The organism is Roseateles koreensis (assembly GCF_028595305.1).
Lineage (GTDB): Bacteria > Pseudomonadota > Gammaproteobacteria > Burkholderiales > Burkholderiaceae_C > Paucibacter_A > Paucibacter_A koreensis.
The window spans coordinates 57,672-115,342 of record NZ_JAQQXS010000001.1 but is presented as its reverse complement, the minus strand read 5'-3'; the positions used below and the strand labels follow the sequence as shown (position 1 = coordinate 115,342).

The following is a 57,671-nucleotide window of genomic DNA, read 5'->3' as shown; positions in this document are numbered from 1 at the left end:
AGGAGGTCACTACGCCTTGCTGGCCTTCTTGCACGATGAAGAAGCCGCTGCCCAACCAACCCAGCAGCACCACACCCGCAATCAGAGCCACGCCGATGCCGGCGCTCTTCATGTCGGGCTGGAAGTTGTTGCCGCCGTTGTTACCCCCGTTGGCACCGCCATTGTTGTCGCCGCCACCGCCCTTGCCCCCGAACATGCCGGACAGCTTGCGGTTGAAGTCGCGCCAAAGCTCGTCGAGATCGGGTGGGCCGTCGTTGCGACCATTGTTCAGGAGTCGGCCCTCTTGCCAGCGCTGCGGCCGCATGGCCGCAGCAACGCCGGTCAACAACGCCTTGGCGGCATGGGCCACAGATTTCAGTTGCCCGACGAAAGAAGGTGTCGTCGGCCGCGCACGGCTCACGGGCTCAAAGGTATTCATGCTCATGCCTGTGTTGGAGGAAGATCGGCTGCGTCTGAATCAACATCAGCCAAAGGGGTCGTCTGAAACTCAGGATCCCCCCCAACAACTGGGGGAGAACTGCGGTAATTCAAGTCACGCGGGTCATGCGGCCCGCGGTCGTGGTCGTCAGGCGCACGCTGCATCGCCAGCACGATCTGCTCGCGCAAGACGTCAAGGCCGGTACCGTCCAACGCGCTGACAAATACCCGTGGCACCCGCACGCCGCCCAAGCGGCCAGGGCGCTCCAGCCAGTCCATCGCCTCGCGCGGGCGCTGGGTTTCTTCCAGCATGTCTTGCTTGTTGTAGACCAGGATTTGCGGAATGCCAGCGGCATCGATTTCTTCGAGCACCCGCTCGACCTCGACCATCTGCTCATCCAGTAACGGTGACGCTGCATCCACCACGTGCAGCAACAAGTCGGCATCCGCCGCCTCTTGCAGCGTGGCGCGGAAGGCCTCCACCAACTTGTGGGGCAAATCACGAATGAAGCCCACCGTGTCAGACAAAGAAACACTGGTGCCCGCCTGCTCCAAATAGAGCGAACGCGTGGTCGTGTCGAGAGTGGCGAACAACTGGTCGGCCGCGTAGGCACGCGCCTTCACCAGGGCGTTGAACAGCGTGGATTTGCCCGCATTGGTGTAACCCACCAGCGAGACCCGGTAGACGCTGTTGCGCGCCCTCGCTCGCTGCTGGGTACTGCGCTGACGCTGGACCTTCTTCAGCTTGTCTTTGATGGTCTTGATGCGATCGTCGATCATGCGGCGATCCAACTCGATCTGCGCCTCGCCGGGACCACCGCGCATGCCGATGCCGCCGCTTTGACGCTCCAGGTGACTCCACCGCCGCACCAATCGTGTCGCCAGGTATTGCAGCCGCGCCAACTCGACCTGCATCTTTCCTTCGTGGCTCTTGGCGCGTGCCGCAAAAATCTCAAGAATCAAGGCCGTACGGTCTGCCACGGGCACACCCAGCACACGCTCCAGATTGCGCTGCTGCGCGGGCGAAATGGCTTGGTCAAACAAGACCGTGTGGGCTTGATGCGCCTGCACCAGAAGCTTGATTTCGTCAGCCTTGCCAGAACCGACAAACAACGCAGCGTCAGGCGCCTGACGTTTGGCGATGACGCGCGCAACCGGCGTGTCGCCGGCCGACTCGGCGAGAAGGGCCAGCTCATCCAGCGAGGGATCGAAGGTGCTGCCCTTGGCATTGCGGCCAAAATCAACACCGACAAGAATGGCGCGCGCCGCCTCAGAGGGCGGCGTGGCAGAGGAGGCAGAAGCTGGAATGGCGGTTGAACTCAAGATATCTTTGGAGTAGGCCAGAACGGGCCGTCAAGTACCACCGGTCTGCTGCGGCGCTATTGCCGGGCTTTGCGGGCCCGGCGGATTGACCTTCACGGACCGGCAGCGATTCAGTGGCGGAGGCCGGCTCGCACCGGCCCCATCGCCACTCAAGCTGCTTCGTCGTTGGCCTCAGCCGTGTGGAAATTCACCGCACGACCTGGCACAACCGTCGAGATGGCGTGCTTGTAAACCATCTGGGTGACGGTGTTGCGCAACAACACCACATATTGGTCGAATGATTCAATATGGCCTTGCAACTTGATGCCGTTGACCAGGTAGATAGAAACCGGAACATGCTCCTTACGCAGCAGGTTCAGGAAGGGGTCTTGCAGAAGTTGGCCTTTATTGCTCACGATATGCTCCGTGTTGTGAGAGGGTAAACAGAATGGAAACTACGGGTTCCACCTTAACACAGGGGCCAATTCGCCGCTGCCGCAGCAATGTGACGATCAACCCCTCGAACCCGTTGATTTTCGGAATTATTCTTTGTCGCTGAAGGGGTTCTTCGACGAACGCATTTCAATGCGCAACGGCGTGCCCACCAATTTGTAGTGGGCGCGGATGCGGCCTTCCAGGTAACGCTTGTAGACCTCGGTCACACCTTCCAGCGAGTTGCCGTGCACGATGACCAGCGGAGGGTTCATGCCACCCTGGTGCGCATAGCGCAGCTTGGGCCGGAAATGTCCGCTGCGTTTGGGCGTTTGGTGCTCAACAGCTTCCTGGATCAGGCGGGTCAGCACCGGCGTGGTCATCTTCTTGTAGGCCGAGGCGTAGGCATCAGCCAGCGCACCCCACAAGGGCCCCAGGCCCTGGCGCTTCAGCGCAGAAATATAGAGCACCGGCGCAAATTTCATGAATGCCAGGCGCTGCTCAATGGAGCGCTGCAACTGCTCGCGCTGGTAGCTGTCGATGGCGTCCCATTTATTGATGGCGATCACCACGGCCCGGCCGCTTTCCAGCACATAACCCGCAATGTGCGCGTCTTGGTCGGAGACGCCTTGCGTGGCATCCAGCAAGAGCAACACCACATTGGCGTCGGCAATCGCCTGCAAGGTCTTGACCACGGAGAATTTCTCGATGGCCTCGAACACCTTGCCCTTGCGCCGCAACCCGGCCGTGTCGATCAGCTGAAACTTCTGGCCATTGCGCTCGAAGTCCACCGAGATCGCATCCCGCGTGGTGCCCGGCATGTCGAAGGCCACCAGACGCTCTTCGCCCAGCCAAGTGTTGATGAGGGTACTTTTGCCCACATTGGGACGGCCTGCCACGGCCAGGCGAATCACGCCGTCCGGGCTGTCGGCGGTTTCTTCGTCTTCTTCAAACTCGAAGGGCTCCAGCACCACTTCCAGCAAACTGCGAATGCCTTGGCCGTGCGCGGCGGAGATGGGAATGGGGTTGCCCATGCCCAGTTCATGGAACTCGGCCAGCAGCGGCGACTCGCTCATGCCCTCGGCCTTGTTGACCGCCACGAAGACACGCTTGTTGGCTTGGCGCAAATAGCGCGCAATGTCGGAGTCCTGCGCCGAAAGGCCCAGGCGCACGTCCACCACAAAGATGACCGCATCCGCTTCCGCCACGGCCTGCCGGGTCTGCTTGGCCATCTCCTTGACGATGCCGGTGGTGCTGTCGGGTTCGAAGCCGCCGGTATCGATGACGATGTACTCGCGATTGCCGATACGCCCGTCGCCATAGTGGCGGTCACGGGTCAAACCGGCAAAATCGGCCACGATGGCATCCCGGCTTTTGGTCATCCGGTTGAACAGCGTGGACTTGCCCACGTTGGGCCGCCCGACAAGTGCGATGACAGGTTTCATATTGTTCTTCTTCTCGTTACAGCGCTACAAAAAATCGGGCAACCGGGCCACTCACTCGGGCCGCAGCGCGTAGAAGCCGCCCTTGCGGGTGGCCACCAAAATGGTCTGACCCAAAGCGATCGGCGCAGCTGCAATCGGCGAGCCATCAGTGCTCAGGCGCAATTGCGTCTTGCCGGTGTCCCGGGCCAGGAAATGCACATAGCCTTCGAAGTCACCCACGATGACCGTTTCGCCCTGCACCAGCGGTGCGCTCAGGCGGCGATTCTGAAATTGCTCGGCCGTCCAGGTCACTTCGCCGTTGCTGGTGTTCCAGGCCGTCAAGCGGTCGGAGGCGTCACCGCCCACAATGATTTTCGCATCACCGCCCACGCCTTGGGTGCCGCCCACATTGCGGCTCCACAAGGTCAGGCCGCGATCAGCGTTGACGCAGCCCACCGCCGACTGAAAGGCCCGTGCGCACAGCAGATCGCCCGAGCGAACCGCGGGGGCCACCAGATCGGCCAAACGCTCCACCTCATTGGTACCGCGTGGATTGGCCACGCTGGCCTCCCAACGCACAGTGCCCTTGAGAGGATCAACGCCAGTGAGGCGCGGGCCCTGCCCGACGATCAAGGTATCACGGTACACACTGATCACACCGGCCTGGGCCAGCGTCAGTGCATCGCCTGGGCGCCGCAATTCCCAAAGCTTGCGGCCATCCAGTGCATCAAAGGCCAGCACCTGCCGATCGACCGAAAGCACGAACACGCGCTCGCCCGCCACCAGAGGCGCCGCAACCACTGGCGTCGGCAAGGTCTTGCGCCACGCGATCTTGCCGGCATCCAGCACCACCAACTCATTGTTGCGGGTGACCACGGCGGCAAACCGCCCGTCACTGCCGACGCCCGCCGTGAGCTTGGCGCCCACGTCGCTGCGCCATTGGGCCTGGCCGTCGCTGGCGCGCAAGGCGGTCACCACCCCATCGGTGGCCGCAAGCACAAACTGATCGCCCTTGGCGGCGATGGACAGCGGAAACTGCACGCTGTCCAGGCTGGCATGCCACACCACACGGCCGGCAATTGTTGGGGTAATTTTTTCCAGCTCAGCGGGTTTGGCCGCCGTCGACGAGCTAAAAATAGAACAAGCCGACAGCAGCACAGAGGCGGCAACACCCAGCACCGCGGCCGACAGACGCACGCCGCGGGCCATCATTTGCCAGCTCCAGCGGGTGCAGAAGCGGCATCCTCCGCGGTATTCACCCCCAAGGCTGCCAATTTGGCTTCGACCAGATGGCGGTAGTCTTGCGTCTTGTCCATGTCGGCAAATGCCTTTTTGTACTCAGCCTTGGCTTGCTCGGGCTTGCCTTGCAACTTGAAAAGGTCCCCGCGCCGATCGGCCTGAAGGGCCACAAAGTCGGGGGATTTGATGGCATCAAGCACCTTGGCAGCGTCATCGAACTTTTTACCATCCATCAGCAGCCCGGCCAAACGCAGCCGGGCGACATCGCGGTAAGAATCGTCCTGGGCATTCTCAGCCGCCCAATTCAGGCTGGCCTGCGCGGCGTCAAGCTGGCCCTTGTCGAACTGAACCTTGGCCGCCTGCAATGCGGCTTGCGCGGCATAGCTGGTGCGGGGGTAACGCTCCTTCAAGTCGGCAAACACACGGCCGGCTTTGTCAGCGTCGCCCGATTGGGCGGCCCGGTCCAACTCGTCAAACATGGCGCCAGCCTTCACGGCTTGGTCACGTTGGTACCAGTTCCAGGCATTCCAGCCCGCAAATGCAGCCAGGGCCAGCGTCAAGCCCCAGGTGATGAGATTGCCCCAGCGCTTCCAGAAAGCCTTCAACTGGTCCAACTGTTCTTGTTCTTCGAGATCGAGATGCGAGGCCATGGATAAGAGATATTTTGGATTAGCGAATTAAGGACAACACAGCGTGATTTACGGATCAGCCGGCTGCGATTATGCGTTGAGCAGCTCGGCCGCCCAATCGGCCACGGCAGACAGCGAACGGTTGAACTGAGCGGCACCCTCGGCGCCCTGCCCGCGCAGCGGTTTGACGGCCACCTGCCCTTGCGCCACTTCATCTTCACCGAAGATCAGTGCGTACGCGGCACCACTGGCGTCGGCCTTCTTGAATTGCGACTTCATGCTGCTCTGGCCCGGGTGCAGGATCACCGCAACCCCCGCCGAACGCAGCGCCTCCAGCGTCACCATTACCTGCGGCAAGGATTGGGCAGAGGGCACGATGGCATAGGCGTCAGGCGTGGGCGCTTCCGGCGCCACGCCGATTTCTTCCAGCAGCAGCAGCATGCGCTCCAGCCCCATGCCGAAGCCCACTGCCGGCGCAGGCTTGCCGCCCAGCTGCTCGATCAAGCCGTCATAACGCCCACCGCCACAGACCGTGCCTTGCGAGCCGAGCTTGTCGGTCACCCACTCAAACACGGTCAGGTTGTAATAATCCAGGCCGCGCACCAGACGCGGGTTAATGCGGTAGGCCACGCCTGCCGCATCCAAAATAGCACGCACGCCGTTGAAATGCGCCAGCGAGGTTTCGCCTAGAAAATCCAGCAACTGGGGCGCGGCGTTGGCCATGTCCTGAAGGGCCGGATTCTTGGTGTCCAGCACGCGCAGCGGGTTGGTATAGAGGCGGCGGCGGCCATCGTCGTCGAGCAAGTCTTGGTGCTGCTCGAGGTAGGCAATGAGGGCCTCGCGGTGCGCCAAGCGTTCAGCGGACTCACCCAGGCAGTTCAACTCCAGGCTGACGTGCTCGCCGTCCACCAAACCCAGCTCGCGCAGCAGGCGGCTGCCCATGAGAATAACTTCAGCATCCACATCAGGGCCGGCAAAACCCAGCGCCTCGACGCCCATTTGATGGAACTGGCGGTAGCGGCCTTTTTGGGGCTTTTCACGGCGGAACATCGGGCCGAAGTAATAGAGGCGGCGCCCCGACTCACGCAGGTAGGAATGCTCAATCATGGCGCGAACCACGCCCGCAGTCATCTCCGGGCGCAGGGCCAGATGCTCGGCTTGGCCATGCTTGTCGGCACGGTCTTCAAAGGCGTACATCTCCTTCTCGACAATGTCGGTTACCTCGCCGATGCCGCGCACAAACAAGGCGGTGGGCTCGACGATGGGGGTTCGCACATTGACATAGCCGTAACGCTGCAGCACGCTGCGCATCTTGGCTTCCAGCCATTCCCAACGCGCCGACTCGGGCGGCAGGATGTCATTCATGCCCTTGACGGCGCGCAGCGTCGTCTTCACATCCGCGGCTTGCGGCTTTTGGGGCAACTTCGTCTGCTGTTTTTGTACTTCAGTCATCAATAGAGTCTTTGCAATCAGGCGGTCAACGCAGTGGCGCCGAAACGCTTCTCGATATAGCTTTCCACCAAGGCGTGGAACTCGGCGGCGATGTTGTCGCCACGCAGGGTCAAGGCCTTTTCACCGTCGATGAAAACCGGCGCTGCGGGTGCCTCGCCGGTGCCGGGCAGGCTGATGCCGATGTCGGCATGCTTGCTCTCGCCAGGGCCGTTGACGATGCAGCCCATCACGGCCACTTTCATGCTTTCCACGCCCGGATATTTGGCGCGCCACACGGGCATCTGGGCCCGCAGAAAATCGTCGATCTGCTTGGCAAGTTCCTGGAAGGTGGTGCTGGTGGTGCGGCCGCAACCGGGGCAGGCTGTCACGCTCGGATTGAAAGCCCGCAGGCCCAGGCTTTGCAGAATCTCCAGCGCCACCACCACCTCTTGGGTGCGCGCTTCGCCGGGTTGCGGCGTAAGCGAGACACGAATCGTGTCGCCAATGCCCTCCTGCAGCAAAATAGCCAGCGCCGCCGCCGAAGCCACGGTGCCCTTGGTGCCCATGCCGGCTTCCGTCAGGCCCAGGTGCAAGGCGTAGTCACAACGCGCCGCTAAGGCGCGGTAGACCGAGATCAGGTCCTGCACGCCGCTGACCTTGCAGCTGATGATGATGTTGTCGGGGTTCATGCCCAACTCGCGGGCGTAAGCGGCAGAGCTCAGCGCGGATTGAATCAACGCCTGGTACATCACCTGCTTAGCGTCCCAGGGTTCAGCTCGCGAGGCGTTCTCGTCCATCATGCTGGCCAGCAACTCTTGATCCAGGCTGCCCCAGTTGACGCCGATGCGCACCACTTTGTCGTACTTGACCGCCGCCTCGATCATCTGGCCGAACTGCCGGTCGCGCTTGTCGCCCTTGCCCACATTGCCGGGGTTGATACGGTACTTGGACAAGGCCTGCGCCATGGCCGGGTAGTCGGTCAGCAAGCGGTGACCGTTGTAGTGGAAGTCACCCACCAAAGGCACATCAATGCCCATACGGTCGAGTTGCTCGCGAATGTGCGGTACGGCCTCAGCAGCCTCCGGCGTGTTGACCGTGATGCGAACCATTTCAGAGCCGGCGATCGCCAGCTCCTTGATCTGGATGGCGGTGCCGATCACGTCCACCGTGTCGGTGTTGGTCATGGACTGCACCCGCACCGGCGCATCGCCACCCACCGTCACGACGCGCGAACCCCAGCGCACCTGCGCCTGACGCGAGCGGCGCGGCGCGGGTTGCGCGGCGGCAACCGCCTGCTCGGTCACCGGGCCAGATTCCAATTTCAATTCGCTCATGATGATCAGTTCAACTCAATGCGCGCCACGTTGTCGCGCGACGGACCTTTTAAATCAACCGCCACACCGCGCAGCGTCATTTCGGTGGCGGCCACATTGCCGACCCGAATTTTGAAAGGCGGTGTCCCCGCCATGTTTTGGTCATCACCAGGACGCATCAGCCGAGACAGCAAGACCTGCCCCTTGGCGTCAACCACTTCAACCCAAGATTCCGCCGAGACCTTGACCCGCATCGGCACCTGGCCCGCGGCAGGTGTCGGCACGATGCTCGATGTCTGCGTCGAAGGCGCGGGCACGGCGCTTACGGCTGGACTGGCAGACTTGATTGCCTCTGAGGCCGACGCTTGGGCGCCTGGCACGTCCTGCGCAACCGGCAAGGAACTGGCACCGGGCACCGCGGAGAGGGCTTGCGACGCCACAACGGGCGCCTCCACGGCCATCGGCTCGACGGCATGCGAAGTGGCCGTATCGGGCGCTACGGCACGCAGGTTCTGCAACCAGTCGCTGGGTACGAAATAAACCAAGGCTGCCGCCACCAACAAGGCCAGCGCACTCAATACCACCGGCTTGCCCAACCAGGCGAGCGACACGCCTTCATTCGCATGCTCGCGATAAGGCGTATTCAGGCCGCGGGAAACATGCAATTCTTTGTCAGGGCCGCTCGGCAGCAAGCGCAAGATGGTGTCGGCATCAACCTTCAATGCACGGCACATGGACTTGGCCAGGGCTCGGGCGAAGGTCATGTCTGGCAAATCTTGCCAACGATCGGTTTCCAGCGCTTCCAGCTTGGCCTGAGGCACTTTGAGCATCACGGCCAGGGCCGCGATGTGCAAGCCGCTCCGCTGACGCGCTGCCCGCAGGGCAGCACCGGCCGACTGCGGCGCCTGCGGCTGGGCAGGCATCGCATCAGCCCCAGTTTGGGCGGGCTCGCTCAAGATTGAAGTCATGCGTTCTTTTCCCTCTTCCTCGTCAGTCATCGACACGCCCGGCATCCAGGGCCTGCAGTTCTGGCGACTGCGGATAACGGCGGCGCAGCTGCTGGCTCAGGTCCTCCACCCCAGCGGCGTTGCCCATGCGGCGTTCTATTCTCAGCGCCAGCCAGAGGCTTTGCGCATTGCTTTGTTCGGTCTGCGCATTGACGCGACGAATGTAGAAACGAGCCCGCTCATATTGGCGGTTACGGTACAGCACTTCCGCCAAGTTGAAGGCAACCGCGGGGCTCGCCGGATCAAACTCAAACGCCTTGCCCAAGCTCAGTTCAGCCTCCGCCGAATGCCCTGACCGTGCCTCGCAAACCCCCTTGGCCAACCAGGTTCTTGAGGGCGCGCGGTACCGGGCTTGTGCCAGGGCTTGGTCGAACTGCGCATCAGCCGCTTGCCAACGCTGTTGCTGGCACAGGCTCCAGCCATAGTTATGCAAGGTATCTGGGTCAGCCGGATACAACGCCAGCGTGCGCTTGAAGGTGTCTTCAGCCAGTTGGGGCTCACCCATGGCGCCATAAATCAGGCCGCGCAGATTGAGTGCCTCGCGCATATTGGGTTTGATGGCAAGCACCTGCTTGATTTCGTCCAGGGCCGTGCTGTACTGGCCGCGCCCGAAATAGCCTGTGGCCAACTCCATGCGAACCGAGGCCCGCCGGTCAATGTCCGTGGAATCAAAGTCGGTCTTGGGCGCCTGCCGCTCAGCAGGCTGGGGTGCCGCACAGGCAAGCAGCACCGCGGCCATGAAGCCGAGCAACACCCGCCCCCCGAGGGCAGGCCAGAACGGACGATTCAAAACAAGTACCGGCTTCGAATTTTTCACAGTGGAGCTCGTTGTCAGGAAGGACTCGCGCCTTTTACCACTATTGGCGCCCGCACCATGCGGACATGGGCTTGGGTGCGGTCTTGCACCTCACCCGCCAACTGCCCACATGCCGCGTCGATATCGTCGCCGCGGGTCTTGCGGACCGTGGTAACCAAGCCCGCCTGCAGAAGAATTTCCGCAAACGCCTTGACCCGCTCATTGGCACTGCGTTTGAGCCCCGAAGCCGGGAACGGGTTGAAGGGAATCAGGTTGATCTTGCACGACACCCCGGCCCCGCCACGCAGCAGGTCGACCAAGGCATGCGCCTGCTCGGGCGTGTCGTTGACGCCGTCAAGCATGCAGTATTCGAAGGTGATGAAATCACGCGGCGCCTTGTCGAGGTAACGCCGGCAGGCTTCCAGCAACTCGGCAATGGGGTACTTCTTGTTCAGCGGCACGAGTTGGTCGCGCAAAGGGTCGGTGGGCGCATGCAGCGACACCGCCAAGGCCACCGGACAATCGTCGCGCAAGCGGTCGATCATGGGCACCACGCCCGAGGTCGACACCGTCACCCGGCGCCGCGACAAGCCGTAGCCATGGTCGTCCAGCATCATGCGCAGCGCAGGCACCAAGGCGCTGTAGTTCTGCAGCGGCTCGCCCATGCCCATCATCACCACATTGGAGATGACCCGCTCTGTCGTGCTGAAGCGTTTGCGCAGGCTGTGCTCGGCAAACCAGAGCTGGGCGATGATCTCGGACGTATCGAGATTGCGGCTGAAGCCCTGATGGCCTGTGGAACAAAAACGGCAGCCGACGGCGCAACCGGCCTGGCTGGAAATGCACAGGGTGCCGCGGTCAGTCTCGGGAATGAACACCGCCTCGACCGCATTGCCCGCACCGACGTCAAACAGCCATTTGACCGTGCCATCGGTGGAAATATGTTCGGAGATCACCGGCAGTGCCGTGATCTGGGCTTGACCCGCCAGCTTGTCGCGCAGCGACTTGGCCAGGTCGGTCATCTGATCAAACTCAGACGCGCCTTTTTGATGGATCCAACGAAACAGCTGGGTGGCGCGAAAGCGCTTCTCACCCAGCTGCTCACAGTACGCAGCCAGGCCATCGAGGTCGAAACCGAGTAGGTTTGTCAGTGCTGGCGGATTGACGGCGGCGTCCATGAGGGTTCCTTTTGTGCGGGTCAGGCCTCAAGGCCTGAGGCACAAGAGGCTTGTCTTGCCGAATTAACGGCTGTAGACATTCATGCCGGGGAAGAAGAAGGCAATTTCTTGCGCGGCAGTTTCGGCGGCATCCGAACCGTGCACGGCGTTGGCGTCGATGCTGTCAGCGAAGTCAGCACGGATGGTGCCCTTCTCGGCCTTCTTGGGATCGGTAGCGCCCATCAGGTCACGGTGCTTCAGGATGGCGTTCTCGCCTTCCAGAGCCTGGATGATGACGGGACCGGAGATCATGAAGTTCACCAGGTCGTTGAAGAAAGGACGTGCCTTGTGCACAGCGTAGAAAGCTTCAGCTTCGCCGCGCGACAGATGCGCCATCTTGGCCGCCACGATCTTCAGGCCAGCGCCTTCAAAACGAGCGTAGATTTGGCCAATGACGTTCTTGGCAACGGCGTCGGGTTTGATGATGGACAGAGTGCGTTCGATAGCCATGGTTTTCTCCTGAAATCTGGGGGCTTAGCAAAACCCGTGATTGTACTGTGTAGGGATGACGCCCTGACCCGCCAAGCGGGTCAGGGGCGTTTTTGCAATTCAGTTGCAGTTCAGTTGCAGTTCAGCAATAACTCAGTTGCAACTCAGTTGAGACTCAGCGACTGCGGCCACCGTAGCCGCCGCCGGAGCGACCGCCACCACCGCCACCGCCCTGCCCACCTTGACCGCCACGGCCACCGCCGCGGTTGCCGCGCCGCACAAAAGCATCGGCGCCGATGTAGCCCACCGAGGTTTGCATGGGGTCCGGCTGACGCGGGCCATCACCCTTGCCGCCACCGCCACCCCGGGCATTGCGGTTGCCGCCATTGCCACCCCGATCGGCCGCGCTGCCGCCGGCACCGAAGCCAGCCGGAATGCCGCGCCCCTTGCTGGTGGCAAAGCGACGATCAAAAGTCTGCTCCAACGGATTGATGTTGCGCGGGATCGGTTCGTCGAAATCGTCGTCCTGGCGATCCGGGCCACGGTCCGCCGGGCGATCTTGCGGGCGTTCCATGCGATCGACGCGTTCAGGGCGCTCGGGGCGCTCCTGCGGACGGCTCGGCCGTGGGCCTGGGCCCGCGATGCGACCGTCGGCGCGGCGCCCACGGTTGTTGCGATCACCGCCGCGATCGGCGTTGCGATCCGCATTGCGGTCATTGCCGCGCTGTGGGCGCTCGGCGCGCTCACCACCACGCTCAGCGCGCTCACCACCACGCTCGGCACGCTCACCACCACGCTCGGCACGCTCACCACCACGGTCGCCACGGTCCTGGCGCGCCTGCTGCGGCCCACCCGCCAAACGACGGATGGTGCGAACATCATCTTCGCCCAACTCGATCCACACACAACGCTTCAAACCACGCGGCAACACCACGGTGCCGTAGCGGATGCGAATAAGGCGACTGACCACCAGGCCCACCGCTTCAAACAGCTTGCGCACTTCGCGATTGCGGCCTTCCGTGATCACCACGCGGTACCAGTGATTCACCCCTTCTCCGCCGCCGTCTTCAATGCTCTTGAAACCGGCTTTCTGGCCCTCGATCACCACGCCCTCAAGGAGGCGAGCTTTCTGATCGGGGGTCAAGGTACCCAGCACGCGCACGGCGTACTCACGCTCGACGCCAAAACGCGGGTGCATCAACTGATTGGCCAACTCGCCGGAGTTGGTGAACAGCAGCAGACCTTCGGTATTCATATCCAGGCGGCCCACCGACTGCCATTTGCCCTGCTGCAGACGCGGCAGGTGGCGAAACACGGTCGGGCGGCCTTCCGGGTCGTTGAAGGTCACCACTTCGCCGGCAGGCTTGTGGTAGGCCAGGATGCGCGGGGTTGGCGGTGAAATGCGCACGCGAATCGGCTTGCCGGCCACACGAACGTTGTCACCAAACGAGATGCGTTGCCCAATATGAGCCACCTCGCCATTCACCTCGATCTTGCCGTCGGCGATCATGTCTTCAATGTCGCGGCGCGAGCCGATACCAGCCTGGGCCAGCACCTTTTGCAGCTTGGGCGCGTCCGGCTCAGGAGCCAGCACGCGCTTGTTGTCGATGTCGGTGCCGTCACTGGCATCGGCCACATCGGCCTCGGCTTCGCCATCCACCGCGGCGTCAAAGTCGCCCGTCAACACCTCAGCAAAACGCTCGCCCACGGCGGCCAGGACTTCAGGGGCTGGCGCCACGGTTTCCACCACGCGTGCGGGACGCTGCGCGCCCTCTTCGCCTTCAACAAAATCTTTGCGTCCACGGCGCCGATTGCGGCTGCGGCTGCGGCGCTCGTTGCCCTCAGCGGCCTCGCCACCTTCAGCGAACCCAGCGGTACCCGCAGAGTCAGCAGATGCACCGGATTCAGCCACATCAGCGCGCGGAGCGGCATCCTGGACATCAGCACCGGGCAGCAAAGCAGCCGCCGTGTTTTCTTCTGGCGCCAGCGTGAACACAGGCGCTCGCGGCGCTCGGGCGGGTCGGCCAGCAGGCTTCACGCGCTCAGCCGAATCTACCGCTTGCTCGGCAGGGGCTGAAACTTCAATCGGTGCAGCTTGCACCGCAGCAACTTCAGCAGCCGCAAGCTCGCCCTGCACCTTGGCCGCAGTTTTGCGGGGGGCGCGGCGCTTGGGCGCCAACAACTCACCTTCGCCCGCGCTTTCTCCCGCGGCAGCCACGACGGCGGCAACTTCGGCAGCAACAGCTACCGGCAAGGCAAGGTCTTCAACCTTCTTAGCGGCGGTCTTGCGAGGCGCGCGGGGCTTGGCCGGCGCAGCGGCTTCAGCCTCCACAGGCGCTGCAACTTCTGCCCCACCCTCAAGCACCTTGGGCTTGGCTGGGCTGCGCTTGCGCTTGGGCGCAGCCGTTTCAGCGGGCGTCGAAGCTGCGCCAGCGGCGGGGGATTCAGCGGAAATATCGTTATCGTTGGAGTTCATGCGTCGGTTTGCACCTTTTCGGCGGCGTCAGACAAAGGGTCCGGCGTCGCCGGAGGGGACGCGCCCACATCACGAAGGACTGGCGCTGAAATGGATTCAGGGTCTGAATCCAGGCTGGAATGAAAAGCCGGTGCAGGCACCGACTCGGAAATTTGGGCCACCACGGGATGGCCGGTCGAAACATCAACTTCTACAGGCTCGGCGCTGTTTTGCGCCGCAGCCGCTTCGTCTTCAATCAACACGCCCTGCAGGCCAGCGGCATCGCTCAAAGCCTGCAAAGGTGTGGCGCCCGCCACCCCCAGCTCGGGCAACTGCTCCAGGCTGTTCAGGCCAAGATCGTCCAAAAACTGCCGGGTCGTGGCGTACAGGGCGGGCCGGCCCGGGGCTTCGCGGTAGCCAATCACATCAATCCAACCCCGGTCTTCGAGTTGCTTGACGATTTGCGTGGACACCACCACTCCACGTATATCTTCAATATCGCCCCGCGTCACCGGCTGGCGGTAGGCAATGATGGCCAGGGTCTCCATCACCGCCCGGGAGTAACGCTGCGGCTTCTCGGGATGCAAGCGGTCAAGATACTCGCGCAACTCAGGCCGGCTTTGAAAGCGCCAGCCCGAGGACACCGCCACCAGCTCAACGCCGCGACCCTCCCAGTCTCGACTGAGCTCATCCAAGACGCTGCGCAAGGTGTCCGGCCCTACGGCGTCCGCGAACAAGCTGCGCAACTCGCGCAGGGTCAAAGGCTGCTGGGCGCAAATCAGCGCGGTCTCAAGGACGCGCTTAGCATCCTGTGTGTTCATTGACTTTCGTCATCTTTCCCGATTCAAACGGGGGGGTTTGCGATCCTGGCCCAGGCTTCAATCAATGGCGCATTCACTTTGGCGCCTGGCTTTGATGAGCCAGCACGCTGCAGCGTCAGGATAGAAGTCCGAAGGGCGGGGCTTTGTGCAAATCTCGTGCGGCCTGCAGATGTCGACTCCGGGTGAAGTCAGCCCTCGGCAACCGTCTCAGCTCGCACAGCAGGTTGGATGCGCAATCATCGGCACCCAACACCCTGCATTGTAGCGCGCTCAAAAGCTGACTGGGGGCAATTGAAATTCAGGCAAACCCAACAAAGCCCAGGCAGATGCCAAATCCTGTGGCAAAGACGCATCAAATTGCAAGGCCAGCCCCGTCACCGGGTGCGCGAAACTCAGCCGGGTTGCGTGCAAAGCCTGCCGGGTCAAGCCCAGCGCCGGCACGCCGCCATAAAGGGCATCCGAGACCAAAGGATGCCCCTTGTAGGCCAGATGCACCCGGATCTGATGGGTGCGCCCGCTGTGCAGCACGCAATGGACGGCAGACACACTGCGCACGCCCACCTCCCCCACGCCCAGCAAGTAAACGTCAGTGCGCGAAGGTTTGCCGGTCGCCAGGACCGCCATCTTGATGCGTGAAATCAAGTCGCGCCGCAAAGGCGCGTCGATCACCATCTGCTCAGGCACCCGGCCATAGGCCAGCGCCACATATTCGCGGTGCACCTCGCGGGCGGCGATCATGCGGGTCAAGGCCGTCACAGCCTCAGAGCTTTTGCCCACCATCATCAATCCGCTGGTGTCCTTGTCCAGCCGATGCACGATGCCTGCGCGCGGCAGCGTGGCGGCGGCGGGGTGATGCGCCAGCAAGCCATTCATCACCGTCCCCGACCAATTGCCCGAGGCCGGGTGCACCACCATGCCCGCCACCTTGTTGAGCACGAGCAGGTGCGCATCCTCATAAACGATATTGAGTGGCAAAGGCTCGGCGCGAAAGGCCCGGCTTTCTTCGGTAGGCTGCAACTCCACACGCACCGACTGCCCGGCCAGCAGCTTTTTCGACGCACTGTTCGCCGGCACGCCGTTGATCGACACGCAACCGCGCTCGATCAAACCCTGCAAATGGTTGCGCGAGAACTCCGGCGCCAGTTGCACCATCCATCGGTCCAGGCGTTGGGCATGCCATTCAGCCGTCACCAGCGACTCGCGCACCTCCACCGCATCGGCAACGTCGCCGGCATCGGCTCCGTCCACCGAGGACGCGGTGTCTGCGTCCATGTCCCAATCGCCATCGTCACTCGGCATGGCCGCGCTTGATCCTGCAGGCAAGGCCTGAACCATATAATGAAAGCTCCGTCTTCAGCTGAGGGGGTGCACGGCACCGCCCTGTAGGGATCATGATAGAAAAATGTGTGAAGTACCACCCGGGCCAAGCGGCGCGCGTGTCTCTTGCAGCGCGCTCGCGCAATGCCGCGACTTGGCTGATCGGTGCTTCAGCGCTTGCCCTGGCGGCCTGCGGCTCAAGCCCCAAAGAAGACCCTAACTCGCAAGCCAATCTGGACAAATTGTACGCAGAGGCGAAAGACGACCTGCAGGCGGGCGGTTATGACCGCGCCATCAAGAGCCTGGAAAAGATCGAAGGCCGTGCTGCGGGTACTTTGATGGGCCAGCAAGCCCAGCTCGATTTGGCCTGGGCCTACCACAAGAGTGGCGAGCGTGCGCAAGCCGTCACGACGCTGGACCGTTTCATCAAGCTCAACCCGTCCAGCCCTGCCATGGACTACGCGCTGTACATGCGCGGCTTGGTCAACTTCAACGAAGACCTGGGCCTGTTCGGCCGCCTTGCTGCGCAAGATATTTCCGAACGTGATCAGCAAGCTTCCCGCGATGCCTTGTTGTCGTTCCGCCAAGTGGTTGAGCAGTACCCCGACTCCAAATACGCGGCGGATGCCCGGCTTCGGGTTGATTTCATCACCAACACCTTGGCCAATTACGAAGTGCATGTGGCGCGCTATTACTACGAGCGCGGCGCGTACGTGGCGGCGGCCAATCGTGCCCAGCAAACCGTGCAAGAGTTCCAAAACGCACCAGCGGCCGAGCACGCGCTGCAGATCATGGTGAAGAGCTATGAGAAGCTGAATCTGCTGCCGCTGCGCGACGACGCCGAACGCGTGCTGGCCAAGAGCTTTCCCAACAGCGTGTACCTGAACCCAGATCTGGCCAATAAAAAGGCTTGGTGGCAGTTCTGGTGATGCCAGGCGGATACTGAGCGTCAGCCGCAGATCCCAAACAAAAGGCGCGTCCATCCGGCGCGCCTTTGTCGTTTCTGGTGCCGTGTCAGGCCCGTTCTGCGGCCAGCAGTTCCAGCCAATCCAGCGCTTCAGCCTCCTCGGCCAAGCGGGTCATCGGGGGTAAGGCCGCACGCAGGCGGCGGCCATAGTTCATGCCCGCCATGCGGGGATCGCACACGACCAGCAAGCCTCGGTCCTGCTCTGTGCGAATCAGGCGGCCGCCGCCTTGCTTCAGCGCAATGGCCGCCTCGGCGATGAAATAGTGGGCAAAGGCATTCCGGCCCGAGGCCTCGAGGCGCTGCACCCGCGCCTCCACCAAGGGGTCGTTGGGCGGCGGAAAGGGCAATTTGTCGATCAGCACACATTGCAGTTTGTCGCCGGGCACGTCGATGCCCTCCCAAAAACTGGCCGACCCCACCAGCACCGCCTGTGGATGCTCGAGAAACTGTTGCAACAGCAAGCGCTTGGGCGCGGCCCCTTGCTGCAACACCATGATGTCGTCGCCGTTTTGCTCAAAATGCCACCGCAGGTCGTCGCCAATGCTCTGCAGCGCGCGCAAGGTCGTTGTCAGCACAAAAGTGCGCCCGCCCAGGGCGCGTGCGCAACGAGCAGCCAGGGCCGCCACTTCTTGCGGGTGATCAGGCTCATTGGGCTTGGGAAACGCACGGGGGATGTACAAGCGCGCGTTCTCCGCATAGTTGAACGGGCTGCCCACGCGCAAGACCCGGGCTTCGTCCAGCCCGGCAGGCTCGGTGAACCAAGTCAATCGATCATCGTCACCCAAGGTGGCAGACGTGAAGACCCAGGCCTTGGGCGCGGCGCCGAGTTGCTCTTGCATGGCCTCGCGAATGTCCAGGGGCGACTCCACCAACCGGGCCTGATGGGGGCTCAAGTCGATCCAGCGCACATCGGCAGCGTCGGGTTCGCTGGCGAAGACTTGCGCCAGTTTGCGCAGTTGCTGCGCCCGCTCATGCAGGCGAACAAAATCCGGGGAAGTTTCGGCCACGGTGCCTAGCATGTCGATGGCCAGTTGCGCCACCTCCGTCACTTCGTCCAGGGCCTGGGTAAATTCGGGCCGCCCGGCGCGCTCTTTCCAGGCCAGCTTGAGCATGCCGCGCACCTCGCGCCCGCCGCTGGCGAGTGGCCCGGCGCAAGCCAAGCGCAACTCACGGGCGGCACGCTCCAACCGCGCTTGCAGGCCTTGCCAGTCTTGCAGGCCACGTGCTTGCGCCAGGCCCAGGCCCAGGACATCACGGCCAAAGTCCAGCAATTGCGACGTTCCCAGCAGCGTACCGAGAAACTGCACGCCAGCCTCTGCCAACTGATGCGCTTCGTCAAACACCGCCAGCTCAACACTGGGCAGCAACTCGGCCACACCCGTATCACGCAGCGTCATGTCCGCAAAAAACAGATGGTGATTGACCACCACGATGTCCGCCTCCATGGCCTCGCGGCGAGCCTTCACCACATGGCAATCGCGGTACTCGGGGCAGTCTGAACCGAGGCAGTTTTCACGCGTTGAGGTGACGAGCGGAATCACGGGTGAGCGTTCATCCAGACCCTCCATCTCGGCCAAATCACCGCTGCGCGTTTGCAGCGCCCAACGCTCGACGCGCGACAAGGCAAGCACCGCGCGGCGATCCGGCAGTTCGTCGCTGTGGCGGGCATGGCCCAGGCGGTGCAAACACAGGTAACTGCCGCGCCCTTTCAACAAGGCGATGCGCGCCGGCGTCTGCAGGGCCTGGCACAGACGGGGCAGATCCCGCATGAACAACTGATCCTGCAGATTCTTGGTGGCCGTGCTGATCAAGGCCCGCCCGCCCGACAGCAAGGCCGGCACGAGATAGGCGAATGTTTTGCCCACGCCTGTCCCGGCCTCAACCACCAGTGTTTCCCGGCGGGCGATGGCACGCGCCACCGCCTGACTCATCGCCAACTGCTGTTCGCGCGGCGCGTAGCCGGGATCGGCCCGTGAAATCGGCCCGCCCAAATCAAAGGCGGCGGCCACCCATTGCTCAAGCTCGCTGGGGCCAGGGTCCGCGTCGGGTGTGGGGATGTCGCAGTCAGCCAATGCCGTGTCAGGCCAATTCGTCGGGGTCATTTTCCAGCTCAAGCTTGGCGATCAGATCACGCAGCACCAGTCGGCGCTTTTTCAGGCGGCGCAGACTCAACTCGTCGATGGGTTGGCCCAGGCTTTCGGCACGCTCGCGGTCCAGTGTCAGCCGATCGATCATGAGATCAAGGTCAGCGTGCTCCATGCGCAGTTCGATCAGGCGGCGCGACAGCGAATGCAGTTGTTCATCCATGACATTGGCGCGGGCACGCACTCTCAGACGGTCGACCAAACCGGGAAGTATCGGGCAGAAACCGCGCAAACAAGCACAGTACACCCAGGCCGAGGGATTATAGTTTTGCGCATGACTCGCATCCCCTCCGGCTTTCGCCTGGCTGCCGCCACGGGCACCCATCGCGGTGACAGAACCTATCAACAAGATCAGGTTGAGGTCTTGAACCATCCCCGCTACAGCGGCTGCCTGCTGGCCGTGGTGGCCGATGGCATGGGAGGCAAAAGCGGCGGCCGAAAGGCTGCGGACCAAGTGCTGCTGACCGCCCAGCAATTGTTTGAACGCTTTGTGCCGGGCGAAGAGTCCGCGGAAGAATTGCTCCAGCAATTGGTCTCAGAAGCACACTTGATGATCAAGCTGACGGCGCTGTCGGCGGAGGAAGAACCCCACAGCACGGTGGCCGCCTTTTTGATTGACATCGACCGCCGCTGCTATTGGGTGCATTCAGGCGATTCGCGCATTTACCTGTTTCGCGGCGCTGAGATGGTCAAGCGCACCCTGGATCACTCCTATGTGCAGCGCTTGGTCGACGAAGGCCAACTGAGTGAAAAAGAAGCGCAAAGCCACCCACAATCCAATCTGCTGACCGCCTGCCTGGGCACGGTGGCCGAGCCGGTTGCCAGCCTGGGCCGGGTGGATCATCTGGAGATTGGCGACACGCTGATGTGCTGCAGCGACGGGCTTTGGCACTACTTCACCCCGACCGAGATGGGGCGAACGCTGTCAGAACTCCCGCCGCGCGAAGCCGCAGAGGCCTTGATCGACAAGGCCCGCCAGCGCGCCCGGGGCAGTGGCGACAATTTGTCGCTGGCCATCGTGCGCGTCCAGGCCCTGAGCTGACACCGGTCTCAACGCTTGGCCGGGCCCGCTCCGCCTGATGGGGTGGTGGCGGGCGCAGAAGAAGCGCCTGTGCCTGCGGTAGCAGCGGAAGGCGCGCCGCTCCGGCTCGCCGCAGCCAGCTCGGCAGGGCTGGGAATCGGCAGCTTGCCTGTTAACGGCTTGTCGCTCAGTTTTTTTAAACGCTCTGCATTGCGCGCACGCACCTGTGCCTCATGCGCCTGCATGGCCTGCTGACGCTGCTGAGTTTGTAGCGCCCGGGCTTGCGCCTCTTGTTGCCGCTGCGCCGATTCAGTGGCCTTGGCCTCGTCCCGAGCCCGCAGGTCTTGCGTGGCCTCCCGGGGGCCGCGCAGTTCACGCAAGGGCGGGCTGGCCACTGGCGGCGGCGCGCGCAAGGACTCGGTGCGGCGCTCGCCCTCTTGCGTGGCAAAGTCGCGTTGCCGCTGCAGCACCGCCTCGCGCTGGGCCAGCGCCTTGGCTTTGCGCTCTGCGGTGGCCAGGGTCTCTTCCCGATCCAGCAGGGGGCGGATGGCCGTTTCACGGCGCTTGCGGGCATCATCCAGGCAGGAGGTCACCACAAAATGTGTTTCGCAGGCTTGGCTTTCGGTGGCGAAACGGGCCTCGATCTCGTTGCGCTGACGCTTCAACGCGGCGGACTCAGTTTCAGCACCCAAGCTGTCTGCTGCCCAACTGCTGGTGGCACTCATCCAGACCGCCAAAGCCAGCCAGCGGCCTGCACCTTGCCGAACGCCGCTACGTTGAAGGGTCAAATACATCGCGTGAGCCTCATCAAGTGAGCGAGGTGTCGACATCGCGCCGTTCGAGCGCGAGATATTCAGACGACTGCATCTCCTGAAGCCGTGAGACAGTGCGCGGGAATTCATGCGACAAGGGCCCCTCGGTATAGAGGGCCTCAGCCGCCACCGCAGCTGAGATCACCAGCTTGACACGACGGTCGTACAGCACGTCAATCAGCCAGGTGAAGCGCCGCGCCTCGCTGGACAGGCGGGGCGGCATCTCAGGCACATTCGACAGCAGCAGGGTGTGAAAGCGGCTGGCCAATTCCAGGTAATCGTTCTGCGACCTTGGCCCGCCGCACAAGACATTGAAGTCGAACCACACCACGCCACCGGCACGGCGGCGCGCACGGAGTTCACGGTGCTCGATGTGCAGCAGCGGGTCTTCGTCCTTGGCCTCGGCAAGGGCATCAAACGCGGTGCTCAGCGCCACATCCGCGGCTTCGCCCAAGGGCTGGTGGTACAGCTCGACATGGTCCAGAGTGCGGCGCCGGTAGTCGAACCCATTGTCCACATTGATGACCTCCAGCTTCTCCTTCAGCAAGGCAATTGCGGGCAGGATGCGATCGCGGTGCAAGCCATTGGGATACAGGCCATCGGGGTGAAAGTTGGAGGTAGTGACGATGGAGACACGGTATTTGAACAGCGCGTCCAGCAGGCGATGCAGGATCATCGCATCGGTCACGTCGGCCACATGGAATTCGTCAAAACAGATCAGACGAAAACGCTTGGCGATGCGCTTGCCCAACTCGTCCAGCGGATCGGCGATGCCCTTGAGCTCTTGCAACTCGCGGTGCACCTCGCGCATGAACTCATGGAAGTGCAGGCGTGTCTTACGCGTCAGCGGCACGGCCTGGAAAAAGCAATCCATCAAAAAGCTCTTACCCCGCCCGACTCCGCCAAACATGTAGACACCACGCGGCAAAGGCGGGTGGCGCAACAGCTTGGTGACGGCATTGCTGCGGCGCGCCTTGTAGTCGGCCCATTCATCCTGGCAACGCTGCAATGCGGCCACGGCCCGCAGTTGCGCGGGGTCGGCCGTGTAGCCGCGTTCTTTGAGAGTTAGCTCGTAGAGCTCGGTAACTGACGTCATGACCTCATCCAAAGAAAAAGGGCGACACCGGCCGCCCTTTTTGGTTCAACGCCTCAGCGTCGTGGCAACGCCTGAATCAGAAATTCAGCGTGCGCTTGTCCACGGCAAGGGCCGCTTCCTTGGTCGCTTCGCTCAAGCTCGGGTGCGCGTGGCAGATACGGGCGATGTCTTCGGCCGAGGCCTTGAACTCCATCGCCACCACGGCCTCGGAAATCAACTCCGAAGCCATCGGGCCGATGATGTGCACACCCAGGATCTCGTCAGTTTTGGCGTCGGCCAAGAACTTGACGAAGCCATTGGTGTCACCCAACGCACGCGCACGACCGTTGGCCAGGAAGGGGAACTGCCCCGCCTTATAGGCCACGCCGTCCGCCTTGAGCTGCTGCTCGGTGCGGCCGACCCAGGCGATTTCAGGGCTGGTGTAGATCACCCAAGGGATGGTGTTGAAGTTGACATGCCCGTGCTGGCCGGCAATGCGCTCCGCCACGGCCACGCCTTCTTCTTCCGCCTTGTGCGCCAGCATGGGGCCGCGCACCACATCGCCTACCGCCCAGACATTGGTCAGGTTGGTCTTGCAGTCGCCATCCACCTCGATGGCGCCACGCTCGTCCAGTTTCAGCCCCACGGCTTCGGCATTCAGGCCAATGGTGTTGGGCACGCGGCCGATGGAGATGATCAGCTTGTCCACGGCCAGGGTCTGCGCCGCGCCCTTGGCGTCGGTGTAGGCCACTGTCACGCCCTTCTTGTCGGACTTGACCTCGCCGATCTTGACGCCCAACTCAATGTTGAGGCCTTGCTTTTTGAACAGCTTGGCGGCTTCCTTGGCGACGGATTCGTCAACCGCGCCAAGGAAGGTCGGCAGACCTTCCAGCACCGTGACTTCGGCGCCCAGGCGACGCCACACCGAGCCCATTTCCAGGCCGATCACGCCGGAGCCGATCACGCCCAGTTTCTTGGGCACGGCGCCGATGCGCAGCGCGCCATCGTTGGACAGGATGTTCACTTCGTCGAAGGCCGCACCAGGCAATTGGCGAGCGTTGGAGCCGGTGGCCAGGATCACATGCTTGGCCAGAATGACTTCCTCACCAGCCTTGATCTCGTACAAGCCGTCCTTGGCTGCAACGAAGGAGCCCCGGCCGTGGAAAAAACTCACCTTGTTCTTTTTGAACAAGTAGAGGATGCCGTCGTTGTTCTGCTTCACAACGGTGTCTTTGCGCGCAATCATCTTGGCGACATCCATCTTGATGTTGTCAGCCGAGATGCCGTGGTCGGCAAAGTGGTGATTGGCGTGCTCGAAGTGCTCCGACGATTGCAGCAAGGCCTTGGAAGGAATGCAGCCGACGTTGGTGCAGGTGCCGCCCGGTGCGGGGCCGCCCTTTTCGTTTTTCCACTCGTCGATGCAAGCCGCATTGAAACCCAGCTGGGCCGCACGGATGGCGGCGATGTAGCCGCCAGGGCCGCCGCCGATCACGACGACGTCAAATTGTTTTGTGCTCATAGGTATTCCTGAATTTTTTGCGCCAACGCCAAGGCGTAGCGAGCGTCCTCAGGGCAAGGCGCGGGTGCCGAGGCACCGCAACGTAGCGGCGCTACGTCAGGATGCCGAGGACGGGACCCGCAACGCCGCCATGAGGTCGCGCGGTAGCCGTTTAAATATCAAACAACAGGCGTGATGGATCTTCCAACGCTTCCTTCATGGTGACCAGGCCCAGCACGGCTTCGCGGCCGTCGATGATGCGGTGGTCATAAGACATGGCCAGATAGTTGATCGGGCGCACCACCACTTGGCCGTTCTCAACCACAGCACGGTCCTTGGTGGCATGCACGCCCAAGATGGCCGATTGCGGCGGGTTGATGATGGGGGTCGACAGCATGGAGCCGAAGGTGCCGCCATTGGAGATGGAGAAGGTGCCGCCGGTCAGATCGTCCAGCGAGATCTTGCCTTCCTTGGCCTTTTGGCCAAATTCGGCAATCTTTTTCTCGATATCGGCAAAGCTCAGCTGATCAGCATTGCGGATGATGGGCACCACCAGGCCACGTGGCGAACCCACAGCGATACCGATGTCAAAATAGCCGTGGTAGACGATGTCATTGCCATCCACCGAGGCGTTCAGCACCGGGTACTTCTTGAGCGCGGCGACGGCGGCCTTGACGAAGAAGCTCATGAAGCCCAGCTTGACGCCGTGCTCTTTCTCGAACTTTTCCTGGAACTTCTTGCGCATCTCCATCACCGGCGCCATGTTCACCTCGTTGAAGGTGGTCAGGATGGCGTTGGTGGCTTGCGATTGCAGCAGACGCTCGGCCACGCGGGCGCGCAGACGGGTCATGGGCACGCGCTGCTCAGGGCGGTCGCCCAGGTTCATCGCAGCCGGTGCGGCCACGGCGGGCAGCGGCTTGGCAACCGACGGGGCGGCAGCAACGGCAACCGGTGCAGCCACGGCGGGCTTGGCACCTGCGGCCAGCACATCACCCTTGGTGACGCGGCCATCTTTGCCCGTACCGGCCACATCGGCGGTGGTCAGGCCCTTCTCGGCCAGCAACTTGGCGGCGGCGGGCATGGCGACATCGCTCTTGCTGGCAGAAGCTGCGGCTGCCGGAGCAGCGGGCGCGTTGGTGACGATCTGCGTGACAGCCAGCGGGCTGACTTGCGCTTGGCCTTCGCTGTCGATGCGGGCGATGACTTCTTCACTGACCACGCTCTCGCCATCATTCTTGACGATCTGGGCCATCACGCCGGCGCTGGGTGCGGGCACTTCCAGCACCACCTTGTCGGTTTCGATTTCGACCAGGATTTCGTCGATGGCCACGGTTTCGCCGGGCTTCTTCTTCCAGTTCAGCAGCGTGCCTTCGGCGACGGATTCAGACAGTTGGGGGACTTTGACTTCAACGATTGCCATGATGTGTTGTTCTTTCGGTATTCCGGTGGAGCGAGCGGCGGGTTTCTGCCGCTCAAGCGAACCGAGTCAGGCCGCAGCACCTGCTGCGGCCCCGACCATTACTTGGTGAGGATGAAGCCCTTGAGCTTGCCGAAGGCCTGCTCCAGCAGCGACTTCTGCTGGTCTTGGTGCAGGTGGGCATAGCCGCAGGCGGGCGAGGCCGAGGCGGGGCGGCCGGCATAGCCGAGCTTTTGCCCTTCAACCATGTTCTCGTGCACATAGTGCTGCACGAAGAACCAGGCGCCCTGATTTTGCGGCTCGTCCTGGCACCACACGATCTCGGCGAGGTTGGGATATTTCTTCAACTCAGCCGCAAAAGCCTTGTGCGGGAAGGGATAGAGCTGCTCCACACGGATGATCGCCACGTCGCTGTGCTTACGCTCAGCGCGTGCCTTGACCAAGTCGTAATAGACCTTGCCCGAGCAGGCGACCACGCGCTTGACCTTGGCGGCGTCCACCGTGGCGTCGCGCTCACCGATCACCGTCTTGAACTCACCCTTGGTGAACTCGGTAATGGGCGATGTCGCGTCCTTGTTACGCAAGAGCGACTTGGGCGTCATGATGATCAGCGGCTTGCGGAACATGCGCAACTGCTGGCGACGCAGCAGGTGGAAGATCTGCGAGGCCGAGGTCGGCTGCACCACCTGCATATTGTTGTCAGCGGCCAGCTGCATGAAGCGCTCCAAGCGGGCCGAGCTGTGCTCGGGGCCCTGGCCCTCGTAGCCGTGCGGCAGCATCAGCGTCAGGCCATTTGCACGACCCCACTTCACTTCGCCGGAGGCGATGAACTGGTCGATCACCACTTGCGCACCGTTGACGAAGTCACCGAACTGGGCTTCCCAGATCGTCAACGTCACCGGGTCTGCGGAGGCGTAGCCGTACTCAAAGCCCAACACCGCCTCTTCCGAGAGCAAGGAATCGATGACAACGAACGGCGCCTGGCCTTCAGCCACGTTCTGCAGGGGCACATAGGTGCCGGTGTCCCACTTTTCGCGGTTCTGGTCGTGCAGCACGGCGTGACGGTGCACGAAGGTGCCGCGGCCGCAATCTTCACCGGACAAGCGCACCGGGTAGCCCGAGGCCACCAGCGAAGCGAAAGCCATGTGTTCGCCCATGCCCCAATCCACATTGATCTCGCCACGGCCCATGGCGGCGCGGTCGGCAATCACTTTCTCGACCAAGGAGTGAACCTTGAACGTATCCGGAACGGTGGTGATCTTCTCGGCCAGGCGCTTGAACTCAGCCAAAGGCAGCGCCGTGTCGCAGGAGTCTGTCCACTTCTTGCCAAGGTACGGCGACCAGTCGGTGGCGTACTTGCTCTTGAAGTTGGTCAGCACCGGGTCCACGGTGTGACGGCCTTCGTCCATAGCAGCGCGGAAGGCCTTGACCATGGCGTCGGGGCCGTCAGCCGGCAACACGCCTTGCGCCACCAGCTTGTCGCCATACAGGCGGCGCGTGCCGGGGTGCTGGGCAATCTTCTTGTACATCAGCGGCTGGGTCAGCGCCGGGGTATCTTGCTCGTTGTGACCCAGTTTACGGAAGCAGATGATGTCGACCACCACGTCCTTGCGGAACTGCTGACGGTAGTCCAGCGCCAACTGGGTGCACAGGACCACAGCCTCAGGATCGTCACCGTTGACGTGCAACACGGGTGCCTCGATCATCTTGACGACGTCGGTGCAATACAGGGTGGAGCGGCTGTCGCGGGGATCGGAGGTGGTGAAGCCAATCTGGTTGTTGATCACCAGATGTACCGTACCGCCGGTGTAGTAGCCACGGGTCTGGGCCAGCGCCAGGGTTTCCATCACCACGCCTTGGCCCGCAAAAGCCGCATCGCCGTGCACCAGCACGGGCAGCACTTGCGCGCCGATGGTGTCGCCGCGGCGGTCCATGCGGGCCTTGACCGAGCCCTCCACCACCGGGTTGACGATTTCCAGGTGCGAGGGGTTGAATGACAGCGTCAGGTGAACGGGGCCGCCAGGGCTGGTCACGTCGCTGGAGAAGCCTTGGTGGTACTTGACGTCACCAGCGGGCAAGTCTTCAGGCGCCTTGTGCTCGAACTCGTCGAACAAGTCCTTGGGCATCTTGCCCAGGGTGTTGACCAACACGTTCAGGCGGCCCCGGTGGGCCATGCCGATGACGATTTCTTGCACGCCGGACTGGCCACCGAGTTGCACCAACTCATCCATGGCAGCGATAAAGCTCTCGCCACCTTCCAGCGAGAAGCGCTTCTGGCCCACATACTTGGTGTGCAGATAACGCTCCAGGCCCTCGGCAGCCGTCAGGCGATCAAGGGTGTGGATTTTCTTCTCAACGCTGAAGGCAGGTTTGGAGCGGATCGATTCCAGCCGCTCTTGCCACCAGCGACGCTCTGCCTGGTCGGTGGTGTGCATGTACTCCGCACCGACCGAGCTGCAATAAGTCTCGCGCAGGGCCTGCAGGATTTCCCGCAAGGTCATGTGCTCAGACTTGGTGAAATAGGTGTTAGTGGCGCTGAACGAGATGTCCATATCGGACTCGCTCAGGTCATAGAACGCCGGCTCCAACTCGGGGATGCGCGGGCGCTCAGTGCGCTTGAGCGGGTCCAGATCGGCCCAGCGCGAGCCCACATTGCGGTATGCAGCAATCAGCGATTGCACATGCACCTGCTTGCGTGCCACGGCCAGATCGGCACTGGAGGCCTTGCTGCCAAAGGCATTGGCCTTGGCACGTTGCGCAAACGACTCGATTACCGGGGCATGCGCCACATCGCGAGAGTCGCTGCCGTCCGTCGCCGGCACGTGCTGAAGGGCGTCGAAATACGAACGCCAGTTATCGGGCACGGAGCCCGGATTGTCGAGGTAGGCCTCGTACATCTCTTCGACATAAGGGGCATTGCCCCCAAACAGGTAGGAGTTGGACCTGTATTGCTGCATCATCTTCGCTCACCTCTAACCCCGGCTTCCAGGGCATTGGCTGGTTGAAAAACCTTCCGCGACACGGCTCGACCGGTTGGCGGATTGCGACCCGCCTTTGCTGTTGCCAGGAAAGGGGACGGGAAGGACCTAAGTCTAAAAACAGGTGGCACTGTAACACCGTTGAAAGATTGAAGCGCCCGCGTCCCCCGGGCGACCTCCAACGATATCGGGTTGAAGTGTGGATTCTGAAGCGAACTGTGAATGCTGAAAACCCCTTTTTGAACCGCGGTGCCCGAGTTTCTTGACGCTGCGCAGGGCACCCCGCGCTACTTTGCGGCAGTGCTCGGGTGTTCTACCGAAAACCCCGGCCTGCACGCCCGCCGAAAACAAACGCCGATCTGGACTGGCTCTAAACTTCCCGCTTGAACCACCGCTTCAGGAGCCTCCATGCAAGTTCAGGTCGTTGACTACCGCGCGCCCGATGCGGCCCAACGCTTCGCCCAATCCCTTCACGACACCGGATTTGGCGTACTGGTGAACCACCCGATTCAGCAGGCATTGGTCGAAAAAATCTATGCCGACTGGCTGAGTTTTTTCGACAGCGAAGACAAGCTCAATTACCCCTTTTCCAAAGAAAAGCAGGACGGCTACTTCTCCACCGAGATCTCCGAAACGGCCAAGGGCGCCAGCCAAAAAGACATCAAAGAATACTTTCACCTCTACCCCTGGGGCCGCATGCCCGCGCAATTGCAAGCCGGCGCCATGGCCTACTATGCGCAGGCCAACACGCTGGCCGGAGAGTTGCTGTCTTGGGTGGAGCGCTACACGCCGCCGGAGATTTCAAAACATTACAGCGAGCCGCTCTCGCACATGATCGAGGGCAGCCAGCAGACATTGCTGCGTGTTTTACGCTACCCGCCATTGACAGGCCAGGAGCCCGCTGGCGCGCTGCGAGCCGCAGCCCATGGCGACATCAACCTGCTGACGATCCTGCCGGCGGCCAATGAGCCCGGCTTACAGGTGCAAGACAAGCACGGCCAATGGGTCGACGTGCCCTGCGACTTTGGCATGCTGATCATCAACATCGGCGACATGCTGGAAGAAGCCTCACAGGGCTATTACCCCAGCACCCAGCATCGCGTGGTCAACCCCACAGGCGAAGGCGCCCGGCGTAGCCGCGTGTCGCTGCCACTCTTTCTGCACCCCCGCGGTGAGGTGGTCCTGTCAGAGCGCCACACGGCTCACAGCTATCTGCAGGAGCGCCTGCGTGAGCTGGGCGTCAAAACCTGAAGCCTCAACCTACCTTTCAAGCTTCAAGCCATCATTCAAACCGTCATTCAAATCCACCTTGCGGCGCCGCCCAAGCCCCCACTGGGCGAAGCCTGCAACGGCTGCGGCGTTTGCTGCCTGAGTGAACCCTGCCCCGTCGGCATGGTGATCAGCCAGCGGCGCCACGGCGCCTGCAAGGCTTTGCGCTGGTCAGACGAACTTGCTCGTTACGTATGCGGTATGTTGGTCGATCCTGCGGAGGTTCTCGGCTGGCCACCAGGCAGTGCGCGAAGCCGCTGGTTGGCACCCTGGCTCACGCGCCGCAGTCGCCGCTGGATTGCAGCAGGCATCGGGTGCGACGCGGCACTGGAAGTTTCAACAGCCGGCGAGATAGATTGAGCACCCCCAAAACATCAACCCCCTCGCCCACCACAAAGTCACGCAGCATGAATCCAGCCCCCCAAAATACGCCCGCACCCGTCAGCTTTCGCGAGGCATTGGCTTTTTGGCTGAAGCTGGGCTTTATAAGCTTCGGCGGTCCGGCCGGGCAAATCGCGCTGATGCACCAGGAACTGGTGGAGCGTCGTCGCTGGATTTCCGAGCAACGCTTCTTGCACGCACTGAATTTTTGCATGGTGCTACCTGGCCCGGAGGCCCAGCAGCTTGCCACCTATATCGGTTGGTTGATGCACCGCAGCTGGGGTGGTCTGGTGGCGGGCGGGCTGTTCGTGCTGCCATCTTTGTTCATCCTGATTGCGCTGTCGTGGATTTACATGGCCTTTGGGCACGTGCCTGCGGTGGCCGGCCTGCTGTACGGCATCAAGCCAGCGGTCACCGCCATTGTGGTGTCTGCGGCCTGGCGAATCGGCAGCCGCGCACTCAAAAATGAATGGACTTGGGGCATCGCTTTGTCTGCCTTGATTGCAATCCTGATGCTCAAGCTGCCCTTTCCGCTGATCATTACATTGGCTGGAATAACTGGTTATTTAGGCAGCAAGATCGCGCCCGAAAAATTTGCACTTGGCAGCTCGCATGGCGCCACCAAGTCGTCCTACGGCCCCGCCTTGATCGATGACCACACCCCCACACCGGCCCATGCCCTTTTCAGCTGGAAACAGGCGTTGAAGGTGTTGCTCGTGTTTATCGGCATTTGGGCCCTGGCCATGGGGGCCCTGTGCGCAGCCTTCGGCTGGCAAGGTGTCTTGACGCAAATGGGAGGATTCTTCAGCAAGGCCGCTTTGCTGACCTTTGGCGGCGCCTACGCGGTGCTGCCCTATGTGTACCAAGGTGCCGTTGAGCACTACCAATGGCTAAACCCGGCTCAGATGATGGATGGCCTGGCGTTGGGCGAATCCACGCCGGGGCCGCTGATCATGGTGGTGGCGTTTGTCGGCTTTGTGGGGGGCTGGGGCAAGGCGCTGTTCGGGCCGGATGCGCTGTTTTTGGCGGGTGCGGCTGCGGCAGGGGTGGTGACATTCTTCACCTTCCTGCCCTCGTTCTTGTTCATCTTGCTGGGTGGCCCGTTCATCGAGACAACGCACGGCAACTTGAAATTCACAGCACCCCTGAGTGCCATCACTGCCGCTGTGGTGGGCGTGATCGTGAATCTGGCGGCCTTCTTCGCCTACCACGTGTTGTGGCCGACCGGGCTGGACGGCCCATTTGAATGGCCATCTGCGGTCATTGGCCTGGGCGCGGCCCTGGCCTTGTTCCGTTTCAAGCAAGGCACCATGCCCGTGCTACTGTTCAGTGCGCTGGCGGGGCTGGCGTACACATTGACGCGCGCACTGACGTAATTCACCCAACCATTTTTCAAGTGCGCGGCGAGACATGGCTGGCCTTGGCCACTTGCTCCGGTATCGGGACGTGCTCGCCTTCCTGGCGCATGCGCATTTGCGCTTGTACCCTCTGCGACCAGTAGCCCAGATGCCGCCCTGCCACCTACAGGGCCTGCTCACAGTCCTGACTGGCCTGCTCGAACACTTTGGCGTCGGCAGTCAGGCATGGAAAACGCATTTGCGCCGGGCCGAAATGCAGGGCCGGGTGAGTAATGTCGAATTGCAGTTGAGCTTCGCCGCAGACCTGCGTATAGAGCGCGAGTTTGACGGGCGCGGGCGACAGAATGTCTACCCGCAGGCCAACCACCGAATCAATCAAGCGAAGTGCGGCGCCCGAGGCCCTGCACAACACAAAGCCGCGTGCAGCGCCAAGATCGAGCCTCTCATGAAACCGCAGCTACTTCGGAATGTTCAACGTCGCCTATCTACCGCCGCTGTGGTTCAAGCTGATGGAGCAGCACTTGCTGAACAGTGTGGGCCGCAACCCACAGCGCATCAACTTTGAACCCAGCCAGCGCGAGCGCTTGATGCGCAAGCACGGGTTGATTTACTCAGGTCAGACTAAGGCGGCGCCGCGCCGCTTGGTATTCGCTCGCCAAGCGGCTCACCAGTTCAGCGGCGGGCTGCACTTTGTCCACCACACCAATGCCCTGACCACAGCCCCAAATGTCTTTCCAGGCTTTCTTGGAGTCGCCGCCGAAGTTCATCTTGCTCGGGTCGCTCTCGGGCAGGCTGTCGGGATCCATGCCGGCATTGACAATGGAGCCGCGCAGGTAGTTGCCGTGCACGCCGGTGAACAGGTTGCTGTAGACGATGTCGTCAGAATTGCTGTCAACAATCATCTGCTTATAGGCCGCGTCGGCACGCGCTTCGTCGGTAGCGATGAAGGCTGAGCCGATGTAGGCGAAGTCTGCCCCCATGGCTTGCGCTGCCAGCACCGCATCGCCGCTGGCGATGGAGCCGGACAGGGCGAGCGGGCCGTCAAACCAGGTGCGAATTTCCTGAATCAAGGCGAACGGGCTCTTCACACCGGCATGTCCGCCAGCGCCAGCAGCGACGGCGATCAGGCCATCGGCGCCCTTCTCGATCGCCTTCTGAGCGAACTTGTTGTTGATGATGTCATGCAGCACGATGCCGCCCCAGGCGTGCACTGCAGCATTCACGTCTTCACGTGCACCCAACGAGGTGATGATGATCGGCACCTTGTACTTGGCGCAGACCGCCATGTCGTGCTCCAGGCGGTCATTGCTCTTGTGCACGATCTGGTTGATCGCAAAAGGCGCCGCCGGCTTGGTCGGATTGGCCTTGTTATAGGCGGCCAGTTCAGTGGTAATTTCATTCAGCCATTCGTCCAGCAATTCGGCCGGGCGGGCATTGAGTGCTGGCATGGAGCCAATCACGCCGGCCTTGCATTGGGCGATCACAAGCTTGGGGTTGCTGATGATGAACAGGGGCGAGCCGATGATGGGCAGCGGGGCAGTTTTCAGAACGGGGGGCAGAGTCACAAGAGTCTCCTTTTTGAGATGTTCAAGCACTGGGTGTTCGCAGGACCGGCCTGAGCAGCCAAATTCCTGCAAGCAACCCTCAAAACATGAAAGTCAGAACGAATCTAGGGGCATCAGCGTGACGCTGTCCGCGCCTTCGACGATGGCGTCGCGCAGACCACCCGCACGCGCCAGAATGTGCTCGGCGTAGAAACGGGCGGTGGCGATCTTGGCGCTCATGAATGCGGCGTCATCACCGGCAGCCAACTTATCTTCCGCAACCAGCAGCGAGCGGGCCAGTTGCCAGCCTGCCACCAGATTGCCAGCCAACATCAGGTAAGGTACCGAGCCAGCATAGGCCGCATTGGGATTGCCCTTGCCCTGCGAAGCGATGAAGTCAACCGCCTCCAGATAGGCCAAACGTGCCGCTTTCAAGCGTTTGAGCATGGCCTTGGCGGCCACGCTGTCGCGCAGAGCAAGTGCCGCTTCGGTGGTTTCGATCTGCGCAGCCACGGCGCGTGCCATCTGGCCACCATCGCGGCTCGTTTTGCGCCCCACCAGATCGTTGGCCTGGATCGCGGTCGTCCCTTCGTAAATGGTCAGGATCTTGGCGTCGCGGTAATGCTGGGCAGCCCCCGTTTCTTCGATAAAGCCCATGCCGCCGTGGATCTGCACACCCAGATCGGTCACCTCAAGGCTCATCTCGGTGCTGTAACCCTTGACCAGGGGCACCATGAATTCGTAGAAGGCCTGGTTCTGCTTGCGCGTGTCGGCATCCGGGTGATGATGGGCTGCATCGAAGGCCGCAGCGGCCACGCTGGCCATGGCGCGGCAACCTTCGGTCAGCGAGCGCATGGTCATCAACATGCGGCGCACGTCGGGATGATGAATGATGGCGGCGCTACCCGCCACCGAGCCGTCAACCGGGCGGCTCTGCACGCGGTCGCGCGCATAAGACACCGCCTTTTGATAGGCCCGCTCAGCCACCGCAATGCCCTGCACGCCCACGCCGAAACGGGCCGCATTCATCATGATGAACATGTACTCCAGGCCGCGGTTCTCTTGGCCCACCAGCGTACCAATGGCGCCACCGTGATCGCCAAACTGCAACACGGCAGTCGGGCTGGCCTTGATGCCCATCTTGTGTTCGATCGACACGCAATAGGCATCGTTACGAGCGCCCAGCGAGCCATCGGCATTCACCAAGAATTTAGGCACCACGAACAGGCTGATGCCCTTCACGCCTTCTGGCGCACCGGCTACGCGGGCCAGCACCAGATGAACGATGTTCTCGGCCATGTCGTGGTCACCGTAGGTGATGAAGATCTTGGTGCCGAAAATCTTGTAGGTGCCGTCTGGCTGCGGCTCGGCACGGGTGCGCACCAGAGCCAAGTCGGAGCCGGCTTGCGGCTCGGTCAGGTTCATGGTGCCGGTCCATTTTCCTTCGACCAGTTTGGGCAGATAGGTTTGGCGTTGCGCTTCGCTGCCGGCCGTCAACAAAGCCTCAATGGCGCCATCGCTCAGCAGCGGGCACAGGGCGAAGCTCAGGTTGGCGCTGTTGACCATCTCGCCGCAGGCGGCACCGATGGTCTTGGGCAGGCCCTGCCCGCCAAATTCGGCGGGATGTTGCAAGCCTTGCCAGCCACCCTCGGTGAATTGCTGGAAGGCGTTCTTGAAACCGGGCGTGGTGTAGACCTGGCCGTCCTTGAGATAGGACGGATTCAGATCACCCTCGCGGTTGAGCGGCGCAATCACGTTTTCGGTCAGCTTGGCACACTCTTCCAGCACGGCCTGCGCGGTGTCGAGATCGAATTCGGCGAATTCAGGGATCTGGTTGAGCATCTGCAGGCCGGCAAGCTCCTGCATATTGAACATCATGTCTTTGACGGGGGCGCGGTAAGGCATGGCGAATTTCCTTGGTTTTCAATGACGGGCCGCCCTGATCGGGAGCACCGTCGTCAGCAAAAGAGGCAAAAAAAGGCGCCGCGACCGTGAAGTCGGGCGCCTGCTGATGTCAAGCGTTAGCGAAGCATCACATTCAGAGGCTGCTCACCAACTCCGGCACCGCGGTGAACAAATCGGCTTCCAGACCGTAGTCGGCCACCGAGAAGATCGGGGCTTCAGCGTCCTTGTTGATAGCGACAATGACCTTGGAGTCCTTCATGCCAGCCAAGTGCTGAATCGCGCCGCTGATGCCACAGGCGATATACAACTGGGGCGCCACGATCTTGCCGGTCTGGCCGACTTGCCAGTCGTTCGGTGCGTAACCGGCATCCACAGCAGCGCGGCTGGCGCCCAGTGCGGCACCCAGTTTGTCAGCCAAGGGGGTCAGCACTTCCATGAACTTGTCGTTGGAGCCGAGGGCGCGGCCACCGGACACGATGATCTTGGCGGCGGTCAACTCAGGACGATCGTTTTTGGCAATTTCGCGGCTACCAAAAACGGACTTGCCACTGTCGGCGGCGACGGCCACGCTTTCAACGGCGGCGCTGCCACCCGTCGCGGCGGCGGCATCAAAGCCGGTCGTGCGCACGGTCAACACCTTGACGGCATCGGTGCTTTGCACCGTAGCAATCGCGTTGCCGGCGTAAATGGGGCGCTCGAAGGTATCCGCGCTGATCACCTTGGTCACGTCGCTCAGTTGGGCCACGTCCAACAGCGCAGCAACACGAGGGGATACATTCTTGCCCGCGGCAGTCGCCGGGAACAGAACGTGGCTGTAGCCAGCGGCCACGGCCAGCACTTGGGTGGCCAGGTTTTCAGCCAGGCCATCGGCCAGTTGAGCGCCATCAGCGTGCAGCACTTTGCTGACGCCGGCAATCTGCGCGGCAGCAGCGGCTGCGGCAGCGGCGTTGTGCCCGGCCACCAGCACATGCACCTCACCCCCGCAAGCCAGCGCTGCGGTGATGGTGTTGAGCGTCGCGCCTTTGATGGAGGCGTTGTCGTGTTCGGCAATAACGAGAGCAGTCATTGAAAAATCTCCAAATCTTGTGTGTACAACGAGGCACCTAAACATTGGGGAGCAAAACGCCGTAACAAACCGCAGGCAAGCGGCTTGTCATGCACGCAGGTTCAGCCCCGCGAAGTCGTCAGATGACTTTGGCCTCGTTTTTCAGCTTGTCCACCAAAGCAGCGACATCAGCCACCTTGATACCGGCACTGCGCTTGGGCGGCTCTTCGACCTTCAAGGTCTTGAGACGCGGCGTGACGTCCACACCCAGGTCGGCGGGCTTCACCACTTCCAGAGGCTTTTTCTTGGCCTTCATGATGTTGGGCAGCGTGACATAGCGCGGCTCGTTCAGGCGCAAATCAGTGGTCACCACGGCGGGCAAGTTCAGCTTGACGATCTCCAGGCCGCCGTCGACTTCACGCGTGACGGCCACGGTTTCACCCGTCACTTCAACCTTGCTCGCGAAGGTACCTTGCGGCAGGCCGGCCAGCGCAGCCAGCATCTGGCCGGTCTGGTTGCAGTCGTCGTCAATGGCTTGCTTGCCCAGAATCACCAAGCCCGGCTGCTCTTTGTCGACCAGCGCTTTGAGCAACTTGGCCACGGCCAGGGGCTGCAACTCAGCATCGGTTTCCACCAAGATGGCGCGATCAGCCCCGATGGCCATGGCTGTACGCAAGGTTTCCTGGCACTGAGTGACACCGCAAGATACGGCGATCACTTCCGTGGCCACACCCTTTTCCTTCAGGCGCACCGCTTCTTCGATGGCGATTTCATCGAAGGGGTTCATTGACATCTTGACATTGGCGATGTCCACGCCGGTGCCATCGCTCTTGACGCGCACTTTGACGTTGTAGTCGACCACTCGTTTGACAGGAACCAGAACCTTCATCGAAGAACTCCAAGGCTAATTGACGTTAACGTTAATCTGATTCTACGGGGCAAGCGGGCCATTTGGGCGGCTTGCCCCCAAAAAAATAGCACGATCGTTCTATTTTATGAACTAAATCAGATCGATGTAAGAGCAAAGTTAGACTGCGGCGCTCAATGAATGCTGTTTTCACCACGATCCCCCTTGCTTTGCGTGCGGCGTCCGCCCGCATCGGCGTCTTTGACTCTGGTGTCGGTGGGCTGACCGTGCTGCGCGAATTGCACCGCGTGTTGCCCGGCGTGCCGATGCATTACGTCGCAGACAATGGTCATGCACCCTACGGTCAACGCAGCCCCGAATTCATCATCGAGCGCAGCCTCGCTTTAACCGACTACCTGACCAGCCAGGGCACCCGGGTATTGGTAGTGGCCTGCAACACGGCGACAGCGCAGGCGGTTGCGGCCCTGCGCCAACGCTGGCCCGAGTTGCCCATCGTCGGCATCGAACCCGGCATCAAGCCGGCGGTGGCCGCCAGCCGCAATGGCCGCATCGGCGTGATGGCCACGCCATCAACCATCGCCAGCGCACGTTACCAGTCACTGATTGAGCGCCATGCACCCACGGTACAGGTATTCAGCCAGGCCTGCCCTGGGTTGGTGAACCTGATCGAGCGGGGGGAGTTGGACTCCCCCGCGCTGCACCGCCTGCTCCAAACCCTGTGCGCGCCATTGATTGACGCCGGCGTCGACACCGTCCTGATGGGCTGCACGCATTACCCCCTGGTGCAAGCGCAGTTGCAATCGCACTTCGGCGGCGGCGTTCAATTGCTCAATATCGAAACCGCCGTGGCGCAACAGGCCGCACGTTTATGGGCGGCCAAATCGCCAGTCACGCCGCCTCCAACCTACTCGATCGAGAACCCCGTTGACCGCCAGCCGGTATTGCTCGAAGCCACTGGCGACGCCACCCAACTCGCTCGCTTCCAGAACTTTGTGCAAGAAGTCATGGGCTGGCACTCAGCCTCGGTTCAAGCCCTGCGGCGCTAAAACGGCAACGCCTTTTGCTCGCGCCTCAACTGGCCACAAGGCCGTTACGAATGGCGTAGACCGTCAACTCCGAATTGTTTGCCAGCGCCAGCTTTTCCAGCACGCGGGCACGGTAAACGCTGACCGTTTTGGGGCTGAGCATCAGTTCTTCAGCGATGTCCGAGAGGCGCTTGCCCGAAGCGATCATCACCAAGGTCTGCAACTCCCGGTCCGACAACTTCTGGTGTGCTTGCTCGGTCACCGGCGCGGTCAGGCTTTCCACCAGCATTTGGGCGATTTCAGGCGTCACATACTTGCGCCCCTGCGCCACGGTACGCACCGCCTGCACCAGTACCTGGGGGTCGCCACCCTTGTTGACATAACCATAAGCCCCAGCGCGGAGGGCGCGGATGGCGTACTGGTCTTCAGGGTACATAGACACAATCAAGGTGCGGATGCTGGTGCCTTCGTCCTTGAGTACATGCAGCACATCCAAACCGCTGCGGCCAGGCATATTGATGTCCAGCACCAGCACGTCGCAGCCATTGTTGGGGCCCAGATCACGCAGCAAGCTGCGCAATTCACCGTAGTCACCGGCTTCGCCAATGACCTCGATGTCCGCCACATCCGACAAGGTGTCGCGAATACCTCTGCGAATCAAGGCATGGTCGTCACAGAGAATGACCTTGATCATCGCTGCCCCCAAGCCGAAGGATCGTGTGCGGTCTCCTCGCCCTCGTCGGCGCCAATCGCGTCGAGGTCCTGGTTCAGCAGTGGTACAGAAAGAATCAGGCTAACGCCTTTATTGCTCGTACTCAAATCCACCCACCCCCCTACGGTTGCGGCACGTTCGTGCAGGCCACGGATACCAAAACTGCGCGCTTTTGCAAGCGCACCTTGTGCAATACCCTGCCCATTGTCACTGAGCTCCAGCGTCAAGACACCGGAGTCAACACTCAATTCGATGTCAACCCGGGTGGCATTCGCGTGTTTGGAGACATTCGTCAACGCCTCTTGGGCCGTGCGGTAAGCCACCAAGGGCACGCCCGGGGGCAATTGCATCTGCTCGTGGCTGGTACGCACGGTGGTGACAATCCCGGTGCGCCGCTCGAAACGCCCCGCCATCCATTGCACTGCAGCCACCAGGCCCTGCTCAAGAATGGCAGGGCGCAGGTTGTGCATGATGCGCTGGCTGGCTTCGATGGCCGAGCTCACCGTTTCCAGCGCAGACTGAACGCGGGCCAGCACGGCGGCATCTTTGGAGTGCCGATTGATCCAGGCCAGATCAAATTTCAAGGCCGTCAAGGAGCCGCCGACATCGTCGTGAATTTCACGCGCGATAGCGGCGCGCTCCATTTCAACGCTGGTTTGCAAATGCCCGGCCAGCTCGTGCAGGCGTTGCTTGGATTTGAGCAATTCCCGGTCGGCCTCGATCCGCGCGCGTTGCGACTCGCTGGCTTCAATCGCATGCAGCAGCGCCGGCGCCAGCCGAGCCAGGTCTTTCTTGAGCAGATAGTCAGATGCGCCTGTACGCATGGCAGCAACGGCGGTGTCTTCACCGATCTCGCCCGACACCAGGATGAAGGGCAGCAGCCGACGACTTTCCTTGAGCATATCCAACACCACCAGCCCCGAAAAACCCGGCAGGTTGTAGTCGGAAATGATGGCATCCCAGTCTTGCGACAAGGCGGGGCCAATTTCCTGAAGACTGTCTAGGCGCACCAAATCCAGATTGAGGCCGGCGCGTCGCAACTGCGCCATGATCAGTTGGTGGTCCAGTTCGGAATCTTCAATATGAAGAATGCGCAGTTTGCGCTCTGCAGTTTGAGTTGACATGGGAAGAAGTATGCCGGGCTTTACATACACGCCTGCGGCCCGCAGCAAGGAATTCAGCGCCTGACAAGGATCAATGGCGGCCAAAACCTAGGGTAATCACTTAAACATAACGAATTACTTGCACTGATCCCAACAAATAGGCGGATTCTCCCCGGCTTGTCCTGTCGACACGGGCGCAAGAATTGCCGAAGATGCCAAACAGCAAACAGTTGCCATGCGGTGCCGAGTCAGTCACTCCCGCAGGTACGACAAAGACCCCACACAGGCCCTCTATAGCGTGGAGCAAAGATGTTGATAAATGAGACACCGGAAACATCCGGTCCTGGAATGCTTCCGCTGCTGGCCGCGGCGGAAATCCAGGACCATCTGATGACGGTTACCAACGATCTGGAGCGTCTGCAGCGCCTTCTCGATGATGCCGGGGAAGCCCTGTCGAATCATTTTTACAGCGCGTCCAGCCTCGCCTCGAACTTGCTCAGACAAGCACGCGATGAGCCCAACTCACCCAGCGGAGGTCAGGTCGCTGCCTTGCAAAAAATCATGGAACACATTGCCGGCGCCATCACGGCCTTGCAGTTCCAGGACATGTCCACTCAATTGATCGCCCACACCAGCCAGCGGCTGCGCAACTGCTCAGATCAGCTTGCCATGGAGACCTTTGGCGACGATGAAGAGGGCGCGGCGGTCGTCGAACTGGCGCCCTTGCGCCCCAACCCCGTCACCCAGGACGAGATGGACGCCGGTTCAATCGAATTGTTCTAAAGACCTCCAAAAATTTACCGAAATCAGCCTGATACCCGGAGATTCAACAATGCACTCAATTCTTGCTGTAGACGATTCGGCCTCGATGCGCCAAATGGTCTCCTTCACGCTCAAAAACGCTGGATTCAACGTCGTTGAAGCGGTTGACGGGCAAGATGCCCTGGAGAAGTCAGGGACCCGTGATTTCGATCTGGTGCTGACCGACCAGAACATGCCGCGCATGGATGGCATCAGCCTGACCAAGAAGTTGCGCGACAACCCCAAATTTAAGACCACCCCCATCCTGATCCTGACCACGGAGTCCAGCGACCAGATGAAACAAGCAGGGCGAGCCGCCGGAGCAACAGGCTGGTTGGTGAAACCGTTTGATCCGGCCAAGCTGATTGAAGTCATCGGCAAAGTCATTCGCTGAATGCGTTGTCCTCAACTTTGGAGTAAAGCATGGGAGAAATGACTTCCGAAGGCGCTAGCCTGAGTGCAGGCATTGACCTGAGCCAGTTTTACCAAGTCTTCTTCGAAGAAGCGAGCGAGAATCTCGACAGCATGGAGCAGCTGCTGCTGAACCTGAACATCGAGACCGCTGACGATGAAGAGCTCAATGCGATCTTTCGCTGCGCCCACTCCATCAAGGGCGGCGCTGCCACCTTCGGGTTCAGTGATGTGGCCGAACTCACCCATCAAATGGAGACGATGCTGGACAAGCTACGTCGCCACGAGCTGGCCCCAAATTCGGCCATGGTGGACGTGCTGCTGCAGTCCGGTGACGCGCTGCGCGCCCAACTGGGCCGCCATCAGGGTTCAGGCGCAGCGCCCGTCGACACCACCGACCTGCTGACCAGCATCCGCGGCTTTGTCGAGGGTCAGGCTGCGCCCGCACCGGCCCCTGCGGCAGCCGCCAGCGCCAGCGCACCCGCAGCCCAGCCCTCAGCGGCGCCGGGCAAAGCGGCCAATCCTGCGGCGCGTGTGCTCGAACTGCAGGTGGGGCCGCTCACGGACATGAGCTTGGCCGACAACCTGGTCGATCTCTTCAAGGAGATCACCGACCTGGGCACCATTGAGCCGTTGGACGGCGGCGTTGCGGCGGACGGCATACGTCGCTTCAAGGTGCTGACCAGCAGCACCGACAACGACCTGCTGGATCTCTTCACCTTCCACGTCTCCCGTGAACAGGTGCAATTGCTGCCATTTGGCCCTGGCTTTGGCTTCCACGACGGCGCCCCAGGCGCGCCCTCCGCTGAAGCGAAAGATGAAGATCCGGGTTACGGCTTCTTCGACAATGCCCCCGGCATTCCCGAAAACACAGCCAGCGCGACCAGCGAGCTGAAGGTTCAGGCCAACGAAATCAAACCGGTGGCGGTTGCCGCCAAACCAGCCGCCAAGGCAGATGCCAAACCCGGCGCAGGCGGCGGTATCGACCAATCCACGCTGCGCGTGTCGATCGAGAAGGTGGATCAGCTGATCAATCTGGTCGGCGAATTGGTCATTACCCAAGCCATGTTGGCGCAGAACAGCCGCGACCTCGCGCCAGCCCTCTACCAGCAACTCGCCTCCGGTTTGGCTGATCTGGAGCGCAACACCCGTGACCTGCAGGAATCGGTGATGTCGATTCGGATGATTCCGATGTCGGTCGTCTTCAATCGCTTCCCCCGCATGCTGCGCGACCTTGCCGCCAAACTTGGCAAGAAGGTCGAATTGGTTACGCAAGGTGAAGCCACCGAATTAGACAAGAGCCTGGTCGAGAAAATCACCGATCCGCTCACACACTTGGTACGCAACAGCTGCGATCACGGTATTGAGTTGCCCGCCGAGCGCGCCGCAAAGGGCAAGCCCGAGCAAGGAACGATCACTCTAGTAGCCTCTCACCAGGGCGGCTCCATCGTGATTGAAGTGCGCGACGACGGCAAAGGCCTGAACCGCAACAAGCTGATCCAGAAGGCGCGCGAAAAGGGCATCGACGCGCCAGACTCCATGACCGATGCCGAAGTCTGGGGCCTTATTTTCGCGCCCGGCTTCTCCACCGCCGATGTGGTGACGGATGTATCAGGCCGTGGTGTAGGCATGGACGTGGTCAAGCGAAACATCACCTCGCTGGGCGGCACGGTGGAGATCGACTCCGCTGAAGGCTATGGCATGAAAGTGTCCGTTCGCCTGCCGCTGACGCTGGCCATCATGGACGGCATGAGCGTGGGTGTGGGCGAAGAGGTCTACATCCTCCCGCTGTCCTCCGTGGTCGAGTCCTTCCAGGTGCAAGGCGACACCATCAAGACTGTGGCCGGCTCGGGCCGGGTGGTCGAGGTGCGTGACGAATACATGCCCGTCATCGGACTTGAGCACATCTTCAACGTGCCACGGTTTGACTTCGAACATGTGTCCTCCATCATGGTTGTCGTTGAGGCAGAAGGGGGCCGAGTCGCCCTGCTGGTCGACGAGTTGCTGGGCCAACAACAGGTGGTCGTGAAGAACCTGGAAGCCAACTACCGCAAAGTCAACGACGTCTCGGGCGCCACCATCATGGGTGACGGCCGCGTGGCCCTGATTCTGGACGTGGGCAGCTTGGTTCGCCGCTCGCGCCATTGACCGGCCTAGGCGAGCGAACGAGCAAACGAGCAGAACAATTGATGCACCTTCAAACAAATACGGAATCGAGGCCCTTGCTATGAATATGAGCGTGATGCTTCGGCAGTTCAGCATCCGCACCCGCATGATCGGCGCCATCGCGATGGTGCTGGTCCTGCTGCTGCTGGTGGGCGGCGTGGGCATGCTGGGGATGAGCTCCATGCACAAGCAGTCGCAGGAATTCAAGAAAGGCTCCGTCCATCAAGCTCACGTAATGGTGGATTTGGTTCGGGACATGGGCGATTTGCGCCGCTTTGAAAAAGATGTCCTGATCAACTTCCACCGGTCTCAAGAGGCCGCCAGCCGGCGCCAAAAGTGGGAGGCTGCCCAGCAGAACTTCCTCAAGAACGCCAAAGAATTGGCCCTGAATGCCCAAGGCAGCGATGCCGCCAAGATCAAGCAATTGACTGCCCTGGTTGAGAGTTATGCCGCCAAGGCGCAGCCAGTTTTTAATGAAGTCGTTGCTGGCAGCATTGAGGATGTCACCGCAGCAGACGCCAAGCTTGAAGCGGCCAAGGCCGATATCCGGCAGGCGCATACGCTGGTGACCGCGCTGGATGATCAGTTGGACCAAACCAACGAAATGGCACTCGCCGAGGCACAGCGCACGGAAGACCATGTCATTACCGCCTTCATGCTGATCCTGGCCCTGAGCGCCTTGGTCGTTACGCCGCTGACTTTGCTGAATATGCAAAGCATCTGCAAACCACTGGCAGATGCCGAAGAACTGGCCAAAGCCATCGCCGCTGGCGACCTCACGACGGGCACCCAAGCCGTGGAAGGGCAGGACGAAGCCTCACACCTCATGCGCGCACTCCAGCATATGCAGGACGCGCTGCAGAATTTGGTTGGGCAGATGCGCAGCTCTGCGGACAGCATCCGAACCGCTTCGGTAGAAATCGCCTCGGGTAATCAAGACTTGTCCGGGCGCACGGAACAAACTGCCTCCAATCTGCAGCTGACCGCGTCCTCCATGGTTCAGTTGACCGGCACGGTGAAGCAAACCGCCGATGCAGCGCTCACCGCCAATCAGTTGGCATCATCGGCCTCCGGCGCCGCCGCCAAAGGCGGCGAAGTGGTCAGCCAGGTGGTTTCGACCATGGACGAAATCAACACCAGCTCCAAGAAGATCAACGACATCATTGGCGTGATCGACGGGATTGCCTTCCAGACCAATATCCTGGCGCTGAATGCGGCCGTTGAAGCCGCCCGTGCCGGTGAGCAAGGTCGCGGTTTTGCGGTGGTGGCGAGCGAGGTGCGTTCGCTCGCACAGCGCAGCGCCGAAGCTGCACGAGAAATCAAGACGCTCATCGGCGCCAGCGTCGAGCGCGTTGAAGCGGGCTCTCAGCTCGTGCAGGCTGCGGGCAACTCCATGACTGATATCGTCAGCAGCGTGCAGCGCGTCTCCGACATCATTGGTGAAATCACCGCTGCAGCCAGTGAGCAAAGCGACGGCATCGGGCAGGTGAATCAATCGGTGCACGAACTCGATCAGATGACGCAGCAAAACGCCGCCTTGGTAGAAGAGTCAGCAGCAGCAGCGGAGAGTTTGAAAGACCAGGCCGAGCGGCTGGCCGAGGCTGTTGACAAGTTCAAGATCAGCAGCGGGCAAAAGTCCCCTGCATCGGCACACTCACGTGCTGGCGGGGGCAAGACACCACCTGCAGCATCTCCGGCAGCCGCACGGGCATTTGCCCACCCGGCACCCGCCCGATCACCTGTCCAATCAGTCAACAAACCCGCTGCAAGCGCGCGCGTCATCGCGGGCGCACCTTCCCGGCCGAACCCTGCAAGCACAGCCGCAGCCCCCGCGCCCGCCCGAGCGACCCCCGCGACAACGGCGAGCGCCACAGCGGACAGCGACTGGGAAACTTTCTGACCGCCCCCTTCCCTCCTACAACCCCCATTCCGTACACCAAAAGAGGTAAGCCATGGAAACCACCCGAGAAATCGTGCCAGCCGGCCGCCAGGATGCAGGCAGTCTTGCCCTCAAGGCCAATGGTCCGGCCAGCGGCGAATACCTGACCTTCCGCCTGGGTGCGGAAGAGTACGGTATCGACATCCTGAAAGTTCAGGAGATCCGCTCCTACGAGCCTCCGACCCGCATCGCCAACGCACCCGACTTCATCAAAGGTGTCGTGAATCTGCGCGGCGTGATCGTGCCCATCGTCGATCTGCGACTGAAACTGGGTTGCCCCTCGGCCGAATACAACAGCTTCACAGTCGTCATCGTGCTCAATGTGAAGAGCCGCGTCGTCGGTGCGGTGGTGGACTCGGTGTCCGATGTGCTGGAGCTGAATCGCGACGCGATCCGCCCCGCCCCGGAACTTGCCTCCTCGGCGGTCGACACCAGCTTCATCACCGGCATTGGCACCGTGAGCGACCGCATGTTGATCTTGATGGACATTGAAGGTTTGATGAGCAGCGCCGACATGGGCTTGATGGATTCGCTCAGCGTTTGAACCCCTGCGCCGGCATGCCACATGCCGGCGCTACTCTGGGGTGAGGGGCCCTTGAGGCGCCCGGGGCAGGTGTCGCGGTGCCTGCTCATCAAGCTCGGTCACTGAAAGAGAAAAGCCATGAATCACGGAGCGAGTTCGCTGGCCAAGCGCGTGTCGGTGATTGGCGTTGTCACCCTGGCGCTGGTATTGCTAGCCGTCACGGGCGCAGTCAGTTTCATGCTCACCCGCGTTGCCCATGAACGCGTGGTCAGCTGGGCGGGCGACAAAGCCGAGTCCCTGGTTGAAGCCATGCATGCCATGGACGATACCTCCCGCGTGTTGGTGGAGCGCAATTTCGGATCCTTCCGCCAGGAATTTGGCCCCAGCTTCACGCTTGATGAGTCCACCGGCGATCTGCGCGACTGGGGCCCCAAGCTCAACGGCAACACCACGCAGGTCGACAAATTCACCGCAAACACGGGCGGCGTGGCCACCGTCTTCGCCGCCAAGGGTGACGATTTCGAGCGCATCACCACGTCGCTCAAAAACGCCAAAGGCGAACGCGTAGTGGGCACGCTGATGGGCAAGCAGCACCCCGCCTACCCGTCGGTCAGCGCAGGCAAGCCCTATTCGGGCCGGGCCGTGTTGTTGGGCCGCCCGTACATGACGCACTACGAACCCATCAAGAACGACGCAGGCAAGTTGATCGGCTTGCTCTTCGTGGGCTTTGAGTTGGACGCCTTTGAGGCCGCCATGAGCACCATGGCCAACAACGCCAAGTTCTTCGAGAGCGGCGGCGTCTATGTCGTGGCCATGAAGGCAGGCCCGGCCGAGGCCACCTTCGTTTCACACCCTTCGCTCAAGGGCAAGCTGGTGCGGGAAGCCTTCCCTGGATTTGAAAAAACACTGGCCGAGCTGACCGACTCATCTGAAGGTTATGTGGCCGATGCGCCCAATGTGCTGGGTTCGGCACGCAACGACAATTTCGCCGTCATTCGCAAGAGCGACCGCACCGGCTACTGGGTCGTTGCGCAGATCTCGCGCGGTGAATCCATGGCTTCGCACTGGGCCACCATGCTGCCCTTTTGGATGATGCTGGCCCTGACCACCGTCGGGCTGGGCTTCGGCTTGTTCTGGGTGATGCGCAACTGGGTGGCCAAGCCCATGCAAGACCTGACCCGCGCCGTCGGCGCCATCGCACAGGGTGACCTGACTCATGCCGTCAGCAGCACCCGCAATGATGAAATTGGCGTACTGATTCAACAGACCGAAGCCATGCGCCAACGCCTAGCCTCCACCATTGGCGTCGTGCGGCAATCCGTCGACTCCATTGGCACGGCCAGCAATGAAATCGCATCAGGCAATATGGACCTGAGTCAGCGCACAGAAACAACGGCGGGCAGCTTGCAAGTGGCCGCCAGTTCCATGAACGAATTGAGCAGCACCGTGAAGCAGACTGCGGACGCTGCCCAGGCCGCCAATCAATTGGTGACCGCTGCCGCCGACGCCGCCGCCAAGGGCGGCCAGGTGGTAGGCCAAGTGGTGGCCACCATGGAAGACATCAACACCAGTTCCCGAAAGATCAACGACATCATCGGCGTGATCGACGGCATTGCCTTTCAAACCAATATCCTGGCCCTGAATGCAGCCGTAGAAGCCGCCCGGGCCGGCGAGCAAGGTCGCGGCTTTGCGGTGGTTGCCAGTGAGGTTCGCAGCCTGGCGCAGCGTAGCGCCGAAGCCGCTAAAGAAATCAAAACCCTGATCGGCGCCAGCGTGGATCGCGTGGAATTGGGCTCTCGCCTCGTGCAAGAGGCCGGCACCTCCATGACCGACATCGTGGGCAGCGTACAACGCGTGCAAAGCGTGATCAGCGAAATCACCTTGCGCTCGGCCGACCAAAGCGAGGGGCTGACGCAAATCAATCAATCGGTTGTCGACCTCGACCAGATGACGCAGCAAAACGCGGCCCTGGTGGAAGAATCCGCCGCCGCCGCCACCAGCCTTAAAGATCAGGCGCAACGCTTGGTCGAAGCCGTTGCGGTGTTCCGCCTGCAAGACGACGCTTTATCCGGTATCCGGGCGCCCCGAGCCGCGCAGGCAGCGTCCAGCCAGCCCACCACTTCCACCACTTCCACCGCCACGGCATCCTTCGCTGCGAAACGACCCGCTGTGGCGTCGCACAACAAGGCCTCGACCGCTGTCTCCGCAAAAGGCATCAGCAAGCCTATGGCTGCAGCCAAGCCCGTCGCCTCACCGTCAACAAATGACAGCGATTGGGAAACCTTTTGACGCTAGATGCACTGCCGATGCAATTTTTTCAAGACCTGCCCTGAGGGCCGACCCATCGGCCCGTGCCTGTCGCAAAGTTAATTGACCGCACGAATTGGAGAACCCAATGTTTGACTCGATCAAAACGCGCCTGATTGGACTCAGCGTTGCCGTGGTTGTGTTGACGCTACTGGCCGCCACCACGGCGAACTACATCATCGTGCGCGGTCACACCCAAAGCCAAGTGCTGACCAACCTAGACGCCTTGGCCGCGGCCCGCGGCGCCACCATTGAGCAGTGGGTGGGCACCCAGAGGAACATCGTCGCCGCCTTGCTGCCCAGCGCCCAGGCCACCGAACCGCGAGCCCTGCTGATTGAAGCCGCCAAGTCGGGCGCACTCGAGGCCGCCTACGTGGCGCACGCCGACAAAAGCATCTTCTTCAATGTCGACCAAAAATTGCCTGAAGGCTACGACCCTACCGGTCGCCCTTGGTACACGCTGGCCGCCAGCAGTGACGGCCCAGTGCTGACAGCCCCCTACATCGACGCTTCCCGCGGTGTGCTGGTAGTCACTTTTGCGCAAGCCGTCAAAGAAGGTGGAAAGGCCACTGCAGTGGTGGCATCAGACGTCTTCTTGACTGATGTGGTGAACACCGTCAAGGCCATCAAGCCGACCCCGCAAGGTTTTGCATTTTTGGTCAACACCAAGGGACAGATCATTGCCCACCCCGACCCCAAGCTTTCCTTGAAGCCGGTGACGGATCTGGCCGCCAGCCTTGATGGCGCCGCCATGAAGCGAGCACAGGACACCGGCGCGCCCTGGGTTGAGGCCCACATCGGAGAGCAAGACGTTCTGCTGCGGGCCGTCGCGATTGCCAACACCGACTGGGTGCTGGTGACGGCGGCCGACAAGGGTGAAGCGCTGGCCTCCATGGGCGCCTTGCTAAGGGCTGCCGCCGGGGTGCTGGTGATCGTCTTGTTGGTTGCGGGTGTTTTGATGACCACCATGATCAGCACCATGCTGGGCGGCCTGGAGCGCGTGCGCTCAGCCCTGGACGAAATCAGCGCAGGCGGTGGCGACCTGACGCGCCGACTGCCCGAACAAGGGCGCGACGAAATCGCCCGCATCGCCGCATCATTCAATCTGTTCACTGAAAAAATTCAGCACATCCTGCTGGACGTTCGTTCGGCCAGCAACTCCATCACCACGGCCTCCACCGAGATCGCCATGGGCGCGCAAGACCTCTCCCAGCGCACTGAGCAAACGGCGGCCAACCTCGAAGAGGCCGCATCGTCCATGGAGGAATTGACCGGCACCGTGCGCCAGACCGCCGACGCCGCGTTGACCGCCAACCAACTGGTGTCATCCGCCTCCGCCGCAGCGGCCAAGGGGGGCGAAGTGGTTGGCCAAGTGGTCGCGACCATGGACGAGATCAACGCCAGCTCCAAGAAAATCAGCGACATCATCGGCGTGATCGACGGCATCGCCTTCCAGACCAACATCCTGGCGCTGAACGCGGCAGTTGAAGCAGCCCGTGCCGGCGAGCAAGGCCGCGGCTTCGCCGTGGTGGCCAGCGAAGTTCGCAGTCTCGCCCAGCGCAGTGCAGAGGCGGCCAAAGAGATCAAGGGCCTGATCGGCGCAAGCGTCGATCGCGTCGAAGTGGGTTCGCGCCTGGTCGAAGCTGCCGGCAATTCAATGAGCGACATCGTCGGCAGCGTTCAACGCGTCAGCGACATCATTGGCGAAATTACCGCCGCATCCAGCGAGCAAAGCGACGGCATTGGCCAAGTCAACAGCGCAGTGGTTCAACTGGATCAGATGACCCAACAAAACGCCGCCTTGGTGGAAGAATCCGCCGCTGCCGCTGAAAGTCTCAAAGATCAAGCCCGCCGTTTGACCGAAGTCGTGTCGGTGTTCCGTTTGAGCCAAGCCGACGCGGGCCAGGGCAGCCACGGAGGCGGCACGGGGTCAGCCGCATCGGCCTCATCAAAAGCCGGCGGCAAGTCCTTGGCCCCAGCGCCCAGGCCTGCACATGGCACCGGCAGCATGGCCCACAAAAGCCGGCCAGCGCCTTCTTCGGCATCGGCAACCAAACCCGTTGCAGCACACGCCGTCACGACACCCACCTCGCCTCCTAAGCCGGCAGCACCGGCGCCTGCACCGGCGGCCAAAGCCAATGCAGCTGGCGACGGGGACTGGGAAACCTTCTGACGTCGCTCTTACTGCGCGGACGCCTCCCGCAGCGACTGCATCACCGGTCGCTGCAAGACGCCGCGCAGCGTCCACCAGCCTGCCCATTGCGCCAGCATCGCGCCACTCAACAAACTGATCAGCGGCACCCAAACATTGAGATGCCACTCAAACCCAAAGACAAAGTGCGCCAACAACGCGCCTGAGGCCACCGCCACCACACCCGCCAAAAAGCCGGCCAGAGCCCCAACACCCAACAACTCGGCTCGCTGAACCTGCGTCAACAACTTACTGCTGGCACCCAACGCACGCATCAAGGCGAACTCACGCGCGCGTTGCTCACGCGTGGCACTGACTGACGCCAACAACACAACCACGCCTGTCGCCAGCGTGAAGGCGAACAACAACTCCACCGCACGAATCACCTGGTTCAACACGCCCTGAACCTGGTTCAGCTGCGCGGACACATCGATCACCGTCAAATTCGGGAACTCCCGGGTCAAGCGCTGATCCAACTCTTTGGCCGCAACGCTGGTCGGCGCGCGAAATGCTGCGACGAAGGTGCGCGGCAACTCAGGCATGTCCGCCCAAGGGAACAAGACAAAGAAGTTCACCCGCATCGACGCCCAATCCACTTTGCGAACACTGCTGATGCGCCCCGCAACGGGCACACCCGCCACGTCGAACTCAAGCTGGTCACCCAACTTCAGCCCCAAGGTCTTGGCCAGCCCCTCTTCCACGCTGACGCCCTGTGTGTCGCCGTCAACCCAACGGCCTTGCACCACCTGGTTCTGTTCAGGCAAACCGGGCGTGTGGCTCAGGTTGAATTCACGCTCAACCAAGCGCTGCGCGCGTTCATCGGTGAAAGTCTGAGGCTTGATTTCATGGTCATTGACGCTCAGCAGCCGGCCGCGAATCATCGGGTACCAGTCATATTTTTCAAGTCCAGCATGCGTGAGTTCGGCGCGAAATGCCGTGGCCTGATCTGGCTGGATATTGATGACAAAGCGGTTCGGCGCATTCTTGGGCGTGGCGTTGCGCCAACTGTCGATCAGGTCCGTGCGCAATAACACCAACAGCGCAAGCGCCAGCAGGCCGACGGCCAAAGACGCCACCTGCACGACCACCAAACCAGGCCGCGCCGTGGCCTGGCGCGTTGCCAACACCAGCCAACGTGGCGCACCGCTGCCTTTGACATTCAGCGGCACCACACGTCGCAACAAAACAACCGCGCCCCAGGCCAGCAGCGCAAAAACGCCAACCGCCAAGGTAAAACCAGCGGCTGCGGCCAAACCCAGGCGCAAGTCGCCCGCCAGCACCATCAAGATCGCCGCAAACCCCACCACGCCAGCGCCCAACACCAGCGCGGAGCTGCCTTTCAAACCCCCTACATCACGGCGGATCACCCGCAACGCTGGCACTGAAGCCAGTTGCAACACCGGCGGCAGCCCGAAGCCCAAGAGCAGGCTCAAACCCAAGGCCAAACCCGCCAAGGCCGGCCAGACCGACGGCAGCGGCAAGCTGACCGTGAACAGGCCAGCCAGCAAGCCCACAAACGCGTAGTGCAAAGCCAGCCCCATCAACACACCGATGAGGCTCGCCGTCAGCCCTGCCGCGCCGAATTCAAGGCCATACGCCAAGGCAATGCGCCGCTGCGGCTGCCCAAGCACGCGCAACATGGCGCAATCATCCAAGTGCCGCACCGCAAAATCGCGCGCCGCCAAGGCAACCGCCACAGCGGCCAGCAACGACGACAGCATCGCCACCAAACGCAAGAATTGGGTGGCGCGGTCCAAAGTTTGGCGCATCTCCGGCCGCCCCGTTTCAAGCGAATCCAGACGCACCCCGCGCCAGGCGGACTTGTCGATCAAAACCTGGGCTTGCCGCACATAACGGCTCACCGCCCCGGCATCACGATCCGCCGCCAACGCCAGTCGATAGCTCACCCGGCTGGCGGGCTGAATCAAACCCGTGGCCGCCAAATCCGCATCGGCCATCATCAGGCGAGGCGCAAAGTTCAAAAACCCAGCGCCGCGATCGGGTTCATTGGCAATCACCCCGCCAATCCGCAACGTAGAGTCACCCAACAGCAGCGGGTCGCCCGTCTTCAAGCCCAAGGACTCCATCACCTGGGCGTCCACCCACACCTCGCCGAGTTTGGGCGCGCCCACCACGCGCCCGTCCTCCAGCAGCAGCTTGCCTCGCAAGGGATAGGCCGTACCCACCGCCTTGACTGCCACCAAGCGGCTCGCGCCCCCTTGTGCCTCAGGCGCCCGCGCCATGCTCGGAAAATTGACCAAAGTGGTTTGCACCAAGCCCGAGTCACGCGCCAGTTGCGCCAAAGCGGGGGGCGTCGGCTGGTCACTCACCAGCACCGCATCGCCGCCCAGCAACTGGGCGGCATCGCGACGCAAGCCACCATCCATCCGGTCTGACAAAAACGCCACCGCGCACAAAGCCGCGACAGCCAAGCTGACCGCCAACATCAGCAAGCGCAACTCGCCGGCTCGCCAGTCTCGCCACAATTGGCGCCAAGCCATGACAACAACCGTCGGCGGAGCGCCGGCCTGTGGGATGGAAGGAAGGCTTGCTGGGGGCAGCACGGCGGCGTCTGATTTGCTCATGATCCGCACTGTAGCGACTCCGCAAGTCACCGCTGCGGCCCCGCCCAATGACCATACAAAAGTCCTGAACGCCGCATTCAGGCGATTGCCACCCCCCAACGCATCGCCGGGCGTCCAATCTAGCCATGATGTCGAACCTGAACACCCCCCGCTTCCCGCCCCTCTTCATCTCGCACGGCTCGCCGATGACGGCGCTGGAGCCCCGTGAAGCGGGCCACTTCATGCAGCAGCTGGGGCAGACGCTGGATGCCCAATTCGGCCGCCCCCGCGCCGTGCTGGCCATCTCCGCGCACACCTTGGCGCGCACGCCGGTCCTGCTTGCCGGGGCCACCCACCACGCAGTCTACGATTTCGGCGGCTTCGACCCCAAGCTCCAGCAGTTGCGCTACGACGCGCTGGGCGCCCCCGCGCTGGCCCGCGAAATCGCAGCCCTCGCCGCACAAACCGGCGTGCCCATCCAAAGCGTGGATCACAGCGGTCTGGACCACGGCATTTGGACGCCCCTGCGCTACATCTACCCCGATGCCGACGTGCCCGTGCTCCCCCTGGCCTTTTCGCCTCACCAAAGCCCGGCCACGCTGTGGGCGCTGGGGCAGATGCTGGCCCCCTTAGCGCAGCAAGGCGTGTTGATCATGGGCACAGGTAGCATCACCCACAACCTCGGGCTGCTGTTCAGCCAAGGCAGCATGCCGGCCATCGATGCCGCGGAAATTCCCGCCAGCGCTGAATTCCGCCAATGGCTGCAGCAACGCATCGCCCTGGCCGACTGGCCGGCCTTGCTGGACTACCGCCGCCAAGCCCCGCACGCCGTCCACATGCACCCAACCGATGAACACCTGCTGCCCTTGTTCGTTGCCGCTGGTGCTGGTGCTGGTGCTGGTGCTGGTGCTGGTGCTGACGAACATAACGCCTCAAGCCAACGCATCCACGCCAGCCTCACCTTCGGGGCCCTGGGCATGGACGCCTATGCCTTCGGTCCACACGCCGCACAACTCGACGCAGCACTGCGCGGGCAGACACACGCGAACCGTGCCCTATAATCTGCGCCGACGCGGGTGTAGTTCAATGGTAGAACTCTTGCTTCCCAAGCAAATCACGTGGGTTCGATTCCCATCACCCGCTCCAATTTAGTGAATCACTAGGGTTCACAAAGCATCAAGCCCCTAAGTAAATCAACGACTTAGGGGCTTTTTCACGTCAGGATGAATCACAACAAGGCTTTACAGCGCAAGGTAGACCGGGGAACAATGCGGAGAACAAACCGGGACACCGGGGCACAAAAAGGAGCGTGTTCCCCGGTTTTTGTTCCCGGTTTTCTGCCAAACCCTTGGATTGCCCCCCATGCTGACCAACGCCGACTGCCTCATCTGTCGGCACTGCGGGCAGATCAGCTACGGCAGCCAATCCGATGATGCAATGGGCCGAGCTTGGCGCGAGCAATACAAGGCCGAGGCCAAATTGGACAAGAACTGGCAGGGCCCCAAGGGAATGCACCACGCCACGCGGGCCAAGCTGATGAACATCATTCACGCTTGCGAGGAACAACGCGACCGCGCACTTTGCGCATTTATGGCGGCGCGGTTTCCGAAGGGCTGGCATTTGTAGCCACATCGGGCAACCAAGGCGGAAGTTGGGAGAGCAAACGGCGCCAAAGGGGGTATGGGCTTTCAATCTCTGCGGCGAAACATCCTGGACACCGCTTGAGGGCACATGCCGAGACAAAATTCTGCTGTTTGAAAACCGTCAGCCAATCAAACAATTAGTTTTCAAATCTGACCCTTGCGGCTTGGCAGACAGGTGTCACAACCTAGCTGTACCCCGGAAGCCGAGGCCGGGTGCGGATAGCGTGCGAGAGAGCAGCCCGAGTGGCAGCGCAAAGTAAACCGGGGAACAAAACAAGGCACACGGCCAGCTATACCCCTATTCAAGGGGCATTCAAGGTCTTATTGGCTTCCCATCACCTTCAAATTTTTCATAAGGCCCTGTCGGGCCTTATCTTTTTGGCGCCGACTTGATCGCTTTGCCTCTGATGATCCAATTGGCGGATACGATTTGGACTACGGTCAGTGCTTGGTCCGCCGCAACGGCGGCACTCTACCGCAGACGCTGAACGGCTGCATCGTCCAGTGCCACCCAGATCACTGCACCTGGCCGGTGAACGTAGGGGATTGGATGAGCTAAGGGCTTCGCATCGCGCAGTACCCAGGCATACCGCCATTTGGCCACCACGCCACTTTGGATTCGACTTGGATCGATCAAGTGCCGTGAGTAGTTATCCAGCATCTGAGCGTCCGTGAATGGGCCCAAGCTATCTACGAGTTCTGCCGTACCAACAACCTGGCCTGATCCTTTGCGAATCAATGCGATGGGGCCGCGGATTTTGGTCGCAGTACTTCGCATCTCCCAAGTCTTCGCGCCGGACAGAATTCGGTCGATGTGTGGCGTGTCGATCACCAAGCCGCGGTCGATAAGTGCCATGTTCTCTTCTCCCCTAAGTTGTGTAATGCATCGCAAGTCGTAGTGCTTGCTCAATCAGTTTCCGACCTCATAGGCTCACCAGGCGAGCTACCGGCAACTCCGCTATCCAAAATCAGCAAAGTCCGCCGCGGTCAAGTCTCCGCAACCGTTGAGCATGTCCGACGCCAAGGCCCGCTTTTTGCCAAGCAGGGCATCCAGCCGCACATCGAAGCTAGGGAAGTCTTTGCTGACCACGCCGGGATAGCACACCGACACGACCCGCTTCTGTCCGATCCGATATGCGCGGGCCGTCGCCTGGTCTTCTTTTGCTGGATTCCAGGTTCGAGTGAAATGGATCACATGATTGGCAGCCTGGATGTTGACTCCGAAACCAACAGCCAACGGAGACAACACGATCACATTGAAACCAGGCTTGTTTTGGAACGCATCTATCAACTGCTGACGGTTCTCCGTTGCCCGAGGGTCCGCAGAGGTGTCTCCATTCACGATGCTGGGAGCAAATCCAAAAAATGCAGCGATGACCCGCTGAAGCTGCAGTTGCAGTTCACGGAACTCACAGAACACGATGACCTTGTGGTCGCCACCCGACTCAGCAGCGGTTTTCTTCAGTCGATTGACCAACCAACCCATCTTGGGCGACTCGTTCACAAGGCGCTCGATTGGAAGTGCTCGAGTGTCGGGCTCAGCATGTCCATGCGGGTCAGAGCAGATCTTGCGAATCGCCTGTAGGGCTTGCAGTTGAGCAGATGGGTTAGTTCTTCGCTGTTCGCGCAGAATCGCCAGCGCCGAGGAATACAAGCGCAACTGATACGCCGACATGGGCAGCTCTTTGCAAGATGCATCCTCCACCGGCACCGGCAAGTCCTTGGCAACTTCGGTTTTTTTCCGATGCAAAATCTGCGGCTGAATCAGCTTGCGCAGCTCTTCCACCTTGGCGATCTGCTCATCGGTCTTGGCCTCAATAGGCTGACGGTAAGTTCGAGAGAAGTGGCTAAGCGCCCCCAGCATCCCTGGCTGAACAAAGTCGAACAAGCACCACAAGTCTGCCAACGTGTTCTCTACAGGCGTCCCAGTACAGGCGATACGAAATCGAACCTTCTGCTTCTTGGCCGAGCGCGTGACCATGGCAGCGGGAGTCTTGATCTTCTGCGCTTCATCGCAAATCATGACCGACCACTGCTGGCTTGCAAGCGCGAACTCCAAGTCCCGCATGGTCTCGTAGGTGGTCAACACCAACTTGGCGTCACCAACCCAATTTTTCTTGAGCAGCCGAGTTACACCTTGCTGCTTGAGCTCTGAATCAACTTCATGCTTGCCGACTCGCAATTGCCGAAGTACATCACCGTACAAGGTCAGCAAGGGCATCGTGTTAGGTTCAAAAAAGCGACCTAGCTCATTGCGCCAGTTATCCAGCAGCGCCACAGGTGCCACGATCAGGGCAGGAGGGAGATTCGGCTCCGCCTCGAAGCAAGTGGCTAGAAAGGTCAGCAGTTGCAAGGTCTTGCCTAGGCCCATGTCATCGGCCAGGACAGTGCCGCGACACATGGTCGGCGAAGCACGCCACAGATGTTGCAGCCATGCCACTCCCGCCCTTTGGTGCTGCTTGAGCGGGTACTCTGTGCGCAAACTGGTAGGCAAGATAGGCTCTAGCCCTTCTGGGGCCAGCAAAGACGTTGCGCGCGCCTCGTCATAGTCGAGTTCATCCAGATTGCGCTTCAGGATCAAGCGCTTCTTGGGCGTTTCTATGCGGCCTACACGCTCAGGCACAAACTCCTTGCGCTGAATATCCTGTGCGGCCTTGGCAAGTGCCTCCACTGCCTTACGCGCATCCACCGTAGGTACGGGCGCCTGCAGACCGGGTAGGCAGACTTGAGCATGTCCACGGGCCTCCGCAATGCGAACAACTTCCTGCAATGCTGGAATCTCTGCAAACTGAATCGGCAAGACGGTCGGCAATGCCTCAGGTCCGTTCTCGATCCGCAAACCAGCGGTCACATTGCCATCGAACCACCCTTGCCCGCCATCATCGCGAGCGATTACAGGGGTCACGAAGGGCTTCTCGACCCCGATGTCTTCGATGCGAGACGAATAGTTACTAAGGTCCAGCACTTCCTCGGCAGTCCAAAGCGCGGGTCGTGCCCACTCCCTCCACCATCCATCCAACTGCTTCTGGTGATCCGCCGTATCACCCAGAATCTCCAACTCATGTCGATGGAAGGCCAAGCACTGCGCCCCTTCCTGCAAGGCCCTTTCAAGACGAGTCATGAAGGATGCAAGTGAATCAGGCGTCATGAACCAAATGGGTTCGGACGGAATGCCCAGCTCGCTCAAGGTCTCAACCTGCAGCCCCACCCGAGTGACCTGACCTCGGGTGCCACGTTCTGCGAACGGTGTGAAGCGCGTGAACTGGATCCCAGCTTCATCTCGGGCACGCTCGAACTGCCGCTGGTCGATCACTGCCTTAGCCTGCTCACCCAACACCGCGTATGGGTTACGTACAAAGGCTTGTGCACGCGGCCCCGCCACACGCCTCCCCGGCATACGCTTGATCTCTGCTAGCACCTCCTTGACCTCGGGCGCCAAGATCACGCGAACTAAAGACGGGCCATCGGGCACGTCATAGCTGTCTTGCAACGGCAAACGGTCGAACAGGCTCAACCATTGGGCCGGTGCGGTCTCGAAGGTGGGAATAACCTCAACCACCCGCGCCTCGCCCTCGCCTCGAGCATCCATGGCCAGTTGCAGTCGCTCGGGCGTCAAGACTATGGTGCGCTCGACATAGTCCGAAACCGGCGCGCCCAAGTCCTTGGCCAGCTTGCGCATGCGCCCGTAAGACTGCTCTTTGAACGCCAAACTGCGCTCTGCTTCTGGATAGGCGTGAAACCTCGCCAACTCATCGAGCAGATGACCTGCAGGTTC

General features: G+C 61.5%; 46 protein-coding genes and 1 tRNA gene (2 of these 47 cut by a window edge). 15 read left to right on the top strand and 32 right to left on the bottom strand.

The window, feature by feature from the left end:
• From hflK to PRZ01_RS00405, 15 genes are all read right to left on the bottom strand, one after another.
• Positions 1–418: the beginning of an FtsH protease activity modulator HflK gene (gene hflK, locus PRZ01_RS00475; RefSeq protein ID WP_409993785.1), read on the bottom strand. It extends 926 nt beyond the left edge of the window; only the first 418 of its 1,344 coding nucleotides appear in the window; the start codon lies at positions 416–418; its stop codon lies off the left edge, out of view.
• Between the two features lie 2 nt (positions 419–420).
• Entirely contained in the window at positions 421–1,725 is a 1,305-nt protein-coding gene (gene hflX / locus PRZ01_RS00470; protein ID WP_409993792.1) for a GTPase HflX, read from the bottom strand.
• A gap of 164 nt (positions 1,726–1,889) precedes the next feature.
• Positions 1,890–2,135 carry an RNA chaperone Hfq gene (gene hfq / locus PRZ01_RS00465; protein ID WP_273594786.1) on the bottom strand — a complete coding sequence of 82 codons (246 nt, stop codon included), beginning with the start codon at positions 2,133–2,135 and terminating at the stop codon, positions 1,890–1,892.
• A gap of 126 nt (positions 2,136–2,261) precedes the next feature.
• Positions 2,262–3,596, bottom strand: coding sequence for a ribosome biogenesis GTPase Der (der, locus tag PRZ01_RS00460; RefSeq protein ID WP_273594785.1), 1,335 nt, complete (start codon positions 3,594–3,596; stop codon positions 2,262–2,264).
• Positions 3,597–3,647: 51 nt separating this feature from the next.
• Positions 3,648–4,787 (bottom strand): outer membrane protein assembly factor BamB, encoded by a 1,140-nt coding sequence (gene bamB, locus PRZ01_RS00455; RefSeq protein WP_273594784.1) that lies wholly within the window; start codon positions 4,785–4,787, stop codon positions 3,648–3,650.
• Positions 4,784–5,464 carry a YfgM family protein gene (locus tag PRZ01_RS00450; protein WP_273594783.1) on the bottom strand — a complete coding sequence of 227 codons (681 nt, stop codon included), beginning with the start codon at positions 5,462–5,464 and terminating at the stop codon, positions 4,784–4,786. Before PRZ01_RS00450 ends, bamB begins: the two co-directional genes overlap by 4 nt.
• A 69-nt stretch (positions 5,465–5,533) precedes the next feature.
• Positions 5,534–6,895: a histidine--tRNA ligase gene (hisS, locus tag PRZ01_RS00445; protein WP_409993784.1), complete on the bottom strand. Its 1,362-nt coding sequence runs from the start codon at positions 6,893–6,895 to the stop codon at positions 5,534–5,536.
• Between the two features lie 17 nt (positions 6,896–6,912).
• Positions 6,913–8,208, bottom strand: a complete 1,296-nt coding sequence (gene ispG / locus PRZ01_RS00440; protein WP_273594782.1) for a flavodoxin-dependent (E)-4-hydroxy-3-methylbut-2-enyl-diphosphate synthase — start codon at positions 8,206–8,208, stop codon at positions 6,913–6,915.
• 5 nt (positions 8,209–8,213) lie between these two features.
• Complete coding sequence (locus tag PRZ01_RS00435; RefSeq protein WP_273594781.1) at positions 8,214–9,155, bottom strand: helix-turn-helix domain-containing protein; 942 nt, start codon at positions 9,153–9,155, stop codon at positions 8,214–8,216.
• A gap of 22 nt (positions 9,156–9,177) precedes the next feature.
• Positions 9,178–10,011 carry a type IV pilus biogenesis/stability protein PilW gene (gene pilW, locus PRZ01_RS00430; RefSeq protein ID WP_273594780.1) on the bottom strand — a complete coding sequence of 278 codons (834 nt, stop codon included), beginning with the start codon at positions 10,009–10,011 and terminating at the stop codon, positions 9,178–9,180.
• A 14-nt stretch (positions 10,012–10,025) separates the two neighbouring features.
• Complete coding sequence (gene rlmN, locus PRZ01_RS00425) at positions 10,026–11,168, bottom strand: 23S rRNA (adenine(2503)-C(2))-methyltransferase RlmN (protein WP_273594779.1); 1,143 nt, start codon at positions 11,166–11,168, stop codon at positions 10,026–10,028.
• A gap of 63 nt (positions 11,169–11,231) precedes the next feature.
• A complete protein-coding gene (gene ndk, locus PRZ01_RS00420) occupies positions 11,232–11,657 on the bottom strand; it encodes a nucleoside-diphosphate kinase (RefSeq protein WP_058720391.1) in 426 nt (141 codons plus the stop codon).
• Between the two features lie 154 nt (positions 11,658–11,811).
• Positions 11,812–14,112: a pseudouridine synthase gene (locus tag PRZ01_RS00415; RefSeq protein WP_273594778.1), complete on the bottom strand. Its 2,301-nt coding sequence runs from the start codon at positions 14,110–14,112 to the stop codon at positions 11,812–11,814.
• On the bottom strand, positions 14,109–14,912 hold the full coding sequence (gene scpB / locus PRZ01_RS00410) for an SMC-Scp complex subunit ScpB (RefSeq protein WP_273594777.1): 804 nt from the start codon (positions 14,910–14,912) through the stop codon (positions 14,109–14,111). Before scpB ends, PRZ01_RS00415 begins: the two co-directional genes overlap by 4 nt.
• A 270-nt stretch (positions 14,913–15,182) precedes the next feature.
• Positions 15,183–16,211 (bottom strand): RluA family pseudouridine synthase, encoded by a 1,029-nt coding sequence (locus PRZ01_RS00405; RefSeq protein WP_273594776.1) that lies wholly within the window; start codon positions 16,209–16,211, stop codon positions 15,183–15,185.
• A 176-nt stretch (positions 16,212–16,387) separates the two neighbouring features.
• Between PRZ01_RS00405 and PRZ01_RS00400 the strand changes: the two genes are divergently transcribed.
• The gene (locus tag PRZ01_RS00400) at positions 16,388–17,158 is read left to right on the top strand and encodes an outer membrane protein assembly factor BamD (RefSeq protein ID WP_273595035.1); all 771 of its coding nucleotides are present in this window, start codon (positions 16,388–16,390) and stop codon (positions 17,156–17,158) included.
• Positions 17,159–17,243: 85 nt separating this feature from the next.
• Here PRZ01_RS00400 and PRZ01_RS00395 read toward each other — a convergent pair whose 3' ends face one another.
• Entirely contained in the window at positions 17,244–19,298 is a 2,055-nt protein-coding gene (locus PRZ01_RS00395; protein ID WP_273594775.1) for an ATP-dependent DNA helicase, read from the bottom strand.
• Complete coding sequence (locus PRZ01_RS00390; RefSeq protein ID WP_273594774.1) at positions 19,276–19,503, bottom strand: YdcH family protein; 228 nt, start codon at positions 19,501–19,503, stop codon at positions 19,276–19,278. The genes PRZ01_RS00395 and PRZ01_RS00390 overlap by 23 nt, the downstream gene beginning before the upstream one ends.
• 111 nt (positions 19,504–19,614) lie before the next feature.
• Here PRZ01_RS00390 and PRZ01_RS00385 point away from each other — a divergent pair, with 111 nt between their 5' ends.
• The gene (locus PRZ01_RS00385; protein ID WP_273594773.1) at positions 19,615–20,382 is read left to right on the top strand and encodes a PP2C family protein-serine/threonine phosphatase; all 768 of its coding nucleotides are present in this window, start codon (positions 19,615–19,617) and stop codon (positions 20,380–20,382) included.
• Positions 20,383–20,390: 8 nt separating this feature from the next.
• On the opposite strand, the gene PRZ01_RS00380 is transcribed toward PRZ01_RS00385, so the two are convergent.
• From PRZ01_RS00380 to PRZ01_RS00360, 5 genes are all read right to left on the bottom strand, one after another.
• Positions 20,391–21,155: a hypothetical protein gene (locus tag PRZ01_RS00380; protein WP_273594772.1), complete on the bottom strand. Its 765-nt coding sequence runs from the start codon at positions 21,153–21,155 to the stop codon at positions 20,391–20,393.
• A 13-nt stretch (positions 21,156–21,168) separates the two neighbouring features.
• The gene (zapE, locus tag PRZ01_RS00375) at positions 21,169–22,269 is read right to left on the bottom strand and encodes a cell division protein ZapE (RefSeq protein WP_273594771.1); all 1,101 of its coding nucleotides are present in this window, start codon (positions 22,267–22,269) and stop codon (positions 21,169–21,171) included.
• A gap of 76 nt (positions 22,270–22,345) precedes the next feature.
• The gene (gene lpdA / locus PRZ01_RS00370) at positions 22,346–23,767 is read right to left on the bottom strand and encodes a dihydrolipoyl dehydrogenase (RefSeq protein WP_273594770.1); all 1,422 of its coding nucleotides are present in this window, start codon (positions 23,765–23,767) and stop codon (positions 22,346–22,348) included.
• Positions 23,768–23,918: 151 nt separating this feature from the next.
• Positions 23,919–25,166: a 2-oxoglutarate dehydrogenase complex dihydrolipoyllysine-residue succinyltransferase gene (odhB, locus tag PRZ01_RS00365; RefSeq protein WP_273594769.1), complete on the bottom strand. Its 1,248-nt coding sequence runs from the start codon at positions 25,164–25,166 to the stop codon at positions 23,919–23,921.
• Between the two features lie 98 nt (positions 25,167–25,264).
• Positions 25,265–28,123, bottom strand: coding sequence for a 2-oxoglutarate dehydrogenase E1 component (locus PRZ01_RS00360; protein ID WP_273594768.1), 2,859 nt, complete (start codon positions 28,121–28,123; stop codon positions 25,265–25,267).
• Between the two features lie 426 nt (positions 28,124–28,549).
• Between PRZ01_RS00360 and PRZ01_RS00355 the strand changes: the two genes are divergently transcribed.
• Together PRZ01_RS00355 and chrA are read left to right on the top strand one after the other, a co-directional pair.
• Complete coding sequence (locus PRZ01_RS00355) at positions 28,550–29,392, top strand: 2OG-Fe(II) oxygenase family protein (protein ID WP_273594767.1); 843 nt, start codon at positions 28,550–28,552, stop codon at positions 29,390–29,392.
• A 425-nt stretch (positions 29,393–29,817) separates the two neighbouring features.
• Positions 29,818–31,167, top strand: coding sequence for a chromate efflux transporter (gene chrA / locus PRZ01_RS00345; protein ID WP_273594766.1), 1,350 nt, complete (start codon positions 29,818–29,820; stop codon positions 31,165–31,167).
• 145 nt (positions 31,168–31,312) lie between these two features.
• Here chrA and PRZ01_RS00340 read toward each other — a convergent pair whose 3' ends face one another.
• The 5 genes from PRZ01_RS00340 to PRZ01_RS00320 all read right to left on the bottom strand — a co-directional run bounded on the left by PRZ01_RS00340 (position 31,313) and on the right by PRZ01_RS00320 (position 36,532).
• On the bottom strand, positions 31,313–31,528 hold the full coding sequence (locus tag PRZ01_RS00340) for a hypothetical protein (protein ID WP_273594765.1): 216 nt from the start codon (positions 31,526–31,528) through the stop codon (positions 31,313–31,315).
• Between the two features lie 232 nt (positions 31,529–31,760).
• Positions 31,761–32,714 carry an NAD(P)H-dependent flavin oxidoreductase gene (locus PRZ01_RS00335; protein ID WP_273594764.1) on the bottom strand — a complete coding sequence of 318 codons (954 nt, stop codon included), beginning with the start codon at positions 32,712–32,714 and terminating at the stop codon, positions 31,761–31,763.
• A 93-nt stretch (positions 32,715–32,807) separates the two neighbouring features.
• A complete protein-coding gene (locus PRZ01_RS00330) occupies positions 32,808–34,598 on the bottom strand; it encodes an acyl-CoA dehydrogenase (RefSeq protein ID WP_273594763.1) in 1,791 nt (596 codons plus the stop codon).
• A gap of 133 nt (positions 34,599–34,731) precedes the next feature.
• Complete coding sequence (locus PRZ01_RS00325) at positions 34,732–35,664, bottom strand: electron transfer flavoprotein subunit alpha/FixB family protein (RefSeq protein ID WP_273594762.1); 933 nt, start codon at positions 35,662–35,664, stop codon at positions 34,732–34,734.
• A gap of 118 nt (positions 35,665–35,782) precedes the next feature.
• Positions 35,783–36,532 carry an electron transfer flavoprotein subunit beta/FixA family protein gene (locus tag PRZ01_RS00320; protein WP_273594761.1) on the bottom strand — a complete coding sequence of 250 codons (750 nt, stop codon included), beginning with the start codon at positions 36,530–36,532 and terminating at the stop codon, positions 35,783–35,785.
• Positions 36,533–36,687: 155 nt separating this feature from the next.
• Between PRZ01_RS00320 and murI the strand changes: the two genes are divergently transcribed.
• Positions 36,688–37,557, top strand: coding sequence for a glutamate racemase (murI, locus tag PRZ01_RS00315; protein WP_273594760.1), 870 nt, complete (start codon positions 36,688–36,690; stop codon positions 37,555–37,557).
• A gap of 25 nt (positions 37,558–37,582) precedes the next feature.
• Here the strand turns inward: murI and PRZ01_RS00310 are convergent, their stop codons facing one another.
• A complete protein-coding gene (locus tag PRZ01_RS00310) occupies positions 37,583–38,230 on the bottom strand; it encodes a response regulator (RefSeq protein ID WP_273594759.1) in 648 nt (215 codons plus the stop codon).
• The gene (locus tag PRZ01_RS00305) at positions 38,227–39,372 is read right to left on the bottom strand and encodes a hybrid sensor histidine kinase/response regulator (protein WP_273594758.1); all 1,146 of its coding nucleotides are present in this window, start codon (positions 39,370–39,372) and stop codon (positions 38,227–38,229) included. Before PRZ01_RS00305 ends, PRZ01_RS00310 begins: the two co-directional genes overlap by 4 nt.
• 369 nt (positions 39,373–39,741) lie before the next feature.
• On the opposite strand from PRZ01_RS00305, the gene PRZ01_RS00300 reads away from it, so the two are divergent.
• From PRZ01_RS00300 to PRZ01_RS00270, 7 genes are all read left to right on the top strand, one after another.
• Positions 39,742–40,134, top strand: a complete 393-nt coding sequence (locus tag PRZ01_RS00300) for a hypothetical protein (RefSeq protein WP_273594757.1) — start codon at positions 39,742–39,744, stop codon at positions 40,132–40,134.
• A gap of 49 nt (positions 40,135–40,183) precedes the next feature.
• Entirely contained in the window at positions 40,184–40,546 is a 363-nt protein-coding gene (locus PRZ01_RS00295) for a response regulator (protein ID WP_102767284.1), read from the top strand.
• A 29-nt stretch (positions 40,547–40,575) separates the two neighbouring features.
• Entirely contained in the window at positions 40,576–42,711 is a 2,136-nt protein-coding gene (locus PRZ01_RS00290) for a chemotaxis protein CheA (RefSeq protein WP_273594756.1), read from the top strand.
• A 79-nt stretch (positions 42,712–42,790) separates the two neighbouring features.
• Positions 42,791–44,629 carry a methyl-accepting chemotaxis protein gene (locus PRZ01_RS00285; RefSeq protein ID WP_273594755.1) on the top strand — a complete coding sequence of 613 codons (1,839 nt, stop codon included), beginning with the start codon at positions 42,791–42,793 and terminating at the stop codon, positions 44,627–44,629.
• A 52-nt stretch (positions 44,630–44,681) separates the two neighbouring features.
• On the top strand, positions 44,682–45,212 hold the full coding sequence (locus PRZ01_RS00280) for a chemotaxis protein CheW (RefSeq protein WP_273594754.1): 531 nt from the start codon (positions 44,682–44,684) through the stop codon (positions 45,210–45,212).
• Between the two features lie 117 nt (positions 45,213–45,329).
• A complete protein-coding gene (locus PRZ01_RS00275; RefSeq protein ID WP_273594753.1) occupies positions 45,330–47,480 on the top strand; it encodes a methyl-accepting chemotaxis protein in 2,151 nt (716 codons plus the stop codon).
• Positions 47,481–47,586: 106 nt separating this feature from the next.
• Positions 47,587–49,671 carry a methyl-accepting chemotaxis protein gene (locus PRZ01_RS00270; RefSeq protein ID WP_273594752.1) on the top strand — a complete coding sequence of 695 codons (2,085 nt, stop codon included), beginning with the start codon at positions 47,587–47,589 and terminating at the stop codon, positions 49,669–49,671.
• An 8-nt stretch (positions 49,672–49,679) separates the two neighbouring features.
• Here the strand turns inward: PRZ01_RS00270 and PRZ01_RS00265 are convergent, their stop codons facing one another.
• Positions 49,680–52,274 (bottom strand): ABC transporter permease, encoded by a 2,595-nt coding sequence (locus PRZ01_RS00265; RefSeq protein ID WP_409993783.1) that lies wholly within the window; start codon positions 52,272–52,274, stop codon positions 49,680–49,682.
• Positions 52,275–52,399: 125 nt separating this feature from the next.
• On the opposite strand from PRZ01_RS00265, the gene PRZ01_RS00260 reads away from it, so the two are divergent.
• The 3 genes from PRZ01_RS00260 (at position 52,400) to PRZ01_RS00250 (ending at position 53,879) form a co-directional block, all read left to right on the top strand.
• Positions 52,400–53,314, top strand: coding sequence for a dioxygenase family protein (locus PRZ01_RS00260; protein ID WP_273594751.1), 915 nt, complete (start codon positions 52,400–52,402; stop codon positions 53,312–53,314).
• Between the two features lie 11 nt (positions 53,315–53,325).
• Positions 53,326–53,399 (top strand) — tRNA-Gly (locus PRZ01_RS00255).
• A gap of 216 nt (positions 53,400–53,615) precedes the next feature.
• Positions 53,616–53,879: a hypothetical protein gene (locus PRZ01_RS00250; protein ID WP_273594750.1), complete on the top strand. Its 264-nt coding sequence runs from the start codon at positions 53,616–53,618 to the stop codon at positions 53,877–53,879.
• A 489-nt stretch (positions 53,880–54,368) separates the two neighbouring features.
• Here the strand turns inward: PRZ01_RS00250 and PRZ01_RS00245 are convergent, their stop codons facing one another.
• Positions 54,369–54,806, bottom strand: coding sequence for an ASCH domain-containing protein (locus PRZ01_RS00245; RefSeq protein WP_273594749.1), 438 nt, complete (start codon positions 54,804–54,806; stop codon positions 54,369–54,371).
• A 48-nt stretch (positions 54,807–54,854) separates the two neighbouring features.
• A protein-coding gene (locus PRZ01_RS00240) for a DEAD/DEAH box helicase (protein ID WP_273594748.1) crosses the window boundary here: on the bottom strand, positions 54,855–57,671 show its 3' portion. 48 nt of this gene lie beyond the right edge of the window; the window shows 2,817 of its 2,865 coding nt (coding positions 49–2,865); its start codon lies beyond the right edge, outside the window — the gene reads right to left on this strand; it ends in the stop codon at positions 54,855–54,857.

What these genes read in the sequence shown, in the direction of transcription:
- PRZ01_RS00265 (WP_409993783.1), bottom strand. Translation starts at nt 52,274, where the DNA reads ATGAGCAAATCAGACGCCGCCGTGCTGCCCCCAGCAAGCCTTCCTTCC.
- PRZ01_RS00380 (WP_273594772.1), bottom strand. Translation starts at nt 21,155, where the DNA reads ATGTATTTGACCCTTCAACGTAGCGGCGTTCGGCAAGGTGCAGGCCGC.
- PRZ01_RS00310 (WP_273594759.1), bottom strand. Translation starts at nt 38,230, where the DNA reads ATGATCAAGGTCATTCTCTGTGACGACCATGCCTTGATTCGCAGAGGT.
- PRZ01_RS00450 (WP_273594783.1), bottom strand. Translation starts at nt 5,464, where the DNA reads ATGGCCTCGCATCTCGATCTCGAAGAACAAGAACAGTTGGACCAGTTG.
- murI (WP_273594760.1), top strand. Translation starts at nt 36,688, where the DNA reads ATGAATGCTGTTTTCACCACGATCCCCCTTGCTTTGCGTGCGGCGTCC.
- rlmN (WP_273594779.1), bottom strand. Translation starts at nt 11,168, where the DNA reads ATGGACGCCGCCGTCAATCCGCCAGCACTGACAAACCTACTCGGTTTC.
- chrA (WP_273594766.1), top strand. Translation starts at nt 29,818, where the DNA reads ATGAATCCAGCCCCCCAAAATACGCCCGCACCCGTCAGCTTTCGCGAG.
- hisS (WP_409993784.1), bottom strand. Translation starts at nt 6,895, where the DNA reads ATGACTGAAGTACAAAAACAGCAGACGAAGTTGCCCCAAAAGCCGCAA.
- PRZ01_RS00275 (WP_273594753.1), top strand. Translation starts at nt 45,330, where the DNA reads ATGAATCACGGAGCGAGTTCGCTGGCCAAGCGCGTGTCGGTGATTGGC.
- PRZ01_RS00320 (WP_273594761.1), bottom strand. Translation starts at nt 36,532, where the DNA reads ATGAAGGTTCTGGTTCCTGTCAAACGAGTGGTCGACTACAACGTCAAA.
- PRZ01_RS00325 (WP_273594762.1), bottom strand. Translation starts at nt 35,664, where the DNA reads ATGACTGCTCTCGTTATTGCCGAACACGACAACGCCTCCATCAAAGGC.
- PRZ01_RS00395 (WP_273594775.1), bottom strand. Translation starts at nt 19,298, where the DNA reads ATGACCCCGACGAATTGGCCTGACACGGCATTGGCTGACTGCGACATC.
- PRZ01_RS00415 (WP_273594778.1), bottom strand. Translation starts at nt 14,112, where the DNA reads ATGAACTCCAACGATAACGATATTTCCGCTGAATCCCCCGCCGCTGGC.
- PRZ01_RS00390 (WP_273594774.1), bottom strand. Translation starts at nt 19,503, where the DNA reads ATGGATGAACAACTGCATTCGCTGTCGCGCCGCCTGATCGAACTGCGC.
- PRZ01_RS00385 (WP_273594773.1), top strand. Translation starts at nt 19,615, where the DNA reads ATGACTCGCATCCCCTCCGGCTTTCGCCTGGCTGCCGCCACGGGCACC.
- PRZ01_RS00280 (WP_273594754.1), top strand. Translation starts at nt 44,682, where the DNA reads ATGGAAACCACCCGAGAAATCGTGCCAGCCGGCCGCCAGGATGCAGGC.
- odhB (WP_273594769.1), bottom strand. Translation starts at nt 25,166, where the DNA reads ATGGCAATCGTTGAAGTCAAAGTCCCCCAACTGTCTGAATCCGTCGCC.
- PRZ01_RS00290 (WP_273594756.1), top strand. Translation starts at nt 40,576, where the DNA reads ATGGGAGAAATGACTTCCGAAGGCGCTAGCCTGAGTGCAGGCATTGAC.
- PRZ01_RS00330 (WP_273594763.1), bottom strand. Translation starts at nt 34,598, where the DNA reads ATGCCTTACCGCGCCCCCGTCAAAGACATGATGTTCAATATGCAGGAG.
- der (WP_273594785.1), bottom strand. Translation starts at nt 3,596, where the DNA reads ATGAAACCTGTCATCGCACTTGTCGGGCGGCCCAACGTGGGCAAGTCC.
- PRZ01_RS00305 (WP_273594758.1), bottom strand. Translation starts at nt 39,372, where the DNA reads ATGTCAACTCAAACTGCAGAGCGCAAACTGCGCATTCTTCATATTGAA.
- PRZ01_RS00405 (WP_273594776.1), bottom strand. Translation starts at nt 16,211, where the DNA reads ATGCCGAGTGACGATGGCGATTGGGACATGGACGCAGACACCGCGTCC.
- PRZ01_RS00355 (WP_273594767.1), top strand. Translation starts at nt 28,550, where the DNA reads ATGCAAGTTCAGGTCGTTGACTACCGCGCGCCCGATGCGGCCCAACGC.
- scpB (WP_273594777.1), bottom strand. Translation starts at nt 14,912, where the DNA reads ATGAACACACAGGATGCTAAGCGCGTCCTTGAGACCGCGCTGATTTGC.
- PRZ01_RS00435 (WP_273594781.1), bottom strand. Translation starts at nt 9,155, where the DNA reads ATGACTTCAATCTTGAGCGAGCCCGCCCAAACTGGGGCTGATGCGATG.
- PRZ01_RS00300 (WP_273594757.1), top strand. Translation starts at nt 39,742, where the DNA reads ATGACGGTTACCAACGATCTGGAGCGTCTGCAGCGCCTTCTCGATGAT.
- ispG (WP_273594782.1), bottom strand. Translation starts at nt 8,208, where the DNA reads ATGAGCGAATTGAAATTGGAATCTGGCCCGGTGACCGAGCAGGCGGTT.
- zapE (WP_273594771.1), bottom strand. Translation starts at nt 22,269, where the DNA reads ATGACGTCAGTTACCGAGCTCTACGAGCTAACTCTCAAAGAACGCGGC.
- bamB (WP_273594784.1), bottom strand. Translation starts at nt 4,787, where the DNA reads ATGATGGCCCGCGGCGTGCGTCTGTCGGCCGCGGTGCTGGGTGTTGCC.
- PRZ01_RS00270 (WP_273594752.1), top strand. Translation starts at nt 47,587, where the DNA reads ATGTTTGACTCGATCAAAACGCGCCTGATTGGACTCAGCGTTGCCGTG.
- PRZ01_RS00260 (WP_273594751.1), top strand. Translation starts at nt 52,400, where the DNA reads ATGATGTCGAACCTGAACACCCCCCGCTTCCCGCCCCTCTTCATCTCG.
- PRZ01_RS00285 (WP_273594755.1), top strand. Translation starts at nt 42,791, where the DNA reads ATGAATATGAGCGTGATGCTTCGGCAGTTCAGCATCCGCACCCGCATG.
- ndk (WP_058720391.1), bottom strand. Translation starts at nt 11,657, where the DNA reads ATGGCTATCGAACGCACTCTGTCCATCATCAAACCCGACGCCGTTGCC.
- PRZ01_RS00295 (WP_102767284.1), top strand. Translation starts at nt 40,184, where the DNA reads ATGCACTCAATTCTTGCTGTAGACGATTCGGCCTCGATGCGCCAAATG.
- PRZ01_RS00360 (WP_273594768.1), bottom strand. Translation starts at nt 28,123, where the DNA reads ATGATGCAGCAATACAGGTCCAACTCCTACCTGTTTGGGGGCAATGCC.
- lpdA (WP_273594770.1), bottom strand. Translation starts at nt 23,767, where the DNA reads ATGAGCACAAAACAATTTGACGTCGTCGTGATCGGCGGCGGCCCTGGC.
- PRZ01_RS00250 (WP_273594750.1), top strand. Translation starts at nt 53,616, where the DNA reads ATGCTGACCAACGCCGACTGCCTCATCTGTCGGCACTGCGGGCAGATC.